49 protein-coding genes and 1 tRNA gene (1 of these 50 running past the window's edge) are annotated in these 57,671 nt (G+C 46.3%); 28 read left to right on the top strand and 22 right to left on the bottom strand.

Going from position 1 to position 57,671, the window contains the following annotated elements; all coding sequences use genetic code 11:
• The 3 genes from ORJ00_RS13895 to ORJ00_RS13885 all read right to left on the bottom strand — a co-directional run.
• Nucleotides 1–950, bottom strand: the start of a protein-coding gene (locus ORJ00_RS13895) for a TonB-dependent receptor (protein ID WP_305975809.1). The gene continues 1,462 nt to the left of window position 1, outside the view; 950 of the gene's 2,412 nt are visible here — the first part of the coding sequence; it begins with the start codon at nt 948–950; its stop codon lies beyond the left edge, outside the window.
• Nucleotides 951–1,134: 184 nt separating this feature from the next.
• A complete protein-coding gene (locus tag ORJ00_RS13890) occupies nt 1,135–1,707 on the bottom strand; it encodes a hypothetical protein (RefSeq protein WP_306140133.1) in 573 nt (190 codons plus the stop codon).
• Between the two features lie 38 nt (nt 1,708–1,745).
• Nucleotides 1,746–2,618, bottom strand: coding sequence for an MFS transporter (locus tag ORJ00_RS13885; protein ID WP_306140132.1), 873 nt, complete (start codon nt 2,616–2,618; stop codon nt 1,746–1,748).
• A gap of 31 nt (nt 2,619–2,649) precedes the next feature.
• Here ORJ00_RS13885 and ORJ00_RS13880 point away from each other — a divergent pair, with 31 nt between their 5' ends.
• The 4 genes from ORJ00_RS13880 (at nt 2,650) to ORJ00_RS13865 (ending at nt 5,418) form a co-directional block, all read left to right on the top strand.
• Nucleotides 2,650–3,000, top strand: a complete 351-nt coding sequence (locus tag ORJ00_RS13880; RefSeq protein WP_240474852.1) for a LysR substrate-binding domain-containing protein — start codon at nt 2,650–2,652, stop codon at nt 2,998–3,000.
• Nucleotides 3,001–3,145: 145 nt separating this feature from the next.
• Nucleotides 3,146–4,060 (top strand): acyl-CoA thioester hydrolase/BAAT C-terminal domain-containing protein, encoded by a 915-nt coding sequence (locus ORJ00_RS13875; protein WP_051219785.1) that lies wholly within the window; start codon nt 3,146–3,148, stop codon nt 4,058–4,060.
• Nucleotides 4,061–4,210: 150 nt separating this feature from the next.
• A complete protein-coding gene (locus ORJ00_RS13870; protein WP_306126968.1) occupies nt 4,211–4,741 on the top strand; it encodes a hypothetical protein in 531 nt (176 codons plus the stop codon).
• 107 nt (nt 4,742–4,848) lie between these two features.
• A complete protein-coding gene (locus ORJ00_RS13865; protein ID WP_305977161.1) occupies nt 4,849–5,418 on the top strand; it encodes a dienelactone hydrolase family protein in 570 nt (189 codons plus the stop codon).
• Nucleotides 5,419–5,579: 161 nt separating this feature from the next.
• Here the strand turns inward: ORJ00_RS13865 and ORJ00_RS13860 are convergent, their stop codons facing one another.
• Entirely contained in the window at nt 5,580–6,425 is an 846-nt protein-coding gene (locus ORJ00_RS13860; RefSeq protein WP_305977160.1) for an AraC family transcriptional regulator, read from the bottom strand.
• A gap of 198 nt (nt 6,426–6,623) precedes the next feature.
• Here ORJ00_RS13860 and ggt point away from each other — a divergent pair, with 198 nt between their 5' ends.
• A complete protein-coding gene (gene ggt, locus ORJ00_RS13855) occupies nt 6,624–8,363 on the top strand; it encodes a gamma-glutamyltransferase (protein ID WP_305977159.1) in 1,740 nt (579 codons plus the stop codon).
• A gap of 250 nt (nt 8,364–8,613) precedes the next feature.
• Nucleotides 8,614–8,829: an amphi-Trp domain-containing protein gene (locus ORJ00_RS13850; RefSeq protein ID WP_027670723.1), complete on the top strand. Its 216-nt coding sequence runs from the start codon at nt 8,614–8,616 to the stop codon at nt 8,827–8,829.
• A 15-nt stretch (nt 8,830–8,844) separates the two neighbouring features.
• On the opposite strand, the gene ORJ00_RS13845 is transcribed toward ORJ00_RS13850, so the two are convergent.
• Both ORJ00_RS13845 and ORJ00_RS13840 read right to left on the bottom strand, forming a co-directional pair.
• Nucleotides 8,845–9,570 (bottom strand): substrate-binding periplasmic protein, encoded by a 726-nt coding sequence (locus ORJ00_RS13845; protein WP_306140131.1) that lies wholly within the window; start codon nt 9,568–9,570, stop codon nt 8,845–8,847.
• Between the two features lie 142 nt (nt 9,571–9,712).
• Entirely contained in the window at nt 9,713–10,348 is a 636-nt protein-coding gene (locus ORJ00_RS13840; RefSeq protein WP_306140130.1) for an SOUL family heme-binding protein, read from the bottom strand.
• A gap of 144 nt (nt 10,349–10,492) precedes the next feature.
• Between ORJ00_RS13840 and ORJ00_RS13835 the strand changes: the two genes are divergently transcribed.
• Both ORJ00_RS13835 and ORJ00_RS13830 read left to right on the top strand, forming a co-directional pair.
• The gene (locus tag ORJ00_RS13835; RefSeq protein ID WP_305977156.1) at nt 10,493–10,771 is read left to right on the top strand and encodes a hypothetical protein; all 279 of its coding nucleotides are present in this window, start codon (nt 10,493–10,495) and stop codon (nt 10,769–10,771) included.
• Between the two features lie 66 nt (nt 10,772–10,837).
• A complete protein-coding gene (locus ORJ00_RS13830; protein WP_306140129.1) occupies nt 10,838–11,152 on the top strand; it encodes a helix-turn-helix transcriptional regulator in 315 nt (104 codons plus the stop codon).
• Nucleotides 11,153–11,265: 113 nt separating this feature from the next.
• Here the strand turns inward: ORJ00_RS13830 and ORJ00_RS13825 are convergent, their stop codons facing one another.
• The 3 genes from ORJ00_RS13825 to ORJ00_RS13815 are packed head-to-tail and all read right to left on the bottom strand — an operon-like array spanning nt 11,266 to nt 12,302.
• On the bottom strand, nt 11,266–11,514 hold the full coding sequence (locus ORJ00_RS13825; RefSeq protein ID WP_306140128.1) for a hypothetical protein: 249 nt from the start codon (nt 11,512–11,514) through the stop codon (nt 11,266–11,268).
• Between the two features lie 9 nt (nt 11,515–11,523).
• Nucleotides 11,524–11,775: a hypothetical protein gene (locus ORJ00_RS13820; protein WP_306140127.1), complete on the bottom strand. Its 252-nt coding sequence runs from the start codon at nt 11,773–11,775 to the stop codon at nt 11,524–11,526.
• A complete protein-coding gene (locus tag ORJ00_RS13815) occupies nt 11,772–12,302 on the bottom strand; it encodes a hypothetical protein (protein ID WP_306140126.1) in 531 nt (176 codons plus the stop codon). The genes ORJ00_RS13820 and ORJ00_RS13815 overlap by 4 nt, the downstream gene beginning before the upstream one ends.
• Before the next feature lie 556 nt (nt 12,303–12,858).
• Here ORJ00_RS13815 and ORJ00_RS13810 point away from each other — a divergent pair.
• The 5 genes from ORJ00_RS13810 (at nt 12,859) to ORJ00_RS13785 (ending at nt 19,983) form a co-directional block, all read left to right on the top strand.
• Nucleotides 12,859–15,168, top strand: coding sequence for an ATP-dependent nuclease (locus tag ORJ00_RS13810; RefSeq protein WP_306140125.1), 2,310 nt, complete (start codon nt 12,859–12,861; stop codon nt 15,166–15,168).
• Nucleotides 15,161–17,116 (top strand): UvrD-helicase domain-containing protein, encoded by a 1,956-nt coding sequence (locus tag ORJ00_RS13805; protein ID WP_306140124.1) that lies wholly within the window; start codon nt 15,161–15,163, stop codon nt 17,114–17,116. The genes ORJ00_RS13810 and ORJ00_RS13805 overlap by 8 nt, the downstream gene beginning before the upstream one ends.
• A 117-nt stretch (nt 17,117–17,233) precedes the next feature.
• The gene (locus ORJ00_RS19025; protein WP_370304648.1) at nt 17,234–17,752 is read left to right on the top strand and encodes a nuclear transport factor 2 family protein; all 519 of its coding nucleotides are present in this window, start codon (nt 17,234–17,236) and stop codon (nt 17,750–17,752) included.
• Nucleotides 17,753–18,044: 292 nt separating this feature from the next.
• Nucleotides 18,045–18,524, top strand: a complete 480-nt coding sequence (locus tag ORJ00_RS13790; RefSeq protein WP_306140123.1) for a nuclear transport factor 2 family protein — start codon at nt 18,045–18,047, stop codon at nt 18,522–18,524.
• 346 nt (nt 18,525–18,870) lie between these two features.
• On the top strand, nt 18,871–19,983 hold the full coding sequence (locus ORJ00_RS13785; RefSeq protein ID WP_305976935.1) for a DUF3592 domain-containing protein: 1,113 nt from the start codon (nt 18,871–18,873) through the stop codon (nt 19,981–19,983).
• Between the two features lie 76 nt (nt 19,984–20,059).
• Here ORJ00_RS13785 and rraA read toward each other — a convergent pair whose 3' ends face one another.
• The 6 genes from rraA to ORJ00_RS13755 all read right to left on the bottom strand — a co-directional run bounded on the left by rraA (nt 20,060) and on the right by ORJ00_RS13755 (nt 32,682).
• On the bottom strand, nt 20,060–20,542 hold the full coding sequence (rraA, locus tag ORJ00_RS13780; protein ID WP_306140122.1) for a ribonuclease E activity regulator RraA: 483 nt from the start codon (nt 20,540–20,542) through the stop codon (nt 20,060–20,062).
• A gap of 243 nt (nt 20,543–20,785) precedes the next feature.
• A complete protein-coding gene (locus tag ORJ00_RS13775; protein WP_027671517.1) occupies nt 20,786–22,198 on the bottom strand; it encodes an FAD-dependent oxidoreductase in 1,413 nt (470 codons plus the stop codon).
• Nucleotides 22,199–22,207: 9 nt separating this feature from the next.
• The gene (gene gltB / locus ORJ00_RS13770) at nt 22,208–26,668 is read right to left on the bottom strand and encodes a glutamate synthase large subunit (protein ID WP_027671518.1); all 4,461 of its coding nucleotides are present in this window, start codon (nt 26,666–26,668) and stop codon (nt 22,208–22,210) included.
• A 391-nt stretch (nt 26,669–27,059) separates the two neighbouring features.
• Nucleotides 27,060–28,238, bottom strand: coding sequence for a beta-aspartyl-peptidase (gene iadA, locus ORJ00_RS13765; protein ID WP_306138120.1), 1,179 nt, complete (start codon nt 28,236–28,238; stop codon nt 27,060–27,062).
• Nucleotides 28,239–28,268: 30 nt separating this feature from the next.
• On the bottom strand, nt 28,269–29,753 hold the full coding sequence (gene yfcC / locus ORJ00_RS13760; RefSeq protein ID WP_306127119.1) for a putative basic amino acid antiporter YfcC: 1,485 nt from the start codon (nt 29,751–29,753) through the stop codon (nt 28,269–28,271).
• Nucleotides 29,754–29,805: 52 nt separating this feature from the next.
• The gene (locus ORJ00_RS13755) at nt 29,806–32,682 is read right to left on the bottom strand and encodes a TonB-dependent receptor domain-containing protein (protein WP_306140121.1); all 2,877 of its coding nucleotides are present in this window, start codon (nt 32,680–32,682) and stop codon (nt 29,806–29,808) included.
• A gap of 371 nt (nt 32,683–33,053) precedes the next feature.
• Here ORJ00_RS13755 and ORJ00_RS13750 point away from each other — a divergent pair, with 371 nt between their 5' ends.
• Nucleotides 33,054–34,904 carry a cyanophycinase gene (locus tag ORJ00_RS13750; protein WP_027671522.1) on the top strand — a complete coding sequence of 617 codons (1,851 nt, stop codon included), beginning with the start codon at nt 33,054–33,056 and terminating at the stop codon, nt 34,902–34,904.
• A 23-nt stretch (nt 34,905–34,927) separates the two neighbouring features.
• Nucleotides 34,928–37,216 (top strand): ATP-binding protein, encoded by a 2,289-nt coding sequence (locus ORJ00_RS13745; RefSeq protein WP_306127116.1) that lies wholly within the window; start codon nt 34,928–34,930, stop codon nt 37,214–37,216.
• Nucleotides 37,217–37,219: 3 nt separating this feature from the next.
• Here ORJ00_RS13745 and arcA read toward each other — a convergent pair whose 3' ends face one another.
• Nucleotides 37,220–37,927, bottom strand: coding sequence for a two-component system response regulator ArcA (gene arcA, locus ORJ00_RS13740; RefSeq protein WP_027671524.1), 708 nt, complete (start codon nt 37,925–37,927; stop codon nt 37,220–37,222).
• Between the two features lie 194 nt (nt 37,928–38,121).
• Nucleotides 38,122–39,750: a sensor histidine kinase gene (locus tag ORJ00_RS13735; RefSeq protein WP_027671525.1), complete on the bottom strand. Its 1,629-nt coding sequence runs from the start codon at nt 39,748–39,750 to the stop codon at nt 38,122–38,124.
• A 144-nt stretch (nt 39,751–39,894) separates the two neighbouring features.
• On the opposite strand from ORJ00_RS13735, the gene ORJ00_RS13730 reads away from it, so the two are divergent.
• A complete protein-coding gene (locus tag ORJ00_RS13730) occupies nt 39,895–40,293 on the top strand; it encodes a DUF3293 domain-containing protein (protein WP_051219879.1) in 399 nt (132 codons plus the stop codon).
• Here ORJ00_RS13730 and ORJ00_RS13725 read toward each other — a convergent pair.
• The 3 genes from ORJ00_RS13725 to trmB are packed head-to-tail and all read right to left on the bottom strand — an operon-like array spanning nt 40,290 to nt 42,353.
• Complete coding sequence (locus tag ORJ00_RS13725; RefSeq protein ID WP_306127114.1) at nt 40,290–40,598, bottom strand: hypothetical protein; 309 nt, start codon at nt 40,596–40,598, stop codon at nt 40,290–40,292. The genes ORJ00_RS13730 and ORJ00_RS13725 overlap by 4 nt on opposite strands.
• Before the next feature lie 9 nt (nt 40,599–40,607).
• Nucleotides 40,608–41,627, bottom strand: a complete 1,020-nt coding sequence (locus ORJ00_RS13720) for a methyltransferase (RefSeq protein ID WP_305976924.1) — start codon at nt 41,625–41,627, stop codon at nt 40,608–40,610.
• The gene (gene trmB / locus ORJ00_RS13715; RefSeq protein WP_306140120.1) at nt 41,628–42,353 is read right to left on the bottom strand and encodes a tRNA (guanosine(46)-N7)-methyltransferase TrmB; all 726 of its coding nucleotides are present in this window, start codon (nt 42,351–42,353) and stop codon (nt 41,628–41,630) included.
• Nucleotides 42,354–42,481: 128 nt separating this feature from the next.
• On the opposite strand from trmB, the gene mutY reads away from it, so the two are divergent.
• The 6 genes from mutY to rlmM all read left to right on the top strand — a co-directional run bounded on the left by mutY (nt 42,482) and on the right by rlmM (nt 46,918).
• Nucleotides 42,482–43,579, top strand: coding sequence for an A/G-specific adenine glycosylase (gene mutY / locus ORJ00_RS13710; protein ID WP_306127111.1), 1,098 nt, complete (start codon nt 42,482–42,484; stop codon nt 43,577–43,579).
• On the top strand, nt 43,576–43,848 hold the full coding sequence (locus tag ORJ00_RS13705; RefSeq protein WP_027671531.1) for an oxidative damage protection protein: 273 nt from the start codon (nt 43,576–43,578) through the stop codon (nt 43,846–43,848). Before mutY ends, ORJ00_RS13705 begins: the two co-directional genes overlap by 4 nt.
• An 82-nt stretch (nt 43,849–43,930) precedes the next feature.
• The gene (locus tag ORJ00_RS13700; RefSeq protein ID WP_027671532.1) at nt 43,931–44,866 is read left to right on the top strand and encodes a transcriptional regulator GcvA; all 936 of its coding nucleotides are present in this window, start codon (nt 43,931–43,933) and stop codon (nt 44,864–44,866) included.
• Nucleotides 44,847–45,485 (top strand): alpha/beta family hydrolase, encoded by a 639-nt coding sequence (locus ORJ00_RS13695; RefSeq protein ID WP_306127110.1) that lies wholly within the window; start codon nt 44,847–44,849, stop codon nt 45,483–45,485. The genes ORJ00_RS13700 and ORJ00_RS13695 overlap by 20 nt, the downstream gene beginning before the upstream one ends.
• Nucleotides 45,460–45,834 carry a DUF423 domain-containing protein gene (locus tag ORJ00_RS13690; protein ID WP_306140119.1) on the top strand — a complete coding sequence of 125 codons (375 nt, stop codon included), beginning with the start codon at nt 45,460–45,462 and terminating at the stop codon, nt 45,832–45,834. The genes ORJ00_RS13695 and ORJ00_RS13690 overlap by 26 nt, the downstream gene beginning before the upstream one ends.
• Nucleotide 45,835: 1 nt before the next feature.
• Nucleotides 45,836–46,918, top strand: a complete 1,083-nt coding sequence (gene rlmM, locus ORJ00_RS13685) for a 23S rRNA (cytidine(2498)-2'-O)-methyltransferase RlmM (RefSeq protein WP_305976927.1) — start codon at nt 45,836–45,838, stop codon at nt 46,916–46,918.
• 26 nt (nt 46,919–46,944) lie between these two features.
• Here the strand turns inward: rlmM and ORJ00_RS13680 are convergent, their stop codons facing one another.
• Entirely contained in the window at nt 46,945–48,069 is a 1,125-nt protein-coding gene (locus ORJ00_RS13680) for an endonuclease/exonuclease/phosphatase family protein (RefSeq protein WP_306140118.1), read from the bottom strand.
• A 377-nt stretch (nt 48,070–48,446) separates the two neighbouring features.
• Here ORJ00_RS13680 and ORJ00_RS13675 point away from each other — a divergent pair, with 377 nt between their 5' ends.
• The 5 genes from ORJ00_RS13675 (at nt 48,447) to ORJ00_RS13655 (ending at nt 54,742) form a co-directional block, all read left to right on the top strand.
• Nucleotides 48,447–51,590: a TonB-dependent receptor gene (locus tag ORJ00_RS13675; protein ID WP_306127107.1), complete on the top strand. Its 3,144-nt coding sequence runs from the start codon at nt 48,447–48,449 to the stop codon at nt 51,588–51,590.
• Between the two features lie 102 nt (nt 51,591–51,692).
• Nucleotides 51,693–52,337, top strand: a complete 645-nt coding sequence (udk, locus tag ORJ00_RS13670) for a uridine kinase (protein ID WP_205623220.1) — start codon at nt 51,693–51,695, stop codon at nt 52,335–52,337.
• Between the two features lie 20 nt (nt 52,338–52,357).
• A complete protein-coding gene (locus ORJ00_RS13665; RefSeq protein WP_027671539.1) occupies nt 52,358–53,566 on the top strand; it encodes a NupC/NupG family nucleoside CNT transporter in 1,209 nt (402 codons plus the stop codon).
• A 16-nt stretch (nt 53,567–53,582) separates the two neighbouring features.
• A complete protein-coding gene (locus tag ORJ00_RS13660) occupies nt 53,583–54,533 on the top strand; it encodes an isopenicillin N synthase family dioxygenase (RefSeq protein WP_306127106.1) in 951 nt (316 codons plus the stop codon).
• A 123-nt stretch (nt 54,534–54,656) separates the two neighbouring features.
• Nucleotides 54,657–54,742 (top strand) — tRNA-Leu (locus tag ORJ00_RS13655).
• A 37-nt stretch (nt 54,743–54,779) separates the two neighbouring features.
• On the opposite strand, the gene ORJ00_RS13650 is transcribed toward ORJ00_RS13655, so the two are convergent.
• Nucleotides 54,780–56,246 carry a RimK family ATP-grasp domain-containing protein gene (locus ORJ00_RS13650; RefSeq protein WP_306127105.1) on the bottom strand — a complete coding sequence of 489 codons (1,467 nt, stop codon included), beginning with the start codon at nt 56,244–56,246 and terminating at the stop codon, nt 54,780–54,782.
• 164 nt (nt 56,247–56,410) lie between these two features.
• Between ORJ00_RS13650 and ORJ00_RS13645 the strand changes: the two genes are divergently transcribed.
• A complete protein-coding gene (locus tag ORJ00_RS13645) occupies nt 56,411–57,544 on the top strand; it encodes a peptidase C39 family protein (protein WP_305977421.1) in 1,134 nt (377 codons plus the stop codon).
• Nucleotides 57,545–57,671 lie beyond the last annotated feature (127 nt).

The following is a 57,671-nucleotide window of genomic DNA, read 5'->3' as shown; positions in this document are numbered from 1 at the left end:
AACACCGGCTCGCCAATGTCCAGCTCTTCAATGGTTTCAAACAATTTGCCGAAATCCAGCCGCCGCGCCGAAATCAGCATCGTTGCATCTGGTGTGATACCGGCAGGGCCGTCGTAACCCACTTCATAACCGGCAAGGTCGTAACGGAAACTGGCTGACGGGCCCGGGTTGCCGTCGGCGACATCCAGTTTCAGCAGCGATGCCGCACGGCCACCATAAGCGGCACTCCAGCCACCAGGAGAGAAGTCGGCACCACCTATAACATTCGGTGCAAAAATCGAGAAACGGCCACCACCACCAACATCTTCCTCTTCACCCAGAGTGGCATCAAAATGCACCGCTTTATCAAACGGAAAGTCATCAACTAATAACAAATTATCTCTTGGACCACGGCCGCGTACACTAAAGCTGGCGAACTCGCTGGCGGATGCCAGACCGGGTAAACCGTCCAGCGACAGCAGTGGATCTGCGCCACCGCCTACAGCGCTGCGCAAGGTTTCCCGGTCGAGATAGGTGCCGGAGCCAGAACCAAAGGCAGCAGTTTGCTGTCCGCGCACCAGCACTTTCTCAATTTCCACTTCGCTGAGTTTGAATTCAAGCTTGATATTTTTGCGCGTAATCACCCGAACGCTGGGTTCATACACGGCAGCAAAGCCGCTTTTAGCCAGGTTTACCGCGTAGAGGCCGGGGTTAAGCTGTGCCACGACGACACGACCTTGTTCATCGGTGGTTAGCGTTTGTGTGGTATTGCTCTGCCGTTCCGTCAGCGTGATCTGCACAGTGCCAAGTGGCCGGTCTGTCTGCTGATTTTTAACGATAACCGTCAGCGCCCCGGGGGCCTCAGCGGCGCCGGCAAAAATGGGCAAGCCCAAAATCGGCATGCCAAGCAGCAGCGTCCACAATCTCAACCACAGTTTAAACCACGATACCTTGCGTAAGTGCCTGCTCATATTATTATTCCTCCAACTATCAGCCGTATTTATCCGATGCAACGTTGTGAGGTTAACAAAGCCATTGTGACTAAAAAGTCGCTGAACGGTCAGAGCTGTTTATTTTGTGCCGCGCTAAGCATAAAATCTGCCGGCGCAAATAAGCTGAACCGGGCATAGCAATAAGGCTATGCCAGTGGTTAATCTACTCCGCATCGTTTGCTCCGCTAGCTGGGGTTTTTGAGCGCTGCGGCACAACGGATACTTCGTTCAGCTGTATGCGGCTACAGGCTCTGCCGTAGCCCAGGCTGTACTTCAGTGCCGGATAAACCCGGTAAGCGCTGATAGCAAAACTAAGCGTGATAAGTCCTTTGCTACCCCACAGCGCCAGGATGTTATCGCGTAACGTGTCAGCTTGCGGATCGTGCGCTAACACCCGTTCGGTAAACTGCACAACCAGGGCCATATCTGTCGGCAACGCTCTTAAGTCTTGCTCAATAATGGCGCGCACCACCGCCTGCGACAGTCCGGCTTCCAGCGCCATATTCACCACTAACTGACTGCAGGGGCCACAATCTTCCCAAAGTATTGCTCTTATTCTGGCCGCGAACAGTAGCCCGGCGGATAAATTACCTGAGTGTGATGCCATAGTCTGAAAGCCGCTGAATTTTAAAAACGCCGCTAAATCGCTGTGCAGAATATCCTGTTGATAGCCTACGTCGTAAGCGTAACGCTGTTGCATCGCCAGCAGCATCTTGTTAAACATATATCGAAGCATCTGAGTCACCTTAGGTTATTGCTTGGCCGTTAAACACTTTATTGGCAGGGCGCTAAAGCCGCCGCCGGTTTTTCAAAGGCCAGCACCGGTTTAAACAGCAGTACATAACTGCACAAAAACAACAGCGCACAGCTGTAAAGCAGGGCAGAGAAGTTACCGTTATCCAGCAAAGCAGAGGCCAGTAGCGGGCCTGTTACCATGCCGATTGAAGACACCACAGCGGCTATTGTCGCCAGCCGGCCACTGCTGTCTGTTGCTGCTATTACCGCTAACAGGTAGGCCAGCACCGCCGGCCAGGCAAAAAACAGCATGGCCAGGGCGCCGATATAAAGCAGGTTGTGCCAGGCAACGTTAAGCATTAACGCCGCGCTTAGCGACAAAACTATACCCGCCAGCAGCAGGTTTAAGCGGCCAAAGCGTTGGCCGGTTAGTACCGGCAGCATGGCACCGGGCAGTCCCAACAAGCCGGTTAGCGCAATAGCATTATTAACACTGGCAGTGGCCATGCCGGCAGCCTGGCCAATCAGCCCGGCATAGGCCCAAATGGCGCTGGCCGCAGTTTGATACAGCATAATGGCGAGCAGCAATAACACAGCGTGTTGCGTTAAACCGGCACGCGCTGCGCCAGCTGCTGCCTGCGCTTGACCCAACGGTGCCGGTGTTAACGTTAGCCTTGGCAGGCAGAGTAAAAACAGCAGTGCCAGCGCGGCAATAGCGGCCATCAGATAAAACACGGCATAGGCGCCGAGCAAACTTTCCAGCGCCGGTAGCAGGTAAATAACCAGCGAGCCGAGGCTAAACTGCACAAACAGCAGCGCACCAAAGGCGCGGTCGGGGTTATCCAGCCGTGCCAGCACTGCAAAAGCGATACCCAGGCTTAAGCCCCCGCACAGCTGGATTGGCTTTCGCATTAAACAAACCCAACAATTGCAGCCGGTGTTTTTGCCGGATCAACACGGCAGCTATCAGCCCTTTGAGCTAACGCGCCGCCATATTACCGATGATGGCGAAGCCATGGCGGCAATGTGTGCCAATGGTTTGGGCGTTGCGCAGCTGCCGCATTTTCTGGCCAAACAGGGCTTACAAAGCGGTGCCTTAGTGTCGTTGTACCCTTATTACCGGCCGCCGCAGCCGGACAATGGTGTGTTTGCTATTTATGCCAAACGCGATTATTTACCGGCAAGAGTCAGGGTGTTTATCGAGTTTATCAGCAGCGCATTAGAGGCCGCCGGAGAAAGTAGCAACCACACCTGGGCAGAAAACTGGCCGGCGCTGATCACGTTCTCCGGTTAAAAGTTTATCTTATTGTGTGGTTCGGGCTTATAGCGGTATTGAGCATCTGACATTTGTCAGCTAACTTCGATGACAACAAGCGCTGCCTTTGTTGTTGCCGTTAATAAACAATAGGCGTCAGGTTTAATTACTCAGGCAAAGGTTTATGTTTTCGACATTATCCGCTACACCCAATGCATTAAAATTAAGTAAACTCAAAACAATCGCGCTGTTGCTGGCCGCACTGTTGTTGCTATGCAGCCAGCTGCCGCAGTTAATTACCCTGTTTGTGCCCATGTCTAACCAGGGCAAGGTGCAAAGCCAATTGTATTTACCCGCAACGGCAAGTGCAGACAATCCGGCGCCGCTGTTGGTGTTTTTCGGAGGCTCAGAAGGTGGTATGAGCATGACCAATACGCGCAGTGCGCCAGAGCGGCAAGCCTATCTGGATGCCGGTTTTGCACTATTGGTCGTCGGTTATTTTGGCTTGCCGGGTATTCCATCTGGTTTGGATCGGATAGAGCTTGGCGGGGTGCTTGACGCTATTGAACATACCCGCAGCAATCCTGCCATCGACGCTGAGAAACTGTCCGTGCTGGGCGTGTCAAAGGGGGCGGAGTTAGCCTTATTACTGGCCAGTCGTTCGGCGCAAATCAGCACTGTGGTGTCGGTGGTTGGCAGTGACGTGGTGTTTGGTAGCCCAGAGTGGTATAGCACCAGTTCGTCCTGGAGCTGGCAGGGCCAACCCATTGCTTTTGTGCCTTTTAGCCTGCGATCAGCACTGCCGTTGCTGCAAAGCAATATTCGTCGGGGCTATGAAGTTGCTATGCAAAATCAACAGGCTTACCAGCAAGCGCTGATCCCGGTGCAGCAAATGCAGGCCGACGTGTTACTTATCTCGGGCACAGCGGATGAGCTGTGGCCATCCAGCGAGATGTCCGACCGGATTATGCAGCGGCTGCAGCAACATCAATATCCGTATCGATATCAGCATTTAAAAATAGCTGGTGGCGGCCACGGCGGGCTCGCCAGGCAATATCAAAGCGAGATTGTAGCGTTTTTGCTAGCATCGCAGCGGTAATGAAAAGTAGTGAGGCTAAAGCCAGGGCCTGTCGTGCGCTTTGCGGCTTACCAGTACAACGGCTAAATATGCTGTGGTATTAGATTTTTTCGACAGTGAGTAGTTTGGTAAGCATAATAAGCACCATTTAAAGATCGGACGGTAAGTTGTATGAAAAAAATAACCATAGCACTGGCGTTTTTGCTGGCGCTTGTCGGCGCAGTGATCGTATTTCATCAAAACATTATTTCGTCAGTTATTCTGCCGCAATATATCGACTGGGCCAGCGAAACTGAAGCGGCTGGAGTAAAAGTGGGTGAGCCGCTTAACGAAGCGCAGTTAGCTCTTGCCAGAGAGATCGGCATTAAAAGCCCGGAAAAGGTCAGGTTGGTGTACGTCGATGCGGTGCCATTTCCGTATCACAATCCTATGCTGAAATTGGTCGGTGAGGCCACAGGTTTTATCGGCGATGGCATTATTAACAACGCTCAGGTATTTGGTTACTCGATTTATGTCAGAAAAGACTATCCGCTCAATACGCCTAAACTGGCGCACGAGCTGGTGCATGTGCTGCAAATTGAACGTGCCAGCCTGAAGCAGATTATTACCCAACACTTTGCCGATTTAGTTAACTACGGCTATGACAACTCGCCGCTAGAGCTGGAAGCCTTTGAGGCAAATAAAACCTACAGCAACCGCTAAATACCCGGTGTTAGAGCAAAAACAGCAAAAAAGCGTTAAATAAGTCGTTTGTTGGTTCTATCCGGGCGAGATCTGATAGCCTGGCTGGATTAATTTAAGGAGTAAAAGTGACAACGCATGTACTGGTGCTGAGCGATATTTTTGGCTTATGTGCCGGCCTTGAGCGCCTGCTGGCTGATTTAAACCAGGCCGGTGCCGCTGTTCAGTTTATCGACCCTTATCAGGGGCAAATACAGCATTTTGCTGATGAAGCACAGGCCTATGCGGCTTACAGCAGAGAGTGCGGCCATGAGACTTATGCTGCTATCGCCGCGCAGGTCTTTGCCAACAGCAAGCAACCGTTTGACCTGGCTATTGGTTTTAGCGCCGGTGCCACTGCGTTATGGCGCGCGTTGGCTAACACTGATACCCGTCTGCTTAAGCAGGCGATACTGTTCTACCCGGGCCAAATTTATCAGCATCTGGCGCTAACACCAGCTGTGCCGACGCAGGTTATCTTTGGCCACAGCGAGCCACATTTTGCTGTAACTGATATCTGTAGTCAGTTACAACAAAAGCCGGGCGTAACGGCTGTAAGTACAGACTACGCACACGGCTTTATGAACCCGGCATCACAAGCTTTTGACGAGGCCGGTTATCAGCAGCAGCTAAGTAAATTGCTAAAGCGTTTGGTTTAAACTTCCGCAGGGCTTTTGGCTATGAAGCTGTATTTACTGCCGGGCACAATGTGCAACAAAAAGTTATGGGCGCCGCTGCTTGAGCTGCCACGCGAGTTAGCCGCATACCTGAATGATTGGGCGCTGCAGCAACAGAGCCGGCTTGTTTTGGTTAAGCAGAATTAGGTTGTGCTAGCCAGATGTAGTTTCGCCCATACTTTGGGTGTGGTGCCAAAACACTGTTTAAAATGCCGGGTCAGATGGCTTTGATCAGCAAAGCCACTGCTAAAAGCGACTTGCGCCAATGGTTGGCCGCGCTCGATTAAGGCTTTGGCTTTTTGTAATCGCTTTAGTGTTACATAGCGGTAAGGTGTCGTTCCATAAAGAGATCTGAAATCACGGGCGACTTGCCACTTACTGTATTGTGCAATAACGGCCAGCTCATCCAGGGTAATGTCGTGTGACATGGCGCAATCGGTAGTGATGATGTCGTCAATATATTCGCGTACGCGTTTTATCGCCGTGTAGTTGGCCTTAGTGTGTTTAACACTGTTGCCGCTAACCTGCTGCAAACTGCTGGCAAAAGCATAAATAAGCTCCTGCTGCTCCAGAGTCTGCAGCGGGCGATTGAATTCCGATAGTAGCCGGCTGGCAATGTGCACAAAGCGCGGATCGCGGCTTACGCCGCCGTGCAAAAACGGCAGGCAGGCGCCTTGCAGAATATTTTGCACCTCGACAGGGTTGATACTGATCGCCCGGTAAGCAAAGGGGCTGTCGGTGCCGGCCTGGCCGTCGTGGGTTTCGTCGGGGTGTAATATCACCACCTCGCCCGGCAGTGAGTGGCGCAGCTCGCCGCGATAATTAAAGCTTTGTACGCCAAGGGTAGTTAACGCTAAGGTGTAAGTGTCATGGCTATGTGGCGCATAAGCCAAGCCACTAAAGCAAGCTTCAATGCGTTCGGTCTCACCAGCGGCGCGCTTAACCCAACTTTTTAGCTGGCCCTTTACCAAACTCTGCTTGTTGCCCATCCTTGCGCTACTCCTGTATTAAACTGCTTCAAGCTATGTCGGGGTTTTTTAACCACGTTATTTTACTTTGTGCATCCAATCGCAATATCGTTCAAGAATGTACCGGTTGGTCGCGCTACTATAGCGCGCAATACGCATGTACTTATATCTGCTGACAAAAAATTTGCTGCGCTTTAACGTAAAGGAAAACAAAATAATATGCACGGGATAAAAAAGTTTTTGCTGTGGACGCTGGCGATCATGCTGTTGGTGGCGATATCAGCTGTGGTGGCGGGTTTTTCATTTCGGGCCGGGCTTGGCTCACCCGTCGAACAGTTCCGGGAAAATGCGGTGTATGCGCCTAATGGTGTGGTGGCGAGCAGTCAGCCATTAGCCAGTCAGGCAGGGTTAACCGTACTTAAAAATGGCGGCAATGCGGTTGATGCCGCGGTTACAGCGGCAGCGGTGCTGAGTGTGGTTGAGCCCTATATGACGGGTATTGGTGGTGATATGTTTGCCATGCTGTGGTTAGAGCAAGAGCAGCGGCTGGTTGGTATTAATGGCAGCGGGCATGCGGGTGCTTTGATGACGTTCGATAAAATGAAAGACCGCAGGCGGGTGCCGGATGACGGCCCGCAATCTATTACCCTGCCGGGCGCACTATCGGGTTGGGCCAGGCTGCTAGATGCGCATGGGACCCTGACTTTAGCCCAAGCATTGGCACCTGCTATTGCGCTGGCAGAGCACGGGTTTCCGGTATCCAAAGCCACGGCGACGGAATGGGGGCTATTTGAAAGCAAAATCAATTGGGACTCAGGTGCACGCGCTACCTTTTTAATTGACCAAACCCGCACACCCCAAGCCGGAGAATGGTTTTACAACCCGGATTATGCCAACACGCTAAAGCTTATTGCACAGCATGGTCCACAGCTGTTGTACGGCGGCGAACTGGGGCAGACAATTGCGGCCAGAGTACAAGAGTTAGGTGGATTTTTAACGCAAAGCGATTTTGCCAACTACAGCGCGCAGTGGGTAGAGCCGATGTCGGTAGCCTTTAAAGAGTATCGTTTATGGGAGCTGCCACCCAATGGCCAGGGTATTGCGGCGCTTGAGATGCTTAAGATATTAGAGCCCTATGATTTAGCTGCCATGCAGCACAATTCGGCTGATTATCTGCATCACCTGATTGAAGCGAAAAAGCTGGCTTATGCAGACCTGGAACACTTTGTTGGTGATCCGGAATTTATGCAGATAAAACCAGAGCAATTATTGTCAGATCAGGTTATTGCCAAGCGGCGCGCCCTTATCCATGGGGGTAAAGCAATGGCACAGGCCGATCCTGAACCTTCGCTCACAACCAGTGATACTACCTATTTAAGCGTGGCGGACAAAGACGGTAATATGGTGTCTTTTATTAACAGCTTAGCCGGGCCCTTTGGCTCGGGCATTGTGGTGCCGGGTACGGGTTTTGCGCTGCAAAACCGCGGTGTAGGGCTGTCGGTGCAGCCAAACCGGGCTAATACCGTGGCTCCGGGCCGACGGCCGTTTCATACCATCATTCCGGGTTTTGTCACCAAAGCCGACGCACAGGGCAAACAACAACCTTGGTTAAGTTTTGGTATTGTCGGCGGCGCGCAACAGCCGCAAGCGCATGTGCAGATGCTGCTTAATATGATGCTGTTTGATATGGATGTGCAGCAAGCCATTGATGCGCCAAGGTTCCGGCACTGGGAGCACAACAACGTCAGTTTTGAGCAAGCCATCCCGCAAAGCACGATGGATAAGTTGTATGAAATGGGGCATGCCGCACAAAATCCGATTATGGCCACCGCGCAAGGCTTTTTTCATGGTAATAACACCGGCCTGGTATTCGGTGGTGGTCAGGCCGTAATGAAATTAGACAAAGGCTATGTTGCCGGCTCCGATTCCAGACGAGACGGCGTCGCTGCGGCGCACTAAATACGGTTGTTTTTAATCCTGACATTGCTTTGGCGTTGTCAGGCTGTGGTTGGCTTAATTCTGTGTTGCTACAGGTTATTTTTGGCAATCAAGCTGTATTTACAGCCTGGCATAATGTGCAATAACAAGTTTTAGGCGGCGGTGCTTACGCTGTCGTGCGGGTTAGCCGCACAGCTGAGTTTTTGGCTGCAGTTGTAAAAATGACAGAAAGCAGGCAGTGTTGCTGGCTAACACAACATAAGGAGCAACAATGAAATCGCAAAGAGATGTCGAAAAAACCTACCCAAACCACGAGTTTGTCGAAAAACTACGGCGTTTGGCAGATGCCATTGAAAACGGCGAAAAGTTTGAAATCCAAATAGCCGGTGAGCGTATCTATGTGCCGGTGCGCGCAGTGTTCAGTATTGAGCACGAGCGTGAAGACGACAGTGAAGAAATTGAATTCCAGATAAAGTGGAAAAACTAAAAAATACCGCTGGGCTTAACGATAGCGCTGCAATATGGCGTCTAAGGTGCCATCCTGTTTGCTTAGTTGTAATGCGCTGTTAAGTTGAGCCACTACCTTATCTGACAAGTCCAGGCTGCAAGCCAGCCATAATTCAAACACTTCTGCACTGGTTGCGACAGGATAAACGCGCATACCTTTTTGTGCAGCAATGTAGGGGCCGCCAACCGAGCCGGCAAGCCACAGATCAATGCGGCCTAACTGCAACATCGACAGATTAACCGGGATTTCGGCGATACGCTGGATCTTCAGGCCCTGGCTGATGCCATAGTCGGTGAAGGCGTCGGCAGTTTGCCCGCCGATCCGTAGTTTTACAGCGTCTGAAAAGTGTTTAAATTCAGGCTGGGCCGGATTGGTTGAGAATAGCTGGACATATTCCTGGCTTAACGGGCCAACCCACTGATACAGAATTTCGCGCTCAGGCGTTCTGACGGCAGAAAAGAAGCAGCTGTCGGCTTGGGTTTGCGTAAAAAGCTGAGCTCTGCCCCAGGGTACAACTTCAAACCGGCCTTTAAAGCCACGTTTATTCAATAGCAGCTGAATGAGTTCAGTGTTAAGTCCTGTCACTGCACCATCATCATCAGTGAAGTTCCACGGAGCATATTCTTCTGTGTAGATGCGCAGAGCAACGCTTGGCCCGGTTTGGCTGATAGCGGCACCAGGCCAGAGTATACAAACAATTAATATCAACGCGTTACGCATAGCACCGCCAACATAATAACACCACGGGGTTATGTCACTGCAGGTCAGACAGGATTGGTATCTAACCTGTTTTTAGCATAGTTGACAGCCTGTTTTCCAGTGATGAAAGGGCAATAATTCTCTCTGTGTGGCAAAAGAGCTGTCAGTTTATTTCAATTAACACTTCATTGCGTCGCAGCATCGGCAGGGTAAGCGGGCCGTTGTAGCCGGCTTCTATCGGCGCGCTTTTCGCGGTATAGCCATTCGCACTCAGCCAGGCTTGCAATAATTCGGTATGTTTAGCCACGTTACTTCTGCTTAGCGTGCCGCTAAACTGAATCGCTGCCACTTTGTAATCGTTAAGCTCAGTAACCATCAACTCCGGGTTAGTCGGTTTGGGTGTGGTTTGCAGGGTAAAGTCTTTTGGCATGACAAAAGACATCATCGAATCACCCGGGCGGTTATTCATTAACACCGGCGCTGTCATGGCAATTTTTTCGCCTTTGCTGTTGTTGTCCATTATCACCGGCGCTGTCATGGATATGCTTACGGCCGCTTCATTTTCGCCACCGATATACTTAAATAATTTTCTAAAAGCGTTATTGCGTCCATCGCCAGACATATCGGCTGACACCAGCACCATAGAGTCATAGTTACGCACTTCAATATTTTGGCTGCTATCGGCTTTAAGCAGGGTATAAGGCGCGGTTTCAACGTTGTTCTTACCAAACACTGAGCAACCGGTAGCGAACAGCGCGGCAAACAGGGGTAACCAAACACGGGGTAATAATACTTTCACGGCAGATCCTTTAATCGTTAGTTGCTTTACAGCTATTACGAACAAAACCGATCAACAGTGCACAAGAAAATCAAAGTTGCGGGTTGCGCAACCAGCGTCTAGAATGATGACATCGCTGTGTAATGATCAACAAGGAGGTGTTTATTGCAGGTAGTTATTAAGCCAGGAAAAGAAGCCAGCACAACTGCTGCAATTAGCAGCCTGTCATCACTTGCCAGGGAGGAGGTAACTGACGTGATTGATATTCTGGCCAATGTAATCTCACTGCAGGAAGCCAAGGAAATCTTATTAGGCGACATGGTGATAGAGGGCAACAGTTTTAGTGTGTCGATAAAGGAAAATTTTCAGTTTGTGGTAGCGGGTTTGCTGGGTGAAAGCGAGGGTGAAGACATGCTGATGATAGAGGTTATTCGCTATGACTAAGTTATGTCTGCATAAGGTTCGCCGTGTAATTTCAACGCGCGTTTCAACGTTAAGGTAATAGATGAAATGACAAACAATACGGAATTGCTAAGCAGTGAAAACCTGCGCGAGATGGGGCTGATTGGCCCGCCAAAAGCCGCCGGCGCACATTTTAAACGCTATCTGCAGCGTAAAAACCTGACAGCAGCAGATGCGGCCCGTGATCTGAATGTGGCTAAATCGACCATCACCCGTTTTATCAATGGCGAAAGTGAGTTAAGCGTTGACCTGGCAACCAAGATAAAGCGGGTTTATAACGCGCCGGTAGAAGTGTTTTTTAAAATTGACGCCCAGTACAAAGCTTATGTTGTGGCACAGAATATTGCCAAATCAGTGGCTTAAATTATGGCTATAAGGTACTCGAAAGGGGCGGTAAACCCCTTTTTCTCATCTTAGCTGTGAGCGTAAGGCTAACTTTTAAAGTTTTGAAAGTTATAGTTTTTTAACAATGTCTGTTAAGACTTCTTTTTACCGGTGTTGTCGACCACAATTTTGACCCGTTCATGCGGCATATATTCTTCCGGTTCATCAGGAAAGGCTTCAGCATCAGTTTGGGTTAGATTTTCCAGACTTCCCGATAAAATACCTACTTGATCTAACTCTGGTGCACTCTCCATTTTTTCGAAGTCTTCGCGAATTTTTTCGCGCAGCCACAGTTCAAATTCCGGCGTGCCTGGTTTTGGTCTGTCGTTAAATATCGCCATTTAGCGCTTTTAAGGCTTCTTTTTGTTGGTGTTATCGACCACAATTTTTACCCGTTCATGCGGCATATATTCTTCCGGCTCATCAGGAAAGGCCTCAGCATCAGTATTAGTCATGCTTTCAAAACTACCGGATAATATGCCGAATTCTTCTTCTAAGTCGGGTACATTTTCCAGCTCTTTAACGCGTTTGGCTATTCGCTTGCTCAGCCATTCGTCAAACTCGGGAGTGCCTGGTTCAGGCCTGTCAGTTCGTTTGTTCATAGTAAATCCTTCACACAGTAGTCACTTTTACCGCCAACATAGGTGAAGCCCATAGCTTCATAATGCGAACGTACTTTGCTGTTTATTGGGTTCATTATTCTGATCTGTTCAGCACCAATAATGTCGGCATAAGTTTCAGCGACTAAAACCGTTAATTGAACCGTCTGGCCTGTTAGTGGTGTTTTTTCCGGAGAAGATTCAATCATATCTAAACGCAATTTGCCGGCACCCCAGGTTGGCCGACCTAGTGACACACTGCACAGCTTACTATGAAACCAGATGGCGAGCTCAAACCGCTTAGGATAAATGGCGGCATAACGGCTGGCCCAATGCTGCCAAGACCACATTACCCGGCGATCAGGATGCGCTTCCCAACGGGATAACTGCGCCATTGTTCTGCCGGTAATATCGTCAAGTGTCACCGCTTCCTGAATGTTCAATGGCATTTTCTCTAAAGACTTTAAGCGGCTTTGTTCTCTTAACTGGGCATAAGTGCGGTCTGCCAACTGGTGGCTTGCTTGTTTCATTTTTCATCCTTGTAAACAAAAGTTAAAAAATGGTAACTATTTTGGCTGTGGTGAGCAAGCAGAAAAATAGCTTTCTAGCCGGGTTTTGCGGTTGCTTAATAAGGTGAGATTACATTGAACAGAAAATTTTTTACTTATTGAAGCAGGTTTTAACCAACGCCAGAAGAAACGTTTAGCGCAAAAAATAACCAAGAAACGGTAATATCAGCATTAAATCAGAAGTTCGTTAGTTTTATTCGGTGCCAAAATAGCAGTATGGCTTTTGTTGCCGTTGCTCGTGGCCAAGTACATCAAAATCATTCAAAGGCTTTGCCGATTTAAATACTTGACGGTGTTTAAGTTTAAGGTAAAAGTGATGGAGGTTCTTTGTGGCAAAAGGCAACCTGTCCCTGGGGTATCCATAATCAAATTGGTCAGAGTCATGATTTTAAATGGGAAGCTAGTAACTGCAGTAATATCAATGAACCTGATCCCGAGCTCCCCGAGCTTGGCTGTTCAGCTTATCGACTTCACCTGTAGCGAACTATATCCTCAGAAATGACACGGAGGGTCTATCTTGCATCTTCATTCATATCGCTTAAGAAATTTTCGACGTTTAAAGGATGCTCATATTGAGTTGGCTAACGATATCTCAATATTCGTAGGATCGAATAACAGTGGAAAAACGTCGGCAACTCAGGCAATCCATGCGTTCGTTTCGGGTGGAAAGGAGCGTTTCAGCCTCTACGATTTTAGCTCCTCATGCTGGAAAAAATTCGATGAGGCTGCAGATATTGACTTAGCCGTCCCGCTACCCGAGGGAGTCTCGCTTCCAAGTATAGATCTTGATCTTTGGTTCGAGGTTGCAGCGCCAGATCTCTATCTAGTGATTCCTTTGCTCCCTAGTACAGCGTGGGAAGGAACCAAGGTTGGTATACGAGTTTCCCTAACTGCTAGAAGCCCCATCAATCTTATCCAAAATTTCCAAGAAGCTAAGGCCAAAGGTGCTGTGCAGACGGTGGAACTACCGCCTGAGTCGCAATACGTTCCTTGGCCGCGTTCCATGACGGACTATCTCCAGCGTGAGCTCAAAAGCGAATACGAGCTGCGCTACTTCATCTTGGATCGCTCGCAATTTGATGAGAACTTCCGCGAGGTCGGTGATTATGTCCCAGATGAACTAGGTGGGGAGCCAGGCGGCGGGACGATTCTAAAGTCTCTTATTCATATCGACAATCTGGGTGCTCAACGACACCTTGCTGATCCTAATCCGGAAGCTGGCGGCAGATCAGAAGATCTGTCAAAGCGTCTGAGCCGCTTCTACAAGCGCAACCTAAATCAGAGGCAGGACGATCACATAGCCCTAAGGGCGCTGTTCGACTCTGAGCAAGCGCTCAACATTCACCTAGATGGCGTGTTCAAGCCGACGCTTGATCGGCTCGCCAAGCTTGGCTATCCGGGTGTCAATAACCCGCGACTGAAGATAATGTCAGCGCTAGACCCCGCTCACGTCATGAGTCAGGACGCGCGGGTTCACTACCAGATCGGAGATGGCGAAGACACGGCCACCCTACCTGATAGTTATAACGGGCTTGGATTCAAGAATTTGATCTACATGGTTGTGGAAATTCTCGATTCCCAAGCTAGGTGGGCGACGATGGACAATCGCCCTCCATTGCACCTGCTTTTTGTGGAGGAACCGGAGGCCCATCTACACGCCCAACTCCAACAGGTCTTCATCCGCAATATTCTTGAGCTTCTGAATATAGAGAGCGACAACGGAAGCATTTTTGGCAGTCAGATGGTCATTACGACTCACTCCCCGCACATCCTTTATGAGCGAGGCTTCAAGCCGATCCGCTACTTCCGACGCAAGAAAGTTGGCAACGAACAGTTGACGGAAGTACTAAATCTATCGGCGTTCTACCAATCTCAGCCAGATGATCGTGATTTTCTAGAGCGATATCTTAAGCTCACACACTGTGATCTATTTTTCTCAGATGCCGCTATTCTCGTTGAAGGCAACGTTGAGAGATTGCTCCTACCTGTCATGATTCGGAAGAGCGCGAAGACTCTCCGCTCAGCTTGTCTATGCATTTTGGAGGTGGGCGGAGCCTTTGGGCACCGCTTCCAGTCGCTCATCAAGTTTCTCGGTCTGACAACTCTGATCATCACCGATATTGATAGTGTTGCCCTTGTTGCTCAGGCGGCTGACGACGATGACGATGAAGTTGAAGAGTTCGAGGTTCCAGCAGACGCGGAAGACGATGCCGCAGGGCAGGCTCAAGGCAATGTGCAAGAGCCAGCCATTGAACCTATGGTTCCAGCGCCTAAGAAGAAATATGGAAAGGCTTGTTTGCCCAGTGAACCGGGCGCTGCAACTTCGAATCAAACCCTCATCAAATGGCTTCCGGGGAAGCTCACAATCGAAGACCTGCGTAACGCATCGGAAGCGGACAAAACTCACGTGCTCGAAGACGATGCGAAGGTTCGCGTTGCTTATCAGACTGAACGGGCTATCACTTGGAATGGGTCCACCGAGACCCTCTGCGGGCGTACGCTAGAAGAAGATTTCGGCCTCGAAAACCCGGACTGGTCCCAGGCCATAGCGAGGAAACCTTTAGGTCTGATTGTGAAGGGCAAAGCCGCTGGTCCTGCTGCTCTTGCCAAAGGCCTCAATCAGAAAGTTTCGCGGAAGAGTTTTGATAAAACGAAGTTCGCGCTCGCCGTTCTCACTGAAGACGAGAATGCCTGGCATGTACCGACTTACATCCGTGATGGACTAGTCTGGCTGAAAGACGAGATACGAATCGAACTCGAGACCGTGCTGCCCGACGCCATTCTCATCGACGAAGAAGATGCTGTGATAGGAGACGAGGATGAGTAGCCGAGCGAACAAGCCGGATACCCAGGCCGACATCGACCTGCGGAACTGCCTTGGAAACGTTCCACCGCGTAGTTTCATCATGAAAGCCGGTGCGGGTTCCGGAAAAACCACGTCGCTGATTAAGGGCCTGTCATCGGTCATCCAAATGCACGGCGATAAGCTGAGGAAGACTCGTCAGCGCGTTGCCTGCATTACCTACACCGAGATTGCGGCCGGAGAAATTTGGAGGGACGTTGGCAGTGACCCCCTGGTTCATGTCTCAACGATCCACAGCTTCATGTGGCTATTGGCTAAGCCTTTCCAGAATGACATTCGCGTCTGGGTATCGGGGCGCATAGTGGAAAAAATTGAGGCACTTGAAGAAAAGCGGACAACCTATGGCCCTAGAGTTCAACAGCGCACGAAGGATAAGGACAGCCGAGATTTGGAACGCCTCCATCGCCAGTCTGGGCGGATCTCTGCGGTCAAAAGATTCCGGTACGGTACAGGTAGCAACTACGCAAAGGGTATTCTGGGTCATGACGACATTCTGAAACTTGTCCCTTTTCTCATTGCCGAACGCCCGCTCTTCCGAACCCTTCTCGCGCACCAGTTCCCGTTCGTATTTGTGGACGAGAGCCAAGACACGACCACCGAGGTCGTGGAGGCTTTGAAAACCGTCGAGCGCGACCCCGGAGTCACACTTTGTCTTGGTTTCTTTGGCGATCCGATGCAAAGAATCTACGCTACGGGGACTGGACAGGTTGAAGCAGAGCCTACTTGGGCTGACATTCCGAAACCTGAAAACTTCCGGTGCTCAACTAAGGTTCTGAACCTCGCGAATGCAATTCGTCGTGACGGTGATGACCTCGTTCAAATCCCTGGCAAACGGCTGGGTCCTGACGGCATCGTTCAAACTCCAGAAGGTTCGGCTCACCTTTTCATTTTGCCGGCAGACGGTACACGCGACGCGAATTTGACTCGAGTACGCGAATGGATGGCGACACATACCGGTGATGATCATTGGCGACCAGGTGATGACGATCATGCGTGGGTAAAGCTTCTCGTCATTGTTCATCAGATGGCCGCAAGGCGCTTAGGATTTGGAGCCCTCTATGCTGCGCTCAACTCCAAAGCTCCCTCAGCGTTCAAAGATGGCTTTTTAGACGGATCTGCATGGCCTATTTCGCCGTGTGTAAAGTTTTTAATCCCCATCGCTATCGCTCATACCAATGGTCGACAGCTTGAAGTAATGCGCTTGATCCGAGACTATTCTCTTCTTCTTGATAAAGAGACCCTTGTCGAGGCGAGTGTGGCGGAGCGCCTTAAAGTACTCGGCGAACTTGTTGCTTCGATTGCAGCAGGCATAGCGGGGAATTCGGGTGCAACGATCGGCGACCTTTTGAAACAAGTACATGCCTCTGAGTTACTGATCCTCGACCCTCGGTTGGTATCGTATTTGGACCCAAGTGCAGCTATGCCTGTTCAGGCCGAGCCCGAAGTAGGCGAGGGCGAGGACGACGATGTTCAAGAAGAGGATGAGTCCGAAAAGGAAATGGTTTCCATGGATGCTTTTCTAGCGTGTCCCGCAAGCCAGCTTTTGCCTTACCATACCTACATCTCGGAACGCTCACCTTTTTGGACCCAGCAAGGCATAAAAGGTGCTGAGTTCGACAGGGTACTTGTGGTCCTAGATGATGCTGAAAGTAGCCACTTCCAATTCTCCTACGAAAAATACTTAGGCCTTAAAGTGCCCTCAGATAACGACAGAAAACATATAGATGCGGGTGAAGAAACAACAGTGGATCGAACGCGCCGTCTTTTTTATGTGAGTTGTACGAGGGCGCTAAAAGACTTAGCTGTAGTGCTTTTCACGGTCGACCCTGAGCGCGCGGAGGCTCACATACGTCAGCTTGATCTTTTTGAAGGTGAAGCGGTCCACACTGCAACCGTCTTCGAGACGGGGTGAATTAGTCGTCTAAATTATCAGCGTTTGTGAACCAACAGGGTCAGAACCAACAGGGTCAGAGTCATTGATTTCTAATGGTGAGTGCAAATACAAATTACTAAATAGGTATATTTTTTAGTGCATACCGACATCATTAAACAGCAATTAATCGCGCTGGAACAGCTACTGGTTCAGCCCGCGACCCGTTTGTCAGTTGAACTGCTAAACCGCCATCTGGCCGATGATTTTTATGAGATTGCCGCTACCGGCCGCTGTTTTGGTAAGGCCGATGTGCTTGAGCGCTTACCAACGGAAACGCCACCGGTGATTACCCAGCAAGATTTTAACTGCAATTTTCTGGCCGATGGCCTGGCGCAGCTGACTTACCGCGCAACAATACAGCGTGCAGAAAACGAAAGCTCAAGCTACTCGGTGCGCAGCTCACTCTATCGCTATGATGGTGAAAAATGGCAGATGGTTTTTCACCAAGGCACCGCCTGCGAGCCATTTGATGTGGCCGAGTATGAAGCTATGCAGGAAAAGATTGAACTGCTGGAAGAGTTACGCATGGCCGAAGAGCAGCTAAACGCAGGTGCGGGTGTTAGTAATAACGATGCAAGGGCGCAGGTGTTAGCGCGGATTAACGCGCTAAAGTAATGACTTAGACCAACTGCTTAGTTGCCACCAACGCCCCCATTATTATCAGCATAAACAAACTGACCGGGGAGAAAATCTACCGCGGCGAAAATCCGTAGGCTCAGTATTAATTAATCTTTATGTAGCTGCCTCAGTTTAAAATACTCGGTCATTGCATTCGCAATAGCGGCGAAAAGATGTATCGTTGCCAGAATAAGTTCATACATATTAAAACTCCTGTTTTCGTATGAGAACACCAAAAGCGGCACTCTCTTCTATAGTGAGGGTTAATTTTTAGATTTTCGGGGATAGCATGGACAGCAAGCTGCTTACACCACATTTAATCGAGCTGGAACAGCTACTGGTGCAGCCTGCCACCCGCTTGTCAGCCGAACTACTTAACCGCTATTTAGCCGACGATTTCTATGAAATCGGCGCTACCGGCCGCTGTTTTGGTAAAGCCGATGTGCTTGAGCGCCTGCCAACTGAAACGCCACCTGTGATTACCCAGCAAGATTTTGACTGCCGGGTTTTCGCCGATTGGCTGGCGCAGCTGACTTACCGCGCCACTATACAGCGCGCAGACGACAACTCTCCAACTTACTCGGTGCGCAGTTCAATTTATCGTTTTGATGGTGAAAGCTGGCAGATGATTTTCACCAGGGCACAGTTTGTAATCCATTTTAACCGCAGGAAATACCGCCCTATGCGCGATGCATTAAGACAAATAATTATTGTTGTTTGTGACACCAAAATACGCGCAAAAGGCGAAATGGTAGGGGTATCGTTTTAGCTCAGCCTCGATATCCGTGTTGATGGCCGCCGGCCTCTGGGAGTTTAGGTAGGTAATGTTGCAATCTGAAAATAATGGACTGATCCTATGTAAAAAATTGTTAAAAAGGTTAATTTGTACCAGCGCTAAAGCACTGAATAAGCAGTGGGTTGGTGTTATCCAGCGCCTAAAATGGCAGCCTGTCTTTTAGACAAAGTGCAGCTAAGTCGCTAAAAAATTAACCTATTTAACTGTTTAACGTTGTTTAATTTTGAGGTGAAAGTGGATTTAAATGGTTTTCTGAGGTAAATATATTTGGCGAGATAAAACCGTCTGTAGTTAATTGAAAATAATAAGAAGAGAATAAATGGAAAAAACAAAAAGTTATAAAAGTGTTGCTCAACAAAGAAAGGTGAAGCTGCGACTAATTATTGCAGTCCTGGGTATCCTGGCATTATTCGCGGTGGCTTGGATAAAGGGGATTAGTTCGGAAAAGGCTGCCAAATTAATTGCGTCGCATCAGGTTGCTCAAGCCACAGTTCTGAGCTTGCAGCATAACCAGATTAAGGCGGCAAAAACAGATGAGCAGGATTACAAGAATATTTATAGCCTGCAGTATCAATTCACTGCGAATGGCAACACTTATGAAAAAACACTACTACTGTCATCTTTTGATTACGAATCGTTTCAGGGTATTGAGCAGATTGAAGTATGGTACGACCCTAGCAATCCTCAGCATAATTCAACTGAAAAGGAATTAAAAAAGAAAGCCAAAACCAGCAGTTTTACCTTGCGCCTTGTTAGTGCTGCAATATTTGTGTTCCCGGCAATGCTGTTTTTATTTAAATTTATTGCTTTCTTTTACGTGCGTGAACCTAAAGGCGCGTTGCCAATTGGTTTCTATACTGATACCAGCTGGTTAGATATTGAAGACTATTGCCTCACCGAAATTGAAAACGACACTTTACGAGTGGCAAAGTTTGATAAGAAAAAAGTTAGCAAGGTACAGTCGTTGTATCAGTCAGGTACAGCTTTTTCAGAAATCGTTGCTGCAGTTAAAGCAGATGAAACGTTAGTTCCACTAAACAAGGTAAGCTTACTGGAAAGTAAGCATTACAAAGATCAAATTAGCATAGAATGGCAGGATAATGACGAAGAGCATGATATACGGGTACAATTTCTTTCAGTTGCAGCAAAAGAACATGCGCTTGCCCGGATTAGCGCTTTGATACCTGGCTCGCTAGTACACCAAGTTGTTGCCAGAGGCCCTGTTCAATCAGCCAGTGCCTCATTCGTCGGTGTAATTCTAGGTGCTGCTGTTATAGCAACAGCAATGCTATATGAGTTTTCAGGGAAGAATTTGGATGTGGTACTGTTTGCGTTTGGTGGATTGATAATATATTTTGCACTGCCAAGCATGATTGCAAGACTGTTAGATCCCACCGTGATCACATCCTGGTCAGATGGCTCTGCCAAATAATGTACCAATGGTTAGCTAGGGGATGCAAACCCACCAGCTAACTGTTTTGAAAAAGCGCTGATGATAAAGCAGTTGGTTACAACAGGGCTTTAGTCGCCACCAACACGCCATTATTGTCGGCATAAACAAACTGGCCGGGGATAAAATCTACTCCGGCGAAGGTTACCGTCAGGTTGATATCGCCTAAATCGCGCTTGTCGGTTTTCATCGGGTGGATGCCCAGCGCTTGTACACCAAGTGGCGTTTGGCGTATTTCGTCTATATCGCGAATACAGCCGTTGATAATAATACCTTCCCAGCCGTTTGTTGCTGCTTGCTCTGCCAGCATATCACCGAGCAGTGCATGGCGTTTAGAGCCGCCGCCGTCTACCACCAACAACTTACCCTGGCCCGGTGTTGCTACCAGCTGTTTTACTTTGGAGTTATCTTCAAAGCATTTCACCGTAACAATTTGCCCGCCAAAGGCGGTTTTGCCACCGTAGTTGGTAAAGATGGGTTCTGCTACGCGGACACAAGCCGCATGGGCGTCGCATAAGTCGGGTAGGGTAAATGGCGGCATAACGAACTCCTTGTATAGGTGCAGGCTGTGAGGCATGTAGATTCGGGCGATTGAGTAGTAGGCTCGAACCGGTTTGCCCACGCCAACACGCCGTGAATATGTCCCTATAGGCTCGTCTCAGGCATCCATGCCTTCAACGGTTGGCTTAGGGCAAACCTAATCTCGCTTTAATAGTCCGTTGCTGCGGATGGTAAAAACATCAAGCAGAAGCGGACGTTACACCTGCTGTTTATACTTCCAAGCTTATACTTCTAAGTAATCCAGTATCCCCTCGGCGGCTTTACGGCCCTGGGCGATAGCGGTTACTACTAAGTCTGAGCCTAATACCATATCGCCACCGGCGAAGATTTTATGCTGGTTGGTTTGCATAGCAAAGGTACTCTTTTCGCTGGCGATAACACGGCCTTTAGCGTCGAGCCCCACACCCATATCCACCAACCACTGCGGCGGGCTGGGTTGAAAGCCAAAGGCAATAACCACGGCATCGGCTGGCAGTATTTGCTCAGAGCCGGCAACCGGTTGTGGGCTGCGTCGGCCTTTAGCATCGGGCGCGCCCATTTCGGTGGTGACCACTTTAACGCCGCATACCTTGCCTTCGCTATCCACTTCAATGCCGAGCGGTTGTAAGTTAAACAAAAACTCGACGCCTTCTTCGCGCGCGTTTTGCACTTCTTTACGTGAACCCGGCATATTGGCTTCGTCGCGCCGGTAGGCGCAGCTTACCTTGGTGGCGCCCTGGCGAATGGAGGTGCGTACACAGTCCATTGCCGTGTCACCACCGCCTAACACCACCACGGTTTTATCTTTTAAGCTGACATACGGATGTTCGGTTTGCCAACCCATCAGATTATTGATATTGCCAATTAAAAACGGCAAGGCTTCATATACGCCCGGCGCGCTTTCATTGGCAAAGCCACCTTTCATGGGGGTGTAGGTGCCAAGGGCTAAAAACACCGCATCGTATTCATTTAGCAGGCTATCAAAGCTAACATCCACGCCAACGGTGGTGTTTAAGCGAAACTCTATGCCCATGTCGGTGAATATTTCACGGCGCAGGCTAAGCACGCTTTTTTCCAGTTTAAACGGCGGTATACCAAAGGTAAGCAGGCCGCCAATTTCTGGATAACGGTCAAATACCACCGGGGTAACACCATTTCGCACTAAAACATCAGCACAGGCTAAACCGGCAGGGCCGGCGCCTATTACCGCTACACGGCGCTCGGTTTTAACTACGGCAGATAAATCTGGCCGCCAGCCCATTTCAAAGGCTTTGTCGGTAATGTATTTTTCAATACTGCCGATGGTAACTGCACCAAAGCCTTCGTCTAGCGTACAGGCGCCTTCGCATAAACGGTCTTGCGGGCATACCCGGCCGCACACTTCCGGCAGGCTGTTGGTTTTGTGTGCCAACTCAGCCGCTTCGACAATTTTGCCCTCGTTAGCCAGCTTTAACCACTGCGGAATATAGTTGTGCACAGGGCACTTCCATTCGCAGTAAGGGTTGCCGCAGTCAAGACAGCGGTCGGCCTGACCTTCCACCTGGGTATGGGTCATGGGCTGATAAATTTCAACGAACTCAATAGTGCGTTCGCTGTGTGAGCGTTTTGGCGGATCAATCCGTTTTACGTCAATAAACTGGTATACATTCTGTGCCATAACGTCTCCCTACATCGCCTGAACCCGCAGCTCTGCTGACGAGCGTGCGCGGTGTCCCAGCAAGGTGTTTACATCGCTGGTTTTTGGTTTAACCAACTTAAATTTGCTTAAGTAGTTGCCAAAATCATTTAAGATTTTTTGCGCTTTGTCGCTGCCAGTTTCTTCAACGTGCTGGTGCAGCAAGCTACGTAAATGCTCTTGTAATATTGGCGTGGACACATCCAACGCTTCTATTAACTCAGGGTTTAATCGCAGTGATAAATCGTCCTGCTCGTCTAGCAAATAAGCAAAACCACCCGTCATACCGGCACCAAAGTTAACCCCGGTGCAGCCTAGAACCACCACCACGCCGCCGGTCATATATTCACAGCAGTTATCGCCAGTGCCTTCTACCACTGCTAACGCGCCGGAGTTACGTACCGCAAAGCGCTCGCCTACTTGCCCGGCAGCGTATAAACGCCCGCCAGTAGCACCATACAAACAAGTATTACCGGCTATGGTAAAACCGTTTTTGGCGAAGCTGGCGCCCTTGGCCGGGAAAATGGCCAACTGGCCGCCGGTCATGCCTTTGCCGACATAGTCGTTGGCGTCACCTTGCAACGACATATGTAAGCCGCCAGCATTCCACACGCCAAAGCTTTGGCCGGCGGTGCCATTAAAACGAATGCGGATGGGGTCGGTTGCCATACCTTGATTGCCATGCTGGCGTGCAATAAAACCCGATAACGCAGCGCCTACGGAACGGTCGGTATTGCGAATGTTCAGGCTAAGCTGACCACCGGTTTTATGTAGCACCATTTGCTCGCAGCGTTTGACTAAATCCTGGTTTAACTTGCCTTCGTCAAACGGCGTATTGTTTTGTACACAAAACAGCGCTTTGTCTGACGTAACACCACTGGCTTGCAAAATAGGCGTTAGATCCAGGCGGGCCTGCTTTTGTGTTTCGCTGTCTTTGATTGCCAGTAAATCAGTGCGGCCAATTAGCTGGGTAAGCTCTGTAACGCCTAACTGCGCCATTAGTTCCCGTACCTCAAAAGCTAAGAACTTAAAGTAGTTCATTACCATTTCAGGTAAACCGGTAAAGTGGTCACGGCGCAAGGTTTCATCTTGTGTAGCAACACCGGTGGCGCAGTTATTTAAATGGCAAATACGTAAAAACTTACAGCCCAACGCCACCATTGGGCCAGTGCCGAAGCCAAAACTTTCAGCACCTAAAATAGCCGCTTTAATAACATCTAAACCGGTTTTTAAACCGCCATCTACCTGCAAACGCACGCGGTCACGCAGGCCGTTTTCAACCAGGGCCTGGTGTACTTCGGCCAAGCCTAATTCCCATGGGCTGCCGGCATATTTTACTGATGTCAGTGGGCTGGCACCGGTGCCGCCGTCATAACCGGAAACAGTGATTAAATCGGCATAGGCTTTGGCCACACCAGCGGCGATAGTACCAATGCCGGGTTCTGACACTAATTTCACCGAAATAAGTGCCTGCGGGTTAACCTGCTTTAAATCAAAAATAAGCTGGGCTAAGTCTTCAATAGAATAAATATCATGATGCGGCGGCGGTGAAATAAGCGTTACGCCAGGCACCGAGTAACGCAGCCGGGCAATTTCGGCAGTAACTTTTTCACCCGGTAACTGGCCACCTTCGCCTGGCTTAGCGCCCTGGGCTACTTTAATTTGGATAACTTCAGCGTTAACCAGGTAATGCGGCGTAACACCAAAGCGGCCCGATGCCACTTGTTTAATTTTAGAGTTTTTCTCGGTGCCAAAACGGCGAGGGTCTTCACCACCTTCACCTGAGTTAGAGCGCCCGCCTAAACGGTTCATTGCAATGGCTAAGGCTTCATGTGCTTCGGGGCTTAAGGCACCGATAGACATGGCGGCGCTGTCAAAGCGCGGATACAGGTTTTGCTCGCTTTCCACCTGTTCCAGCGGCACCGGTGTGCTGTCTGCCAATTTAAACAAGTCGCGTAAATGGGCAATAGGGCGCTGATTCACAATACTGCTGTACTGCTGATAATCTTCATATTTGCCCGAACGCACGGCTTTTTGCAGGGTTTGCACCACGTCGGGGTTGTAGGCATGGTACTCGCCATCGTGTACGTACTTTAATAAACCACCGTGGTTTAGTGGCTTGCGTTTTAGCCAGGCCACCTTGGCTAATTGCTGTATATCTTGTTCAAAATCGACAAAACCTGCACCGCCAATGCGTGACGGAATATCAGCGAAGCATTGTTGCATTACGGCTTGATCTATACCCACTGCCTCAAACAGGTTTGAACAACGATAACTGGCGACCGTTGATATACCCATTTTCGACATGATTTTATACAGGCCTTTATTAATGCCTTTGCGGTAATTAAGTACTGCATTGCGGGCTGTTAAGGTAATAACGCCTTTTTCAACCAGCTGCTCTACCGTTTCGTACGCCATAAACGGATAAACACCAGTAGCGCCTAAACCAATTAATACAGCAAAATGGTGTGAGTCACGGGCAGAAGCGGTTTCAACAATGATGTTAGAGTCACAGCGCAGCTGAGCATTAACCAGTGCATGCTGTACCGCACCCACTGCCATTGCAGCCGGGATAGGTAACTTGCCTTGTTCAATACGGCGGTCGGTTAATATTACCAGTACCACATTGTTGTCACGTACGGCACTGATAACATTGTCACACAGTTGCTTTACGGCTTGCTCAAGGTTGAGTGTGGCCGGGTCGAAGTTCAGTGAGAAAATCTGATGCTTGTAATACTTTTCATCGGCTTGTTTTAGCTGTTTTAAGTCAGAATACATCAGCACCGGTGATTCAAACTGAATACGACGGGCGTAACCGGCGGTTTCTTTAAATACGTTATGCTCACGGCCAATACTGGTGGCCAGCGACATAACATGAGATTCACGCAGTGGGTCGATAGGCGGGTTAGTTACCTGCGCAAACTGTTGGCGAAAGTAATCAAACAAGGTCCGAGGCTTACGCGACAGCACCGCCATTGGCGTGTCATCGCCCATAGAGCCAACTGCCTCCTGGCCATCTTTGGCCAGTACGGTCATTACCTGATCAATTTCTTCGTAGCTGTAATTAAACAGCTTGTGATACACCAGCATGTCATCATCGGTAAATACCCGCTTGCCAATTAAATCAGTTTCGTACTGCTCATAAGGCACTAGCCGCTGCACGTTAGCATTTAGCCAGTCGCGATAGGTATGACGCGCCATTAAATCGGTGTCAATTTCATCTGAGCGCCAGATTTTGCCGGTAGTGGTATCTATTGCTAACATTTCGCCCGGGCCTACGCGGCCTTTTTCGACCACTTCATCTGGCGTGTAGTCCCAAATACCTACTTCTGAGGCTAGTGTAATCAGTTTGTCGCGGGTTATAACAAAGCGGGCAGGGCGCAAGCCGTTGCGGTCAAGATTACAGGCTACGTGTTGCCCGTTGGTCATAACAATGCCGGCCGGGCCGTCCCACGGCTCCATATGCATGGAGTTAAATTCGTAAAACGCTTTTAAGTTGTCATCCATTACGCGGTTGCCCTGCCAGGCTGGTGGCACTAACAAACGCATGGCGCGGAATAAATCCATGCCGCCGGCTAACAGCAGCTCAAGCATATTATCCAGTGAGCTGGAGTCAGAGCCACTTTGACTGACAAACGGCGCGGCGTCTTGTAAATCGCTTAACAACGGTGAGGCAAATTTATATTGCCGGGCACGGGCCCATTGGCGGTTGCCGGTAATGGTATTAATTTCACCGTTATGCGCTAAAAAGCGAAATGGCTGTGCCAACTGCCAACGTGGCATGGTGTTAGTGGAAAAGCGCTGATGGAATACGCAAATAGCCGTTTCCATGCGAATGTCGGCTAAATCGAGATAATAACGCGGCAAATCTGCCGGCATCATCAGGCCTTTAAAAACGGTAACCAGTGATGAAAAGCTAGGGATATAAAAATCGGCATCGTCGCTAAGTTGTTTCTCAATGCGCCGACGCACCATATATAAGCGGCGTTCTAAGTCGTGATCGCCCCAGCCGTGCGGGGCATTGACAATAACCTGCTCTATGGACGGCATAGAGTTAAGCGCCAGCGGGCCAAGCACGCTGCTGTCTACTGGCACAGTTCGCCATGCCACCAGCGTTAGGGTTTCGCTGGCTATTTCACGGGCGATAATTTTTTTGGCTAAAGCCGCCTTTACTGGATCCTGGCTGAAAAAAATCATGCCGACGCCATATTTTTTTGCCAGATTCCAGCCGTTCTCTTGTGCAATGGCGCGGAAAAAACTATCCGGCTTCTGCATCAATAAACCACAACCATCGCCGGTTTTACCGTCAGCGGAAATGCCGCCGCGATGTTGCATCCGGTCAAGGCCGTTAATTGCGGTTCTGACGATCCGGTGGCTGGCAGCGCCTTCCAAATGCGCTATCAGACCGAAGCCACAGTTTTCTCTTGCCTGACTGTGTTGGTACAACGCCATGACTCACCTCCAAACTTGTCCTGATATTTAATAAATATTAATTATTTATGAATTATTATTCTTTTAAGTGATTTTTTTGCTGCTGAAAGAAAATAACGGTTACTCTTTCAGAGGTCAATGCGCTGTAGAGTATTTGCTCTGGAAGTTTTTAGCCATCTAAACGTTCAAGAACTGACATGTATACCTTTAATAGATTAAAAAAGCAAGCTGACTTTATAGTGCTATACCTTGCACTAATCGCAGTTAGCATACTTTTCAAAATGAAAATTAATTACATGAATTGGCGATATTTTTGCCGTTTATAACGGTTGGCACAAAAAAAAAGCTGCAAACGCAGCTTTTTTAATAACTATTGTATGTGCAGATGCGCCATATTTATGCGCTTCTGCTTTTACTCAAAAGTACCTTTTACTATGGCGTTGCCCTGTTGAACTAATAGGGTTCCTTTGCCAATAACATCACGGATCTGCAAGTTATCCTTGTGCAGTAATACGATATCTGCGTCACAATTTTCAGCAACACGTCCTTTGTGTTTTAAGCCTAATATTGCTGCGGGTGAGGCAGATATACTACAAATAGCATCTGACAGTGATACCTTGTGCTGCATTACCGCGTCGCGGGCGGCCTGATACAAGCTTTGTACACTGCCTACTTGTAAGCCCAATAGTTCGCCTTCGTCATCGTAAATAGGCAAGCTGGCATTGCCATCGGAACTGAGTGTTAACTGCATGATATTAATGCCATGCTGAAGTGCTTCTGCTAATGCTGCAGCAGCGGCTACTTCACCGTGTTTGAGATCAAATTCCGTTGTGCTGGTGGTAAAGTCAATTACGCCACCTTTTAATGCAAACTCAAGCCCGGCTTCAAATACCCTGCGGTTGCGGTTCATGTGCGTTGGGTAAAACTGTTTTAGTTTTAACTCGGTACCGGCAACGGCTTGGTATATCGGTTGTAAAATACGTTCACCAGCGCCCATATGCACGCTCACCACGCCACTTTTACCGGCTAATATGCCACCAACGCGAGCAGCTGCCGCCACTTTGCGTATTTCATCAGTGGTGGGCTGAGACGAACGATGATCACTGATGGCAATTTCGCCAACACCAATAAATTTATCAATGAGAATTAAATCATCCGTAATATTGCCCATCAAGGTGCGACAAGGAATTTCATACGAGCCGGTATGGCAATAGGTGGTAATGCCTTCAGATTCCAGCGCATGGGCCTTAGCCAGTAAATTTGTCAGGGTGCGGGTAGTGGCATCGGTACCCAGCACACCAACTGCTGTGGTGACACCACCTAAAGTTGCATCGGTAAGCTGCATTTCGGGTGTGCGGGTAGCAAAGCCACCTTCGCCACCGCCGCCAATAAAATGCACTAACGAGTCAACAAAGCCAGGGGTAAGATAGCAGTCTGTTGCATCTATAACCTGAACGGGCAGGTTACTACTTGCCAGATTAAAATTAGTGCCAATAGCAGCTATTTTACTACCGGCGATAACTACGTCCTGTCTGCCAAGTGACAGCGGTGCTATCAGCTCAGCATTCTTTATTAGAATTATAGCGTTCAAAATTTTTACCTCATTATTGTCGCTGGGCGATTACTGATAGCCGATGGCGACAGCGAGTAACATAAAGGAGCTGGCGAGCAAGAACAGCCACAACTGTAATTTCCAGACAAACTTGAACCACACTGTCCAGTCAACGCGGACTACACCCAAGCAGCCAATTAACGCGGCAGAGGTTGGAATAATGCAATTGGTTAAGCCATCACCCAGCTGAAATGCTAATACGGCAATTTGGCGGGAAAGTCCGACTAAATCGGCCAGTGGTGCAATAAGCGGCATAGTTAACGCCGCTTGACCTGAGCCAGAGGCAACGAAAAAGTTAAAAATGGACTGAATAACGAGCATTAGCCAAGCCGATAAATAGGTAGGTAAGTCTCCCAGTGCCTGACCGGAGTAATACAGCATAGTGTTAAGCACGGAAGGGTCTTCCGGGTTTTCTCCACCTAACATCAATACGATGCCTTTTGCCATACCGACGATCAGTGCCGCCGGTAATAGCTCTGCAGCGCCTTGTTTAAAACCATCTGCGGCTTCGTTCATACTTAAGCGTTTGCCTAATACGGCAATAACGGCGATAACGATACCTATAGTAAAAAACTGGCTGGCAATTTCTGGTATATAATATTTGCGCGTTGTAACGCCCCAAATAATCCAAACCAAACCGGCGAAAAATGCCAATAAAATAGTGCTGTCTAACGCACTGTATTGGTGTTTAGCGTCGGCGGTTTGTTGGGCACGGAGCTTCTGATCCGTGTGATAACTTAATGACGTTTCAGGGGCGGTTTTTATCTTGGCGGCATAACGCATGGTAAAAACAATGCCAAAGGTGGTAAATACCAACCACATGGCTATGCGAAGATCTGCACCAGACATCAGTGGTATTTCGGCAATGCCTTGGGCAATAGAGACATTAAAGGGGTTCATCCACGAAGTGGCGAAGCCAATTTGTGTCGCAACATAGGTCACCAGTACTGTGGTGATGGCGTCGTAGCCCAACGCCAGCATTAATGGCAGCAATACAATGCAAAATGCTATTGCTTCTTCGCCCATACCAAATACGGCACCGCCTAAAGAAAATAAACCAAACATTAATGGAATAAATAAAAACTCCATCCGTTTCGTCTTTTCTATTAGAGCAAGTATGCCGTTATGAATGGCGCCGGTTTTCATGATAATGCCAAAAGCACCACCAGTGAGCAGAATAAAGGCCACAACACCAACAGCTGAACCCCATTTATTGCCCGATACCAAGCCTTCAAAGGCATAATTAAAAAAGCCAATACCGCCGCCTTCTGCAAACAGTGGCACGCCTTGTTGGCTGTCCTGTACCAGTGTGAAGCTATTAGGATCAATTTTGCCTTTTAATTTAGCCGCCCCTTCAGCAACGGGGGCAGGCTCGGTTAGGGTAAAAACCCCGGCCGGAATAAGGTGTGATGCAATAGCAGCCAGTATCATTACGAAAAATAGAATGATAAAGGCGTCAGGCATCGACACCGGTTTATTGTGTACGGTAGACATAAAAGTTACCTGTGAAAGTAGATAAAACGGGGGAGCATGCTCCCCCTACGACTTAAAAGCGATAGGTAGCAAGAACCCGGTAGTTGCGACCCATTACATCATGGTTAATAAAGTCGACGTCTTTATAACGACCATAGACAAATGGTGGATCTCGGTCCAGCAGGTTATCAATATTCAGGCTTACAGTCAGATTATCTGAAAAATCATAGCCAAAATTGGCGTTAACTTTTGTCCAGGATGGTACTCTGCGGTCAATATCAACACCTTGTCCTGCCAACAAATCAATATCTGCAGGTTCTAACAGGGCTACTTCATCCTGATAATCACTGGTGTAATTAACACTGATACCACCGAACCAGTTATCGCCACTGAAGCGTAATTTCATACTGGCAAGTAGTTTAGGATAACGGAAGCTACCCGCTAGCTGCTCAGTACCAGAGAATGCAGTGCGGTCGCGGGTAAAGCTCATCAGTTTAGTAACGTCTGCACTTAAACGGATTGTCGCCCAATCACTATCAAAACGCTGGCTGTAGGTAAAGTCGATGCCTTTAGTTTGCTGGTTACCCGTATTCTCTAAAAGTAATATGTGGTCGCGAAACAAGGGTAGGCTGGTGGCGCGGGTATCAATATCCTGCCAATCTGCAAGTACTTGGTTTAAATCTTCAGTAAAGCCAGACACCAGGCCTAACTCATCACATAGCTCTGGATCAAAAGCGATACCAATCTGGTCCGCTGGTACCAGCCCGCAGTAGCGTAGACTAGGGTCGTTCAGGGTGCGTACCAGCATCGATTCTAAGTCAGTACCGATAATCTTTTTATGATCAAACTGCCAGTAGTCTGCGGTGAAAGTAATATCCTGTGTCGGGCTCCAGGCAAAACCGGCGCTGATTGATTCGGCCTCTTCTGCCTTCAGGTTAGGATTACCAAACTCAAGCGTATTGGGTGTTATCTCACCGCCTACTTCGCCGCCACAGAACAACTCAGCAAACTCAGGCAGGCATCGGGCCGTGGTACTGGTAGTACGCAACTCAACGCCAGCTTGCGTTAAAGATGGGGCGCGGAACGAGGTAGCCCAAGAGGAACGCAATACCAAGCTGTCTGTTGGCCGCCAGGTCAGGCCAACTTTTGGGTTTACGCTGCTGCCAAAGTCGTCATAGTTGTCGTAGCGTGCTGCCAACTGCAAGTCAACAGTTTCAGTCAAGGGAACGAAAAGTTCAGCAAATGCCGCCCATTGTTTACGCTCGGCACTGGATTTACTTGAACCAAAACCAATAACATCTACCAGATAGTCGCGATCAAAACGTGATTGAGCGATTAAATCTGGATTATCGTTTAACTTCTCCTGGCGATATTCAACACCGAAAGCAGATGCGACAACACCAGCAGGCATCTCCCAAAGATCGCCGTTCAAACGGAAATCGGCACTTAGCACTTCAGATTTACCTTTGCGAGACGGATTCTCTGAAATTATTGACAGAACGTCGTCATTACCAGTCTGACCGCCAAAAGGGTTAAACCAAAGGCCACCGTCATTTGGCGAGCAGTTTGTGCTGCCATCTGAGCATAATTCACCAAACAGTGCGGCATTAAATTTGTAGCGGTTATAGATACCAGCTAATGCGCTTTGGTCAGACTCACTGCGAGAGTACATTAGTGCACTTTCCCACTCAAAATCGCCAATATCACCTTGTAAAGCAGATACAAAACGAAACGCAGTCGTCTCATTTTCAATTTGACGTGGCGCTAAAAAACGCCCGCGTAATTCAACAACATCGACGTCAGCGCCATTTGGACTCGATTCAAAGCCCGGGTAAATCAGGGAAGCCAGCTCGTCGTTATTTTGAATAAACGGGTTATCATAAGCAGCGAACAGCCAGTTACTTTGATCCTGCAGATTGGTGAAGTTGGCCGGAGTACTCTGTGCTGTTGATTTTGTGCGGCTGATAAAAAACTCGTTAGACCAGCGTACGTCATCCAACTCAGTATTAAGTATAAAGCCACCTGAAGCCGACTCCAGCGCTGGACGGATTAGCATATCTTGGTTTGGATTGTAGCCACAGGCTTTATCGCCAAAAGTCGGATCGGTGACCACAATTAGCTCAGCTGGACATGCAGGATCAGGAAAACCAACATACTCATCAGATACTGGATCCAGAAAATCTGATGTGGTATAGCGGACACTGGCAAACTGGCCTCGGGTTGACAAAGACCAAGTTTCATCGGTCATTTCCCGGTCACTATAGGCAAAGTCTTTGCGGTCAAAGTAGTCGGCAAACATGGTTAAATTGCTTTTGCCAAAGCTTTTACCCCAAATTAGGTTAATACCAGTTTTGCCCTCGTCGGAGCTCGCCATGGAGTTGCCATAACTTAAATCTAGCTCTGCACCCTCAAAATCTTTTTTCAATACGTAGTTAATTACACCTGCAACGGCGTCGGCACCGTAAATTGCAGATGCGCCGGTGGCGAGAATTTCAACCCGCTCAATTGCTGATACAGGTATAGAGTTTATATCGACAAAGTTTTCAGTACCTGCAGCAAAGGAAGATGCTGCAACCCGTCGGCCGTTGATTAGTGTCAGCGTAGATGAAGGCCCTAAGCCTCGCAGTGATGCTGCCGCTTGACCGGCAGGCGTGTCATTGGACGCGGTACCACTTTCTGACGTCGAGAAGGTGCCTGAGCCACCACGTAGCTGACCAACATCTTTTAGTAAGTCATAGACGGTACTTGCGCCGGAATTTTTAATATCATCGGCAGAAATAACCACCAATGGCTGTGTGCCTTCAAGGTCGACGCCTTTGATACGTGAACCCGTTACCTGAATTTTTTCAATTTTCTGCTCTTCTTTTGTAACGTCTTCAGCAGAAAACACTAATGGGCTAACAAAAAAGCTACCAGCCAAAGCTAGTGCTAAAGGAGATAATTTATGCATAGATACACCTGTCTTGACATGACACAGCCTGCGATATTGTCCGCATGAATGTGCTTATAATTATTTATATTAATTTTTTATGGTGCAGGAATAGAAGCCTGCCAGACACGGTTTAGTGTCTGACATGTTTCTACTCGTTAAACCACTCTGACAGGTAGTAAGACGAGTAGTAATATGAGCTTAGCGCGAAGGCTTTTTTTAACATATCACTACCAAAAACATGAGATGATGAGAATTAAACAACGCTATTAGATTTACTGCTAATTGGCAAAGAAGTCAATACAGGATAATCTATGCATATAAATATTTGACGTTGCTATCTGTCGCACCGGTAGTTGAACATTTGTACGCTTAGGATAAGAAAGAGAATAATGAAATCATTTAGCTTTTATACAGCCGCTGCCATACTTGCCTGCAATGCATCTGCTGCTAATGTGAACGATACCAAGAGTTTTCCGGATTATTCGATGGTATTAGTTGGTGGTGGTTTGCAAACCTGCAGCTCCGTTGATGTTCGATATTGTAGTGGGCCTGAGCCGTTTACTGCTGCCTCAAAATCTGACGAGGCATTTATGTTATCGCCAGAGCATTTGGCAAATATTGCTGACAACGCATTTTGGACCGAAGAACGTGTTATTGAGCAGCAGCAAACTTTAGCACTGCTAGAATATATGCGCAGTAAAGTGAAGAGTGAGCGAGTCTCAGAACGCGAACTTTTAAGAATGTGGCGCTCTGCTGAGATTGAAATTGATGGTATCTGGGTTTCCGGTAGAACGAATTATAGCGCTTTGAGTGATCGTGAACGAAATTTTGTGCTTGATCAACTGCAAGTAATGGCTGTTGTTAGCACTGATTCAGCCCGTAGTACGCCAAAGCGGCAAAAAGAATTTGCTGATTTGTCTAAAACTAAAGATGGTTTTACCGTTGAAATATATAAAAAAATAGTTGAGTTAGCTCAGCAAGTTGCGGGTAGTCAACGCAAACCACGTATATTGGTGGTAACCGCGTCAGGACGTGATCCTTTTGCTGCGGTAGATATGTATGTCAACGTATTTAAAGAAGCGGGAGCTGATGTAAGTTGGTTGCCGTTAAATGCAGCCTATCAAGCCGCACAGCACAGCTTGGTTAATGATGCTGCAAGTTGTGATCAACTCCCTCAGTATCTTGCTGCCTACCATGGCACCTTCCAGCGAGGCCGGGTGTATCCGGATTTAATGCAGGAATTGAATAACTTTTGCAAGCAAGGCAGTGACGGTGCGGTAGAGCAAATACGCCGGGCGGATGCTGTTTTTATCAGTGGTGGTGATCAAAGTTTAGCGGTGCAAGCGTTTCGCCAGCCTGATGGTTCTGCCACGCCAGAGTTAAAGCAAATTGAATCGATGATAGCCGCGGGACAGATTATTGTTGCAGGCACAAGTGCCGGCACCGCTGTTATGGCTGGTGGCAGTTATCAGGGCAAAAGAACCCCAATGATAACTAATGGTGATAGCTACAACGCCATACAATACGGTGCTTTTGACTTACCAGCACCGCAGCCGGGTTGTGATAGAGATCAAAGCTGTACCAATGGTTTAGCTGAAAATCATCTGACATTTAATGGTCAGGGGGGGCTTGGCTTATTCAACTGGGGCATTTTGGATACCCATTTTTCTGAACGCGGCCGTCAGGGGCGCTTAGTTCGTTTACAAAATGATACTCAAACTCGATTTGGTTTTGGTATAGATGAAGCAACCGCTTTATTAGTTGCTGCCGGTCGTGGAGAGAATTCGCCAGACGTTGTCATGGAAGTTATCGGTGCTGCGGGTGTGTATATTGTGGACAACGAGAAATCGCAAAGTTCTGGTGAAGGTGCTGCAACGAGCATTACTAATGTCAGTACCCATTACCTTACCCGTGATGATAAATTAGAAATTAAAGATGGGTTTCTACGTACGCGTTTTGCCGATTGGAAATTTGCTGCAAACAACACTTTATCGCCAATGTTAAGCTCTAGCGAACTGTTTGAACGAAACAATTACAAGCAGCTGGCTCAGTTACTATGTACAACGCAAAGCCGTCGTGCTGATGCCAAGGCCGTACGCATTGGTCAGGGGCATACAGTTAATTTATATAAGGATATGTCATCTTATACCCGTCAAGGCGTTTATCGTCAGCAAGGTGTAGACATTGAGTATTGTTCATATCGTAACCTGATGTTGGATATACAGCCTGCTAATCAATAGCCGTATGGTGAGGTGAAAACCTGATGCAAGGACCTATTCATCCACAGGTTAAAACCTTCGCCAGTTGGATTCGTAAATGGGGAAAGTTTAAGCTGGCGCTATTGTGCCAGCTACTGTTTGTTGGCATTGCATTTGTTGTAGGGGCGGTTTTTGGTCTTGTCTTAAACAATACAATTAACTGGCAACAAATTCAGGGAGCACTGATTTTTTCTGTGTTGCTTGGACCGGTATGCATCTCTTTTCTATTTTATCTTGTGCTGCATTTAGATGCAGCTTTATCTTATCTGGAAGACTCTGCCCACCAAGAGCGTTTGTTAAATGAAGGTATGCAGGACAATATTCGTCAGCTTAACTTTGAGATAGAAGAACGTAAAAAAGCGTTTCAGGCTAAACGTCGTGCTATTGATGAATTACGAAAAGAAATTGCTGAGCGAAAAAAAGCGCAAATTGAACTGGAAGAACAAAGCTTATTGATCCGCTCCATTGTTGATAGTTCTCCTGATTTATTTTATTACCGCGACGAAACTGGACGGTTTGCCAGTTGCAATAAGATGTTTGAAGTGATTATGGGCAAATCGGCGGTAGAGTTGATTGGTCATTATCCAGCAGAAATTTATACAGACGATAGTGCGCAGGCTGCGATTCTAACGGAATATGAAGTTAGCATGCAGCCATCAGAGCTAACACTTGACGTTGAATTTGTAAAAGACGACGGCCAGGTTCTGTGGTTTGAAATGCGTAAAGTACCATTTTATGACCGTCATGGCCGCTATATTGGCTTATTGGGTTTTGGTCGGGATATTACGTCGCGTAAGCTAGCTGAGCAGGCGTTGGAAAAAGCCTATCAGGATAAAGGTAAGTTTATTGCAACGTTAAGCCACGAGCTGAGGACACCGCTTAACGGTATTGTCGGTTTGAGTCGGCGTTTATTAGAAAGCCGTTTGACTAAACAGCAACATGGTTGGGCAAATACCATTTTTAGCAGTGCCGAAACACTTGGCAATATTTTTAATGATATTATTGATTTAGACAAAATTGACCGTCAGGATCTGGATATTGTTTATCAGAGTGTGGCACTAAAGCAGTTCATTAGTGATATTGCCAATTTTGCAGAATTACTATGTCAGCAAAAAGGATTGCAGTTTAAATTAACCTGTCAGGGCGATCTTGATGTTTTTTTACGGTTGGACCCAACGCGTTTGCGACAGGTACTATGGAATCTTTTAAATAACGCCGTCAAATTTACTGCCAATGGGCTTGTAAGTTTACATTGTGAAATAGATAGTGCTGAGCATGAGTTACATTTCTTAATCGAAGATACCGGCATAGGTATTGCGAAGCAGGAACAGCAGCGCATTTTTGACATGTACTACAAATCTAATGATGGCCGTCGCCTAAGTATTATGGGGTCGGGAATCGGATTATCTGTTTCGCGTGCGCTTATTGAAGCGATGCAGGGCGATATACACGTTAGCAGTAATATTGGTGAGGGTAGCCAGTTTAGTGTCAAATTACCTGCCCAACAGCTTGCACAAGAGGCACAGCACGAAATAGCCTGCCCAGAATTGACTATTTTGTTGGTTGAAGATATCCCCCTCAATGCTGAGATTGCAATAAGTTTGCTTGAACAACGAGGTCATACAGTTTTGCACGCTGAAACGGGAGAAGATGCGCTGGCATTTTTGGAAACAGAAGATGACATTGATCTAGTACTGCTTGATATGCAATTGCCTGATATGAGTGGTGAGCAAATTGCAAAGTATATACGGCAAGAGCCCCATTTGGCATCTCTGCCTATCGTTGTATTAAGTGCCAATGTGCGTAAAGCAGAACATCAATTAGACGGTGTACTGATCGAAGGGGCACTAGCAAAGCCAATTAACACAGGTAAACTTGACCAGATGTTGGCCCGGTTGTTTTCACCAAGCGCTGTTAAGTTATTGCACACAAATGAGCCGGTTGTATCGGCAGAATCACAGATACTTGATGAAGCAATTTTGAATGACTATTTGCAATCGCTTGGTAAGGAAGTTGTTCGACGCAGTGCCCAGTTGTTTGCGCAGTTGTTACCTGGCTATATGAATAAGTTAGTAGAAACCGCAGTTCAACGTCAAGAAAAAGACTTTCAGGAAGCCGCTCATAAACTTAAAGGTGCTGCTGCATCTGTTGGGCTTTTATGGGTGCAAAAACATGCGAAGAGGTTAGAACAAGAGCCGGTAAACTGGCATGGGTTGGAACGGCAATTGGTAGACTTTCATCTAAAAACAGAGCAGCACATGGCTGCTCTGTCTGAGTTCATAGAACAAGCTTAATACTTATTTTTCTAACTTACCCACAAAGCGGTAGCCTTCACCATGGATAGTGCTGATTAACTCTGGGCTATCAACATCTGATTCAAAATGCTTACGGATACGGCGAATAGTAACATCTACTGTGCGATCGTTTGGACGTAAGTCACGGCCAGTCATATGACGGATTAATTGCTCACGGGTAAAAATCTTACCTGGTGTGTCCAGCATTAAACGCAAAGCGCGATATTCACCTTTCGGCAGGCGACGGGCAACATTTTTTGGTGAAGTTAGGTTTCTGCTATTTTCATCTAACGTCCAGCCGTTAAATTTAACAACGCTCTTATGCTCTTCAACCACAGGTTGCGCTACAGTGCGGTTTAACAAATTGCGGGCACGGATAGTAAGTTCGCGTGGATTAAACGGCTTGGTTAAATAGTCATCCGCACCAATTTCAAGACCTAAAATACGATCAACTTCGCTGTCGCGGCCGGTTAGGAAAATTAAACCAATATTTTCTTTCTGGCGTAACTCTCTTGCCAAAATTAGGCCATTTTTGCCTGGCAAGTTAATATCCATTACCACCAGGCTTACCTTGTTGTCGGTAAGTTTTTGATTCATCTCTTCGCCATTTATTGCTTCGATGACATCATACCCTTCACCTTGAAACAGGCTTACGAGGTTTAAGCGGGTTACTTCTTCGTCTTCAACGATAAGAATCACAGGTGTTTGCATTGGATTTGTACCTTGTGTAAATTCTGTTAAGTTAATGGCTGGAATATGTTTTCTATATATGACGATCAATTGTCAAATAATACGCAATTATAACCATCAGTCCAATTGTTAACAAGTTTTTTGTTAACAATTGGACTATCCAAAGGGTGTATTAAACAAGGTTTGTTATTTTTCTCTTGCTAAGTCTATGATTTTTATGTTTTGTTTTCGATTGTAATCACTGGGAAGTCTATTTTAATTCGAACGCCCTGACCTAAAGTACTATCTAATAGAATTTTCCCGTTTAGTGCTTGTGTCACAAGGTTGTAGACCAAATGCATACCAAGACCGCTACCTCCTTCACCACGTTTAGTGGTGACAAAGGGATCAAAAATACGTTTTTTGATTGACTCGGGTACACCTGCACCATTATCAGTGTAAATTAACTCACAATTGTTGTTACCCACTACTACATCAATATTGATTATGCCTTGCTCAATATACTCGAAGGCATGTATTAGGCTGTTCATAATTAGATTAATTAAAATCTGGTTTATTGGCCCGGGTTTACTATCCAATTCAAGTTGCGCAGGACAATTGACAATAACTTGATGTTGGGTTTTTTTAAGATTTGGTCGAAGTGATAAAAGAACTTCGTTTATAAGCTGTAGCATATTAAACTGACGACGGTTGTCATTAGATTGGTCGACAGCAACGCGTTTAAAGCTAGATATCAGGCTGGCTGCGCGTTCCATATTGCGATAAATAATGCCTAAATTTTCTTTACTTTCCGATAGGAATTTAGCCAATTGTGAAGAAGTTAGTTTCTTTTCATCAAAGGCCTTTTGAATATCAGTAAGCTTGTCTTGTAACAAGGTTGATGCGGTAACACCTAAACCAATAGGGGTATTAACTTCATGTGCCACGCCAGCAACCATTTGGCCGAGACTAGCCATTTTTTCAGTTTCGACAATCTGATTCTGGTATTGGTGTAAGGTGGCCAAGGTGTTGAGTAATTCCTGATTAGATGTTTTTAATGCATCTGTACGTTGTTCTATTTTTTGCTCCAAACTTTGCGTTAACTGGCGATTTTCTTGCTCAGCAAGTTGTAATTTACTGATTTGCTGCTCAATTCTATCCAGCATCGTATTAAATGCCCGACCCAGCATATTGTATTCTTTGATTGGGGTTATTGGGGCTCGAATTTGGTAGTTTTTTTCTTTAGATACTTTTTGCATTACGTTTAGCAATGATTCAATCGGGGTGGTAAAACGTTGTTGTAGCTTCGCACTAACAAACAGCGCACTGCCCAGTGCTACGAGCGCAATAATGATGTCTAACAGAATTCTTGCCTGTATATAGTCATTTAACTCCTCCTGGCTCGCTCTAACGTATACATATCCTATGGTGCTGTCGCCATCAACTATTGGTTTGGTTAGCTCAATATAGTTATCGCTGACATAAGGTTTCAGAAACTGCTTTACTCTGGCGAACTGCACGGGGAATGGACCAACACCCTCATGATTGTAGATGGCGAAGAGGCGAAGCTCGTCAGAGTCAGGTTGCTGCTTATAAATGTGGATATTGTGCAGTATATGCACAGCTTTAAAGGAGTTTAGCCGGTTATCTTCTGTGTCGGCATCATCTTGCAAAATACTGTCTTTTGCATTGAATGCGATAATGCTGACATAGCCTTCAAGCTGCGCAACTAATTTCTTTTGCTGTAACTTCACATCCTGTGTGGTTGATATCAACATCGCAAGGCACAATGTCAGACTACAGATAAGCATAATCACCCAGATCAGTGCACTTTTAATGGAAGTGGTTTTATCTATTGCGATCATTCAGTTATCTCAATCACTTTTATAGCCAATGCCATTTGGCAACCTGTATTGATGTTATGCATATTCATGAAAATTAGCAAACAGCACTGGTAAATTTACTAAAGCCGATTATAGTTGAAACACTTGTTATACATGGAACGGATTATGAGTCTGTGGGAAAGTTATAAAACGAGTATTTTTCTTTGTCATCAAGCGCTAAATTGCGATATGGATTTTGCAATTATCAGCGCACAAAACCCCGCTGGTGTTACTGAGCATCCCTACCTTAATTTACGTCGAGATAAAGAATTACAAGCATATCTGAACCAGCAGCGGCTACCTCACCGCTCGGTTATTGGCAGTGCACCTGATCGCAGTTTCGAAGAAAAGAGTTGGATTGTGCTGTGTGATAAAGGTAACGCCATTGCACTAGCGAGACAATTTGAACAGAATGCGATTTATTGGGTAGAACAGGGTGAGTTGTTTTTAGTGCCTGTACTGCTCTCATTTGGTGAGGAGAAATTAGGACGTTTTACCGAGCGCGTGATATTGCTACCTGATTAATTTTTCCGCTGCAATATATCTAAAATCCCTTGCAAGTTGTTGCCATAAATTACCTCCATCTGACGCTTTGTCATATTCCAACGTACTTTTTCGGCTTCCGTTGTTGGTTGCTTTAACAGTGCATTAAAATCACTGGCGCAGATACAAACAATAGCTGGCGCTGACATTTCTGCAAATTGCGCCGAACGATATAAAAGATGCGGGCAGGCTTTGGCGCGTTTTGGGTGCTGAATACACTGCGAACTTTCAGCCGCTGTTGCCGGTGTTAACCACAGTAACAGAAACAGAGCTGAAAGTGCGCGCATAGGGTTTCCTTAGTTTTTTTGGCTCGCCCGGTAAATAATGAAGCCGTTTGCTTTAGCTTTAATACTAACCTGTTTAAAGGATTGCTGTAACAACTCCATGTACGCTAAATGACTATTGGCGACAATGGTAAGGCTACCGTTGTTACTCAAACGAACAGCACTTTGTGCAATAAAAGTTTCTACAATACTGTAGTCAGTTTTAATCCCGGTGTGAAATGGTGGATTACTAATAATACAATCAAATTGTTTGGGATTGTCCGGTAAACCATCTGCTGCTATTACCTGTGCGCTAAGGTTATTTGCAGCGAGTGTCATTTGCGTGGCGCTAACGGCCAGACTGCTAATGTCAGAGCTAAATAGCTCAATTTTAGGATGTTTGCGTTTAAGAACGGCGCCTATAACACCGCAACCACAGGCAAAATCTAATACTTTGCCTTCGGTGATGTTTGGCAAGTTATCCAGTAGCAATGCCGTACCAACATCTAACTTGCCATGATTAAACACGCCCGGTAAAGAATACAGTGTTAACGTTTCGCCTGCGGCGTTAATGGTAAAACTTAACGCTTTAGTCGCAGTTAATTGCTGAAAGTCGCCATGCAGCGAAAACCATAAGCAATGCTTGGCATTGTCCAGTTTGTTGGCGTTTAAGCCCAGTTTTTGCGCATGGCTGCTTAGGCTCTTAATGCCGCCTTTGTTATCACCTGTGACAAATACGTCGGTACTGCTGGAAATAACAGATTTTAGCTGCGCAAGGGTAAAGGCAAGCTGCTCTTTACTTTTAGGATAAAAAATAACCACTGTGTCAAATGCGGTAGTAAAGTTAGGGCTTACTTCAGTATGCAATGTTACGCCAGGGTGCAACCAACACGCTGCTACGGCGGCGTCCGTGCTGTAGCAACTTAGCGTGAGTTCAGGCGCAACATGCAGTATTTCAGCTGCCAGGCTATCAGCCATAGGCTCGACGATTAATACCTTGCTGCGCAGATCCTTGATGTTACGTAATACCAGTTGACTGGCTGTTGCTAGCATTTAGCTTTCCTTTATAAACATCAGATCCCACACACCATGGCCCAAACGTTGGCCACGTTGTTCGAATTTCGTTAATGGTCGATGCTCTGGCCGCGCGACATAACTATTATCAGCAGACATATTGGCAAAACCGCTAGCACCTTGCATAACTTCCAGCATATGTTCTGCATAATTTTCCCAGTCTGTGGCCATATGAAATACGCCGCCAGGCTTAAGTTTTCGGCGCAAAAGCTGCACAAATTCAGCTTGTACAATGCGTCTTTTATGGTGGCGTTTTTTGTGCCATGGATCAGGGAAAAACAACTGCACGGTATCAAGGCTATTGTCTGCAATTGTATGCTCTAAGATTTCAACTGCATCGTGTTCAAACACTTTCAGGTTTTTGACCTGCTGGTTAACTGCGTCAGACAGGCAAGCGCCTACACCAGGCCTATGTACTTCTATACCGATGAAATCTTTCTCGGGGGCTGCTTTGGCCATTTCGACCAGCGATTTACCCATGCCGAAACCAATTTCCAACACTTTTTCATTACTGCGGCCAAATACGCTATCCAGCGCCAGAGGGTTAGCTTGATATGTTAAACCATAGTCTTGCCAGTAAGTGTCAAGCGCATGTTGCTGCCCTTTAGTTAACCTGCCTTCACGCAGTACAAAGGAGCGTATTTTTCGCATATAAGTATTATTGTTCTCAGCTTGTTCGCCTTGCTGCTCGGTACCGTCAGTCATCAGTTGCTCCGATATTCGTTTATGATGCGTATTATCCTTGTATTAGCCGCATTGCTCAACTGCGTTTGTAGTTGGCAAGCAATTCTGTGCTGCTTATACTGCGCGCATTGTTTAATTTTGGGGCCGTTATGTTGCAGCAGAAAGATGCAGTTTGGTTTTCAAATCAGTTGGTTAGCTGGTATCAGCAGCATGGCCGTAAAACATTACCATGGCAGCTGGATAAAAGTGCTTATAAAACCTGGCTTAGTGAAGTTATGTTACAGCAGACGCAGGTTGCAACGGTTATTCCGTATTTTGAGCGCTTTATGAGTCGTTTTCCTAATATCAATGCATTAGCCCAAGCGCCGCTGGATGAAGTGTTGCATATGTGGACAGGTCTTGGCTATTACGCCAGGGCCCGAAATTTACACAAAGCGGCTCAAACGATAGTGGCGCAACACAACGGCGAGTTTCCAAGCAGTTTTGACCAGGTTTTGGCATTGCCGGGTATAGGGCGCTCGACAGCCGGTGCCGTATTGTCATTGGCTTTGGGGCAGCATTACCCAATTCTGGATGGTAATTGTAAGCGTGTGTTAGCCAGGTTTGCTGCAATTGACGGTTGGCCGGGAGAAAAAGCAGTAGAGCAACAGTTATGGCAACTAGCAGAGCAATTAACGCCTGACAAAACCGTAGCCGAGTTTAATCAGGCGATGATGGATTTGGGTGCAAGTTTGTGTAGTCGCAGCAAACCAAACTGTGTGGAGTGCCCGCTTAAACTTCGATGTAAGGCCGCACTGCAAGGTGATCAAACCCTGTACCCAGGCAAAAAAGCTAAAAAGGCTTTACCTGAAAAACAGAGTTTTTGGTTGTTATTGCAATATGATAATAAAGTGCAATTAGTGCAACGTCCCGCTGTTGGTTTATGGGGTGGCTTGTATGGTTTTATTGAATTTAATACATCAGATGAACGAGAAAGCTATATTCATCAGCTTATTCAGCAACACGCGTTAGCTATCAATACAAAAGAAGAGCTTGCCGGTTTTCGCCATACGTTTAGCCATTTTCATTTATGGATCCAACCTCTTTGGCTATCACTGAAAACGATGCCCCTAGCAGTACAGGAGCAATCGGCAGCAACTTGGTTTACAATAGACCGCATTCCTGAGGTTGGCTTGTCGGCGCCGGCAAAACACCTGTTTCAACAACTCATTCGCACAGCCCCAATGCATAAGGACAATTCAGTATGAGCCGTACTATATTTTGTGAGTACTTAAAGAAAGACGCCCCCGGTTTGGATTTTCAACTGTACCCTGGTGATTTGGGTAAGAAAATTTTCAATAGTATTAGTAAAGAAGCTTTCGCCCTTTGGCAGGCAAAACAGATTATGCTGATTAATGAAAAAAAACTTAATATGATGAATTCTGAACACCGGCAGTTTTTAGAAACTCAGATGGAAGCCTTTCTGTTTAAGGGTGAAGACGTTGAGATAGAAGGTTACAAACCAGTAGAAAAGTAAGCTGATATAGTTACTTTACTAGCTAACCAGCTTTACCAGCGCTATAATTCGGATTAGAAAATTTAATAACTAATGAGATGTTATGGCGCGTCGTTTGCCCCCGTTAAATGCCTTAAAAGCGTTTGAAACTGCCGCCCGGCATTTAAGTTTTACTAAGGCGGCGGAAGAGATGTATGTCACTCAAGCCGCAATTAGTCATCAAATAAAAGCGCTGGAAGATCATCTTGGGCTAAAACTATTTATGCGTAAAAACCGCTCTTTACTGTTAACGGAAGAAGGGCAGAGTTACTTCCTTGATATTAAAGAAATATTTTTACAGCTGCATGAATCTACAGAAAAGCTGTTGGCACGCGGTGCTAAAGGATCACTTACTGTAAGTTTACAGCCTAGTTTTGCTATTCAATGGTTAGTCCCAAGGTTAAACCAATTTAGTGAACAGCATCCTGACATTGATGTACGGATAAAAGCAGTAGATCTGGATGAAGGTTCGCTTACCGATGATGTTGATGTGGCAATTTATTACGGGCGCGGCACCTGGCGAAATTTACATGCGGATAAACTGCACACAGAATATCTGTTACCTGTTTGCTCACCGCTATTATTAAACAGCAGTAAGCCATTGGCTGAGCCGACAGACTTGCAATATCACAATTTGCTGCACGATGGTTCTCGTCGTGCCTGGAAAGCGTGGTTTACCACGCAAAACTTTAAGCATTTTAATGTTAATCAAGGGCCTATTTTCAGCCACTCATCGATGGTGTTACAAGCCGCTATTCATGGGCAGGGGGTAGCGCTTGCCCACAATGTTCTGGCCAGGCCTGATATAAACTCCGGGCGGTTAATTGTGCCGTTTAACCATGTACTGATTTCTAAAGATGCCTATTACTTAGTTTGTCGGGAAAGCCAGACAGAGCTTGGCAAGATCACCGCCTTTAAACAATGGATGATGTCGATGGTTGAGGCAGAGCAGGCAGCGTTTGCCGAGCAGCAATTCACAAATGCGGTTGCCCTTGACTGAGTTTATTATTGATAAAGCGCTAGCGCCCAAAGCTTGCTTGCTACTTTCACATGGTGCCGGTGCAGGCGCAAACAGTGAATTTATGCAGCAGCTTGCCAAGCAGCTTACGTTGAACAATATAGAGGTATGGCGCTTTAACTTTACCTACATGCAGCGTTTTATTTTGTCAGGTAAACGCAGTTTACCTGACAAAATACCGCAATTATTGCAGCAGTTTTGTGCAGCAATTGATTGTTGCGACACATCGTTGCCTAAATTTGTGGCGGGAAAGTCGATGGGGGGCCGCGTTGCTAGTATGCTACCGGCAGATATAAACATCTTGGCGGCATTTGCATTTGGTTATCCATTTCACCCGCCTAAGAAGCAAAGCTGGCGCACTGAACATTTTAACCAACTGCCGCGGCCGTTATTTATTATGCAAGGTGAGCGCGATGCTTTTGGTAATAGTGATGAGCTAGCAGATAAGCAATGGCCAGGCGTAACCCTGCATTGGCTAAATGATGGTGATCATGATTTTAAACCCAGTGTAAAAACCGGGCTAACACAAGCCGAGTTGATTGCGCAGACGGCACAATTTTGTAGCAGGATGATTGATGAAATACTTTTGGCCGTTAAGTAATAGTATTACTGCATTGTATGGTGCCGCCGTTGTTGGCCTTAGTGCTGTACTCATGCATCTTTGGCAAGCAGCTTTGAGTGACATTAATACGGCACGGGTTATTAGTGCTTTAGCAATATTTGCATTTCATACGTTAGCGTTAATGGCGCTAGGACAACAACGCCGGGACGCTAAACTGACTAAATTAGTTGCCCTGTTGTGGCATCTTGGTTTGTGGTGTTTTGTTTGGACTATACTGGCGGGTGTATTTTCCCTGCTGTTTTATTATGCACAACTGGCTCCGATTGGCGGTCAGTTACTTATAGCTGCCTGGTTACTATTTGCCGTTACAGCCTGGCAGCGGAGTTAACATGAAACAATTATTATTATACTGTCGTGCAGGTTTTGAAAAAGAATGCGCGGCTGAAATTCAGCACCAGGCCGGGCAGTACGATGTGTTCGGGTTTTGTAAGCTAAGTGCCAACAGCGCTTTTGTGGTCTTTGAAGCATATGATGCCGACAGCCTTGCACAGTTTTATCGTGACTTTCCGTTTGAGCAGTTTATTTTTATCCGCCAGTGGAGTCTGTTACAGGCGGAACTGCTGGAACTGCCGCCAGCTGACCGCATTGCGCCTGTAATTGAGGCGGTATTGGCTGCAGAGCTTAGTGGTTGCGGCGAGTTAAGGGTTGAGTATCCGGAAACCAATGACGGTAAAACACTGTCGACGCTGGCACGCAAACTTACTGTGCCGCTGCGTCAGGCACTGCGCCAGGCTGGTGTTATGTTGGCAAAAGAGCAAAAGCGCGCCCCGGTACTGCATGTATTTTTACTGACCGGCCAGCAGGGGTATGTCGGTTTGTCATATCCGGAGAATAACAGCCCACTGGAAAACGGCATTATGCGGCTTAAATTCCCCAACGAAGCCCCTAGTCGCAGTACGTTAAAGTTGGAGGAAGCCTTTTTACAGTTTATTCCGAAACACGAATGGGATAAACGCTTAGGTGGCGGGTTAAATGCGGTAGATTTAGGTTCGAGCCCCGGCGGCTGGACTTATCAGCTGGTTAAACGCAGTATGATGGTTACTGCCATTGATAACGGCCCTATGGCAGAGTCGCTAATGGAAACCGGCCAGGTTAAGCATTTAACGGTAGATGGTTTTAAGTTTGAACCACAAAAGAAAAATGTGTACTGGGTGGTTTGCGACATGATAGAGCAGCCACAGCGGGTTGCTGAGCGGATGGGCGATTGGTTAATTAACGGCTGGTGTCAGGAAGCCATGTTTAATTTAAAGTTGCCGATGAAAAAACGCTATGAAACAGTAACAGAAATTTTAGCGCAACTTGAACAACGCCTCTTTGAGGCCGGCATTAAATACCGGCTACAGGTAAAGCATTTGTACCATGACCGTGAAGAGGTTACGGTACATGTGCAAAATTTAGTCTTAAAATTCTGATATGTAGTTTGATGACTCAGTGCTGATTAATCAGCGCTGAGTTCAAGTTTTACCCACACCAACCGGTGATCTGAGCTAGCACCGCGCGAACCCACAAGTGGGTATAAAGGATCTGCTTTTACCGGCCAGAACACACCACTGTCTTTAAGCGTGATGCCTGCTTTTGACGGCAGCACGTAATCGGCCCGCATACGCCAGCCGGCGGTATGATGTGCTGCGTTGGGATTATCCGGGGTGTGTTCGGCACTGCCTTTGCTTTGAGGCGGTTGGCTGTTATTTATACGGGGATGGTTGTACAGCGTTATAATCGCTGCATGTATCGCATCGCCCTCTCCATCAACAGATGAATTTTGATCCCCCATTAACACAAAACGTGCTGTGTTATCTAAGCCACCTTTAACGCCGTTATCGTCATAAATGTATGCGCTGTGAGCGGGGGTAAGATAATCGACCCAAAAACGAATTTCATCGTGATTGCGAATGCCATTGCGGTTTTCAGGCCCGTCAAACACCGGTGGAGTAGGGTGGCTTACCAATACATGCACCGTTTTACCGTTAATATTTAAAGGCACATCCCAATGGCTTTTCGATGATAACGGAAATTCAGCCCAAGCCTCGCTACTGTACCAAGCACTGCCATCGGCTTTTTTAGTCGGCATAAAGCCTGGCATATCTTTCCATTTAAAATGCTGGAAGGTGCGCACCTTAGCGTTATCTATCGGGTATTTAGACAGCAGTACCATGCCATATTGCCCCGGATAAAATCCAAAGCCCCAGGCATCTGCGCCAATGCCGGTTATTTGGCCGTCATTGTCCAGATCATAGGGGCTTGGTTGGCCGGTATTAACTGTACTGTAATAAAAATAGGGATAATCGATAGCTGGCGCGGTACCTTGTCGTTTATTCAGATAATTACGAATAAACGCTTTTATGCCATGCTCCGGGTTTGCAATGTAATCAAACTCGTTGAGTAGTAGCACGTCTGGTTGCGCTATTTGAATAATGTGCGCAATGTTTTTAATTTGTGGCTGTTCGTCATTTCGAAGCAAGGACGGCAGCACGGTACCATCACCGAGTTTACCCTGAGGCAAATAGTTTTGTGCTTCCATACTGACGTTAAACGTAGCAAAGGTAACTTCAGTGGCACTCATATCTGATGCGGCTCCAAGGCTGAGTATAGAGCTAAGAAAAAGTGTATTGGAAAATTTAGTCATTAATCGAGAACTTATAAACCATATGGGTGTATAGCATAAAGCCCGCAACAGACAAAAACCAGCGTATGTCTGCAAATGCAGTAAAAGTCATTTTTTAGTCAATTTTAAGCGACATAGTGCGCAACTCTGACCAGCTATGTTACACTTGTATGGCAATCGCCTAAGACAATGAGAGGAACAAAAAGTTCCCACAAATCGGATTGGCGTAAGAAAAATGTAATATGGTTTCGTTACCATTATCTCCCAAATTGAACGCAACATTTGTTTTCAAGTGGATTTAGATAAATACCTACAACTACCAGGTGAAATACGATATGAAAATTAAAAATATAGCTTTAGCGGTAACGCTCGCACTTGGCGTTAGCAATATCGCTTTTGCACAGGAAACCTCATCAGCTGTTCGTGGTGTTGTCACTACTGAAGCCGGTACTACGGTTTCTAATGCAACTGTTACTGTTACTGATAAACGTAATGGTACAGTTAGAACGTTAACAACTAACGATTCAGGTACGTTTTCTGCACGCGGTTTACAAGTTGGTGGTCCATACTTATTAAGCGTGGTCGGTCCTGAAGGTCGCATCGAAACTATAGATAACGTTTTTCTGAATTTAGGTGAAACTCAAAACCTGAATGTTGTTATCCAAAAAGAAGCTATTGAACGCATTGCAGTTACTGGCTCATTAATGACTAACTCTGCTTATGGCAGTAAAAGCCCGGTAGCTAATTTTGGTTTGGAAGATTTGCAAACCATACCTTCAATTAATCGTGATATTACAGATATCGTAGCTGCTGACCCTCGTATATATGTTGATGCTGGTTTTGCTCGTGGTATTCAATGTAACGGTGCCAGCCCGCGCTTTAACAGCTTGACTGTTGATGGCGTTAAAATGAATGACAACTTCGGCTTGAATAACAATGGTTACCCAACCGAACGTATGCCATTTTCATACGATGCGCTCCAACAAGTTTCTGTAGAATTCGCGCCGTTTGATGTTAAATATGGCGGTTTTACTGCTTGTAATATTAACGCTGTGACAAAATCAGGTGAGAACGAATTTAAAGGTTCTTTCTTCTATGATTACTCAAACCAATCTTTAGTTGGTGATAAATTAGAAGGTGAAAACGTACCTCAGGATGATTTCAGTGAGAAGCGCTTTGGCCTGAATATGGGTGGCGCTTTAGTACAAGATAAATTGTTTTGGTTTGCAGCTTACGAAAAATATGAAGGCGCTGATACCTTCACGCGTGGCCCTGAGGATACGCCAGCTGGTACACAAGTTGAAGGTTTAACTCAGGCGAATTTAGATCGTATAGCACAAATTGCGCGTGATGTTTATGGATACGAGGTTGGCGCACCTATTGGTTCATCTCCTGTTGAAGATGAAAAATTATTAGTTAAGTTAGATTGGTATATAAATGATGCGCATCGCGCGGCATTTACTTACAACTATAATGATGGTGGCTCGGTAAGAGAATCTGACCCTGCAGCATTTAACTATGAATTTTCAGACCACTACTATGATCGTGGTGCCCAGTTTGAGTCATACGTTGCACAATTGTTTTCTGACTGGACTGATGAGTTTTCTACTGAAGTACGTCTTGGTTACTCAGAGTTAGATAACCGTCAAGTTAACATTGGCCCAGGTGGTATGGGCGAAGTTCAGGTAAGAGCAAGTAGCAGCCCACGTTCAACGGTATTTATGGGTGTGGACGATTCACGTCAGTCAAACAAATTAAACTATGACACTACTTTCCTGAAGCTTGCGGGTACCTATTCTTTAGGTGATCACTTGATCAATGCGGGTTACGAATTTGAAGAGTACAATGTATTTAACTTGTTCGTCCAGCATACAATCGGTGAGTACCGGTTCTATTCAATTGATGCTTTTGAAGCAGGTACACCTAACGAAATTTATTACGGAAGTGGTGCTGGCACAAACGACCCTAGTGATGCTGCGGCTAACTTTGGTTATGCAATTCACACGTTATATGCACAAGATGAATACTACATCTATGATTATGACCTGACTGTTACTTACGGTCTGCGTTATGACTGGTACAGCAGTAGCGATACACCTCGCGTAAACGATAACTTTGTTGAGCGTTATGGTTTTGCTAACGATGCAACTTTTGATGGCGAGGGTCTAATACAACCTCGTTTAGGTATTAACTGGAACTACAGTGATCAACTGGAAATTCGCGGTGGTGTTGGTTTGTACTCGGGTGGTAACCCCAATGTATGGCTAGCAAACGGTTATCAAAGTGATGGTGTTACACAAATTCAAATCACTGACCGTTCACCTGGCATCAATTTATTTGATGTACCATTAAGCGGTGCTGGAAACCCATTATTTGATATTCCACAGTCTTACTTTGACCAAGTTACAAATGCTACTGGTGATAGCGCGGTTAACGCTGTAGATCCAAACTTTAAGTTACCTGAAGAATGGAAGTATGCTTTAGGTGCTACTTATACCTTCGATGAAGGTTATGTGGTTATGGCGGATCTGATGTATACCGTGTCTAAAAATCAATCTATCGTACGTGACTTGGCACTAGTTCAATCGGGTACTTTGTTCGATGGCCGGCCGGTATATAAAAGTATCGAAGGTAATCGTGAAGGTGATTACATGTTAACCAATGCTAGCTCGGATGCTAAGCAGTTTTCATTTAGCACTTCTGTTAGCAAAGATTTTGATTTTGGTCTGAATATGTCATTTGCATATGCTTATATTCAAGCTGAAGATTCAAACCCAATGACAAGCTCTGTAGCTGGATCAAACTTTGGTAACTACGCACGTACTGACTTCAACAATCCAATGCCAGCAACATCAAATTATGAAACGCCGCATCGCTTTACATTCAGAGCAAGTTATAAGCACGATTTTGTTGATGGGTACACAACAACATTCAGCTTGTTAGGTTCTCACAACAAAGGTCGTCCTTACAGCTATACCTTTGATAGCGAAATCGCAGGAGATACATCGTCAGGGCGTCAACTATTGTATGTACCAACTGGTATGGATGATCCAAACGTTGTTTGGGGTGGTGTAACTGACAGAGATGGTGTTTACACGGCGTTTGATACTGAAGGCTTCTTTAATTATTTAAATGAACATGGTTTAAATAAATTTTCTGGTGGCATTGCAGGTCGTAACGAGTTTTACAGCGATTGGTGGACTAAAGTTGACTTGCGCATTCAACAAGAATTACCTGGTTTCATGAACGGTCATAAAGTGAAGGCGTTCTTTGTTATTGATAACCTAACCAACTTTTTAAATGATGATTGGGGTGTATTATACGAAGCGACGTTCCCACAAACAGCAGCGGTAGTTGATGCAGCTGTAAATGCACAGGGTCAATATGTGTTCAACGAATTTACTAATCAGAATCCACAAGGCCGTGTAGCAACGCCTTCACTGTGGCGCATGACAGTAGGTATTGAATACAAGTTCTAATGCTTGAACCTGTAACATAAATTAAATGCCCGCAATATGCGGGCATTTTTTTATTTCTTAATTAGCCTTTTTTAGCGATAATTGCCGGCTAATTTTATAAAAATGAAGGTTGAAGTGGGAAAAAATACCATTATTGCCATTGCCGGCGCGTCTGCATCAGGTAAAAGCCTTTTTGCTTCAACTGTTTACCAGGAGTTGGTTGCAGAGTTAGGTGGTGAGAGAATTGCGATTTTGTCTGAAGATGCTTACTATCGCGATCAAAGCCATTTATCGTTTGAGCAGCGTACTTTAACCAATTATGACCACCCCGCAGCATTTGAACATGAATTGCTGGCAACACATTTGCGTGCGCTGCGCAGTGGTAAAGCCATACAAATGCCTCAATACAGCTACAAAATACATACCCGTATTGATGAAACGATAACCGTACAGCCGGCTAAAGTGATTCTGGTTGAAGGGATTTTATTGCTTACCGATGAAAAGCTACGTGATCAGTTTGATATCACCGTATTTATGGATACCCCTCTGGATGTATGCTTATTGCGGCGGATTAAACGTGACTTAGAAGATCGAGGCCGAAGCCTTAGCTCTGTAACTGAACAATACGAAAACTCGGTACGGCCGGCATTTTTTGAATTTATCGCCCCGTCTAAGCAATATGCCGATTTGGTGGTGACCCGTGGCGGTAAAAACCAGATTGCGATCGATATAATAAAAGCAAAAATTCGCCAGTTACTGGCGGAATAACAATAATCAGGGAATAACGTATGATGGGATTAGTGGGCATTTTCGCCCTGTTACTTGTGGCTTATGCCGCTTCAGCCAATCGCAGCCGTATAAACTGGCGTACTGTAGGAGGCGCTTTTGCTATTCAGTTAGCCATAGGAGCTTTTGTTCTGTATGTGCCAGTTGGTCAAGAAGTGCTATACAGCATTTCAACTTTTGTTGCGGATATCATTAGTTACGCTACTTCAGGTATTGAGTTCCTTTTTGGTGATATTGGACGAAAATCTCAGGGGTTCATTTTTGCCATTCACGTTTTAACAATTATCATTTTCTTCTCGTCGTTAATTGCCGTGCTGTATCACATTGGTGTGATGACGTGGGTTATTCGTATTATCGGCGGCGGCTTGCAAAAACTATTAGGAACTAGCCGTCCGGAGTCTATGTCTGCTGCGGCAAATATTTTTGTTGGTCAGACTGAAGCGCCATTAATAGTGCGCCCTTTTATTCCTACGATGACACGCTCGGAGCTTTTTGCGGTAATGGTAGGCGGTTTAGCCTCTGTTGCCGGCTCAGTTCTGGCAGGATATGCCGGTTTAGGCATAGAGTTAAAATACTTAATTGCAGCAAGTTTTATGGCAGCGCCTGGTGGCTTCTTAATGGCGAAAATGATTTTGCCTGAAACTGAACAGCCCAAAAATGAGTTAAATGAAATTAAAACAGAAACAGAGCATACCAATCTGATTGATGCTGCTGCGGCCGGTGCTTCAAGCGGTATGCAGTTGGCGTTAAATGTAGGCGCTATGTTGCTGGCCTTTGTTGGTTTAATTGCACTGGTTAATGGTGCCATTGGTGGCATTGCGGGCTGGTTTGGTTATGAGGGTTTAACGCTACAGGTCATCTTTGGTTACGTATTCCAACCGTTGGCTTTTATTTTGGGGGTATCCTGGGATGAAGCGCGTATGGCAGGTAGTTTTATTGGCCAGAAGTTGGTTATTAATGAATTTGTCGCATACCTCGACTTTGTGCAGGTGAAAGAGCAGTTAAGCGCGCATACCCAGGTAATCGTTACGATTGCGTTGTGTGGCTTCGCCAACTTTTCTTCTATTGCCATTTTATTAGGTGGTTTGGGCGGTATGGCACCAAGTCGCCGGGCTGATATTGCTGAGCTGGGTTTAAAAGCTTTGCTAGCGGCAACATTAGCTAACTTAATGAGCGCTGCTATAGCAGGGTTCTTTTTTTCTTTAGGCTAAAAAACAGGTCTTTTATATGACACAGCAAGTTCCAACGTTAGATATAAGACGGTTTGCCACCGACAAAGATAACTTTGTTGCCGAAATTGGCAAGGCCTACACTGAGTTTGGATTCTGCGGCATTAGCGGCCATGGCATTCCTGACGAAGTGGTAGATAATACATACAAAGCAATTAAGCAGTTTTTTGCTTTACCCAATGAAGTAAAAGCGCAGTACTTCAAGCCTGGTCAGGGCGGTGCTCGCGGTTATACTGCCGTTGGTGTTGAAAAAGCGAAAGACTCAAATCATCCGGATCTTAAAGAGTTCTGGCATGTTGGTCGGGAGTTGGATGGGCCTGCGCCACATCCAAGTTTATATCCTAATGTTTGGCCAACCGAGGTTGCAGGTTTTAAGCAGGCAACTTATGCGTTGTTTACCGAACTTGAAAAGCTGGGAAATACCGTGCTAGAAGCATTAGCGCTATTTCTTGGCCAAGAGCAAGGTTACTTCGCTGATAAAGTGAATTACGGTAACTCCATTTTACGACCCATTCACTATCCACCAATTAAAGATACTTCTACGCAGTCGATTCGCGCTGGACAGCATGAAGATATAAACCTGATTACATTATTGGTTGGTTCCAATGAAGCCGGTTTGGAAATTTTGCGTCGCGATGGCAGTTGGTTACCAGTCACAACAATTGAAGGCACTATTGTGGTGAATATTGGCGATATGCTGCAACGACTGACCAATCATGTGCTGCCATCGACAACACATCGCGTAGTAAACCCTGCGGGCGTTGCTGCTGGTGAGCCACGGTACTCTATTCCGTTTTTCATGCACCCAAACCCGGATTATGTTATTGAAACGCTCGAAAGCTGTATCAGCGACGAAAGACCTAATCGTTACCCTGAGCCAATTAACTCTAACGACTACCTAATGCAGCGGTTAGAAGAAATTGGTTTATTGAAAAAGGCCAAATACTAGGCTACATGCTTAGTATTTGCTCGAACGATATAAAACCAGTCAAAATGTGTATTTTCGCAGTTGACTGGTTTTTCAAAGTCGCTATACTGCACGCCATGTTAGGTGTTCTGCACAAAACATAACGCAGATGTGGTGGAATTGGTAGACACGCAAGCTTCAGGTGTTTGTGCCCACAAGGCGTGAGAGTTCGAGTCTCTCCATCTGCACCAAATTAACCGGCCTAGGCCGGTTTTTTGTTTCCTAGATTCACCGTTTTAGTTCGATTCGGCGAATAAAGTCTTCTACCAGCATGTCATACAGTTTGTTACCCAAAAACAAATCTTCTACGCCGTCATCGATATTCGGGTTGTCATTTACCTCTATAACATAAACATTGTCGCCATCTTGCTTTATATCTACACCATATAAACTATCGCCAATCGGTGCGCAGGCACGAATTGCTGCATCAAGAACATGCGCGGGAACCTCGTTGATAGCGCAGGTGCTAAAACCACCACTTTCAGTTTTTGCCTTACCGTGTTTATATATTTGCCAATGGTTGCGGGCCATAAAGTACTTACAAGCAAAAATAGCCATACCGTTTAGCACACCTATACGCCAGTCATATTCGGTAAAGGTGTAACGTTGTGCCAAAATAATTGCACTTTGTTCAAACAACACACTAAGTTGTGAGCGCAGTTCTGTTAAGGTTTTTACTTTAACTACACCGCGGGAAAAGCTGCCATCCGGTATCTTAAGTACCAGAGGTAAACCTAACGTATCAGCAGCACGCTCTAAATTATCCTCATCCTGTTTAAACAGCATAATACCATCTGGCATGGGAACATTATGTTGTTCAAACAAGGTTTGCAGATAGACTTTATTACCGCAGCGTAGAATGGAATTAGGATCATCTATTACTGCGAGCCCTTCGCGCTCTGCTTTCAATGCCATGTGAAAGGTGTGATGATTCACCCCGGTAGTCTCGCGAATAAATAGCCCGTCGAATTCTGCCAACCGATGAATGTCTTTTGCACCAATTTGTTCAGTATCCATTGCGGCTTTTTTAGCTGCTTTAGCAAACAGTTCAAGTGACTTTGGCGTACAGGGTGGGAATTTTTCTTTTGGATCAACTAATACCGCTAAATCATATTTGTACTTTCGATTTGTAGGTTCAACCCGCCAAATTTTATGGCTGTAACGCTCTAAGGTATTACCAAATAAGTTTTGTTCTTGCTCATTAAGCTTATGGACGCTACCAATTTTTAACGTTTTAACCTGCCAGTTCAATTTCTTTTGCAGTTCTACACGCAGTATAGGTACTGCAAATGCTTCAAACAAATAGCCCGCCACTTTTTTTAGTGCTTTATGTTCAGTTTCACCAAAGTAAATATTGAACGTAAGCTGGCTATTGGTTTCATCTATTAAGGCTTTATTTAGTTGAGTGAGAATGGTGCCAGGAATCTCTTCGGCTATATCTGCGATTTCATGGCGGTTAAATTTATTAAATGCTCGTACTGAGGGTACAACATGATGGCCTCTTGCTTCAGCAAGCAAAGAGCAGTAATAACCACTCCCTAGATATTGCGCTTGGCGACATAAATTAATAACTCGGGTACGTTGTTTGTTCTTAGCGGACCATTTCAAGTATGCTGGTAAAGTCATTACGCCGTCATATTGATGAAATGGAGCCCAATCCTGTGCTTTGTCGACGACGATTATCAGCTTGGCCATTGTTGCTCCTATAATTTTGCTAAAGCATGTCGTGGTGTGACAAAAAAAGACAGCAAAGAAATCTGCACTACAAAAGTTAAATTTCTTGTTGGCTTTTCATTTGTTTAGCTGTTGTTATCCTAAACTTAGTTAAAAATCAGCCAAAGGCAACCATGAGTACCGTTATGGCATTAGTTCCAGTAAATCTGGCTTCGTTTTCTATTAGACATGCAAACTTAGCTGACGCTTCGGCATTATTTGCCTTAGAGCATAAGTGTTTTACTACAGACCGCATAAGTTTGCGCAGCTTTAAACGTTTTATCACAGAAAAGCGTAGCGACTTAATGTTGGTTGAACGTGACGGTCAGCTAGCGGGTTACTTTTTGCTGCTTTATAGAAGAGGTACCAGCCTGGCAAGATTATATTCTCTTGCTGTTGACCCGTTGTTGCGTAAGCAGGGCTTAGCAGAATATCTTATGTTGCAGGCTGAACATGCTGCAACTGCAAGGCGTTGCGTTTTGTTAAGGTTAGAGGTACGTTTTGATAACGCAGCCGCTATTGGCTTGTATCATAAACTCAACTATCACGAATTCGCCGTAAAACATGACTTTTATGAAGATAATTCTGATGCAATCTGTATGCAAAAACGGATTATTCAATTTGATAGTGAGTCTGTTAGCCGGCAAGTACCTTATATAGCTCAAACGACGCCGTTTACCTGTGGGCCAGCTTGCCTGCTGATGGTATTTAACTACTTTAAACCTAATCAGTTTGACCCTGCCTCTTTGGAAATCGACATCTGGCGTGAGGCAACTACTATCTTTATGACATCAGGTCATGGCGGTTGTGGTCCAAGAGGTCTAGCTTTAGCTGCGCACCATCGTGGTTTTCAGGTTGAGATTTACCTCAATAAAGATGGTCCACTATTTACTGACACCGTGCGTAGTGAAGTAAAAAAAGCTGTGTTACAGCGTGTACACGATTCATATCGTTTGAAGGTTGAGCAAAGTGGTATTCCTTTACACCTTTCCGAACTGAGCATCAGTCAGATTAAGCAACTACTTGCAGAAGATGCTTTATTGGTTGTGTTAATTAGTACGTGGCAATTCGATAAGAGCAAGGCACCACATTGGGTTGTGGTTTGTGCGGTGGATGAGCATTTTGTTTATATTAACGACCCCGACACTGAAGACATTCCCTGGCTATCTTCTGCTGAGCGTCAATATATTCCGGTCGAGCATGCCGTGTTTATGAAAGCGTTCAGTTACGGTAAAAACCGGCTTAAGGCTGCGATAGTGGTCAAAGCAAGAGAAAAGTAATCAATATTGCCTGCTTTTTTGCCGTTTTGTGCAATTAATCAGCGAACAAGCTAAAAAGCTATGTTTTTATTAAATAACCCCTTGCACGAGTTTCAAAACGCCCTATAATGCGCGCCATGCCACGGGG

Origin of the sequence: Rheinheimera baltica, assembly GCF_030731985.1 — a bacterium.
Classification (GTDB): domain Bacteria; phylum Pseudomonadota; class Gammaproteobacteria; order Enterobacterales; family Alteromonadaceae; genus Alishewanella; species Alishewanella baltica.
Note: the sequence above shows the minus strand (reverse complement) of the source record. Positions and strands in the feature narration are given on the sequence as shown.

Bases quoted from the DNA above. Each gene is read 5' to 3' on its own strand.
- ORJ00_RS13890 (WP_306140133.1), bottom strand. From the start codon at position 1,707: ATGCTTCGATATATGTTTAACAAGATGCTGCTGGCGATGCAACAGCGT.
- ORJ00_RS13885 (WP_306140132.1), bottom strand. From the start codon at position 2,618: ATGCGAAAGCCAATCCAGCTGTGCGGGGGCTTAAGCCTGGGTATCGCT.
- ORJ00_RS13875 (WP_051219785.1), top strand. From the start codon at position 3,146: ATGTTTTCGACATTATCCGCTACACCCAATGCATTAAAATTAAGTAAA.
- ORJ00_RS13870 (WP_306126968.1), top strand. From the start codon at position 4,211: ATGAAAAAAATAACCATAGCACTGGCGTTTTTGCTGGCGCTTGTCGGC.
- ORJ00_RS13860 (WP_305977160.1), bottom strand. From the start codon at position 6,425: ATGGGCAACAAGCAGAGTTTGGTAAAGGGCCAGCTAAAAAGTTGGGTT.
- ggt (WP_305977159.1), top strand. From the start codon at position 6,624: ATGCACGGGATAAAAAAGTTTTTGCTGTGGACGCTGGCGATCATGCTG.
- ORJ00_RS13850 (WP_027670723.1), top strand. From the start codon at position 8,614: ATGAAATCGCAAAGAGATGTCGAAAAAACCTACCCAAACCACGAGTTT.
- ORJ00_RS13845 (WP_306140131.1), bottom strand. From the start codon at position 9,570: ATGCGTAACGCGTTGATATTAATTGTTTGTATACTCTGGCCTGGTGCC.
- ORJ00_RS13830 (WP_306140129.1), top strand. From the start codon at position 10,838: ATGACAAACAATACGGAATTGCTAAGCAGTGAAAACCTGCGCGAGATG.
- ORJ00_RS13825 (WP_306140128.1), bottom strand. From the start codon at position 11,514: ATGGCGATATTTAACGACAGACCAAAACCAGGCACGCCGGAATTTGAA.
- ORJ00_RS13820 (WP_306140127.1), bottom strand. From the start codon at position 11,775: ATGAACAAACGAACTGACAGGCCTGAACCAGGCACTCCCGAGTTTGAC.
- ORJ00_RS13815 (WP_306140126.1), bottom strand. From the start codon at position 12,302: ATGAAACAAGCAAGCCACCAGTTGGCAGACCGCACTTATGCCCAGTTA.
- ORJ00_RS13805 (WP_306140124.1), top strand. From the start codon at position 15,161: ATGAGTAGCCGAGCGAACAAGCCGGATACCCAGGCCGACATCGACCTG.
- ORJ00_RS13790 (WP_306140123.1), top strand. From the start codon at position 18,045: ATGGACAGCAAGCTGCTTACACCACATTTAATCGAGCTGGAACAGCTA.
- ORJ00_RS13785 (WP_305976935.1), top strand. From the start codon at position 18,871: ATGGAAAAAACAAAAAGTTATAAAAGTGTTGCTCAACAAAGAAAGGTG.
- rraA (WP_306140122.1), bottom strand. From the start codon at position 20,542: ATGCCGCCATTTACCCTACCCGACTTATGCGACGCCCATGCGGCTTGT.
- ORJ00_RS13775 (WP_027671517.1), bottom strand. From the start codon at position 22,198: ATGGCACAGAATGTATACCAGTTTATTGACGTAAAACGGATTGATCCG.
- gltB (WP_027671518.1), bottom strand. From the start codon at position 26,668: ATGGCGTTGTACCAACACAGTCAGGCAAGAGAAAACTGTGGCTTCGGT.
- yfcC (WP_306127119.1), bottom strand. From the start codon at position 29,753: ATGTCTACCGTACACAATAAACCGGTGTCGATGCCTGACGCCTTTATC.
- ORJ00_RS13755 (WP_306140121.1), bottom strand. From the start codon at position 32,682: ATGCATAAATTATCTCCTTTAGCACTAGCTTTGGCTGGTAGCTTTTTT.
- ORJ00_RS13750 (WP_027671522.1), top strand. From the start codon at position 33,054: ATGAAATCATTTAGCTTTTATACAGCCGCTGCCATACTTGCCTGCAAT.
- ORJ00_RS13745 (WP_306127116.1), top strand. From the start codon at position 34,928: ATGCAAGGACCTATTCATCCACAGGTTAAAACCTTCGCCAGTTGGATT.
- arcA (WP_027671524.1), bottom strand. From the start codon at position 37,927: ATGCAAACACCTGTGATTCTTATCGTTGAAGACGAAGAAGTAACCCGC.
- ORJ00_RS13735 (WP_027671525.1), bottom strand. From the start codon at position 39,750: ATGATCGCAATAGATAAAACCACTTCCATTAAAAGTGCACTGATCTGG.
- ORJ00_RS13730 (WP_051219879.1), top strand. From the start codon at position 39,895: ATGAGTCTGTGGGAAAGTTATAAAACGAGTATTTTTCTTTGTCATCAA.
- ORJ00_RS13725 (WP_306127114.1), bottom strand. From the start codon at position 40,598: ATGCGCGCACTTTCAGCTCTGTTTCTGTTACTGTGGTTAACACCGGCA.
- ORJ00_RS13720 (WP_305976924.1), bottom strand. From the start codon at position 41,627: ATGCTAGCAACAGCCAGTCAACTGGTATTACGTAACATCAAGGATCTG.
- trmB (WP_306140120.1), bottom strand. From the start codon at position 42,353: ATGACTGACGGTACCGAGCAGCAAGGCGAACAAGCTGAGAACAATAAT.
- mutY (WP_306127111.1), top strand. From the start codon at position 42,482: ATGTTGCAGCAGAAAGATGCAGTTTGGTTTTCAAATCAGTTGGTTAGC.
- ORJ00_RS13705 (WP_027671531.1), top strand. From the start codon at position 43,576: ATGAGCCGTACTATATTTTGTGAGTACTTAAAGAAAGACGCCCCCGGT.
- ORJ00_RS13700 (WP_027671532.1), top strand. From the start codon at position 43,931: ATGGCGCGTCGTTTGCCCCCGTTAAATGCCTTAAAAGCGTTTGAAACT.
- ORJ00_RS13695 (WP_306127110.1), top strand. From the start codon at position 44,847: ATGCGGTTGCCCTTGACTGAGTTTATTATTGATAAAGCGCTAGCGCCC.
- ORJ00_RS13690 (WP_306140119.1), top strand. From the start codon at position 45,460: ATGAAATACTTTTGGCCGTTAAGTAATAGTATTACTGCATTGTATGGT.
- rlmM (WP_305976927.1), top strand. From the start codon at position 45,836: ATGAAACAATTATTATTATACTGTCGTGCAGGTTTTGAAAAAGAATGC.
- ORJ00_RS13680 (WP_306140118.1), bottom strand. From the start codon at position 48,069: ATGAGTGCCACTGAAGTTACCTTTGCTACGTTTAACGTCAGTATGGAA.
- ORJ00_RS13675 (WP_306127107.1), top strand. From the start codon at position 48,447: ATGAAAATTAAAAATATAGCTTTAGCGGTAACGCTCGCACTTGGCGTT.
- udk (WP_205623220.1), top strand. From the start codon at position 51,693: ATGAAGGTTGAAGTGGGAAAAAATACCATTATTGCCATTGCCGGCGCG.
- ORJ00_RS13665 (WP_027671539.1), top strand. From the start codon at position 52,358: ATGATGGGATTAGTGGGCATTTTCGCCCTGTTACTTGTGGCTTATGCC.
- ORJ00_RS13660 (WP_306127106.1), top strand. From the start codon at position 53,583: ATGACACAGCAAGTTCCAACGTTAGATATAAGACGGTTTGCCACCGAC.
- ORJ00_RS13650 (WP_306127105.1), bottom strand. From the start codon at position 56,246: ATGGCCAAGCTGATAATCGTCGTCGACAAAGCACAGGATTGGGCTCCA.
- ORJ00_RS13645 (WP_305977421.1), top strand. From the start codon at position 56,411: ATGGCATTAGTTCCAGTAAATCTGGCTTCGTTTTCTATTAGACATGCA.